This window comes from Brevundimonas sp. EU05-FHT14B07, from assembly GCF_058790795.1.
In genome coordinates this window covers 54,679-110,012 of record NZ_JBYTCZ010000006.1, presented here as the reverse complement: position 1 = coordinate 110,012, position 55,334 = coordinate 54,679, and the positions used below count along the sequence as shown (strand labels likewise).

Sequence of the window (55,334 nt, the reverse complement as noted above, 5' to 3'; positions counted from 1 at the left end):
TGTTCAGCCCCTGGCCGGCGACCGGATGCACGCCGTGCGCGGCGTCCCCGATCAGGGCGATGCGCGGCGCGATCAGCTTTTCGGCCAAGCTGAGCGACAGCGGATAGACGAAGCGCGGACCCTCGACGGTTGCCCCATCTAAAAACTCCCCGAACCGCAGCATCAGATGGGCGTGGAAGGCGTCGTCCGAGGCGTCGCGCAGGGCCTCGCCCCGCCGCGTCGTCTCGGTCCAGACCAGGCTGGCGCGCTGATCCGTCAGCGGCAGAATGGCGAAGGGGCCGCTGGGCAGGAAATATTCGTGGGCGACATTGCCGTGGTCGCGACCCAGCCGCACCGTGGCCACGACGCCGCTCTGGCCATAGCCCCAGCCGACCGTCTCGATCCCGGCGGCGCGACGCACCGTCGATCCCCGCCCCTCGGCGCCGACGACCAGCGGCGCGATCAGGGTCGATCCATCGGCCAGGGTCACGGTCGCCTTGCCCGCATCGGTTTCGACCTTGGCGACGGTCGCCGGCGCCCGCACCGCGATGCCCGCGCATGTCACCGCCTCGGCCAGGGCCGCGCGGATGCGGCGGTTCTCGACCATATAGCCCAAGGGCTCGCCGCCGGTACGGCCGCCGATTTCGTCGGCGTCGAAGCGCAGGAAGGCGGGCGAGGCGGACCGGCTGGCCGCGCCCGGGCGACGCCCGTCCGTCACCAGAATATGGTCCATCCGGCAGGCGTGGGGACGCAGGGTTTCGCCTAGGCCCAGCGCGTCCAGCATGCGGAACGTCGAAAAGGCGACGGCGGTCGAACGCCCGTCGAAGGTCGGCGCCAACTGGTCGCTGAACGGCTGCGGATCGACCATCACGACCTTCAACCCGCCTTGCGCCGCCGCCAGGGCGAAGGCCGCCCCGGTCAGCCCCGCGCCGGCGATGACGATGTCGTAGCGTTCGGTGTCAGCCATGGAAGGCTTGTCGCGCCGTCGCGGCCAAAGGTCCAGAGGACGATTTGTCAGGGTCGCGACGCCTTGGCCAATCGCGTACAGTAGCGCTTGTAGTGGTCAGCGGCCGCCCCCGGCCCAGGCGCCTTGAAGGTCCGGCCGTCGGATGAAACCGTGACAACATCCGCTCTGGCCAAGGCCTGGAACCAGTTGGGCTCAAAGTAACCTTCACCAATGGTGGCCGATCCAATACCGCTAGATGGATCTCGCAAAGCCGTGTCCGATGAAAAGGTGGTGTTGCCAGCGGTGATATTCACCCGCCCCGCGCGCGCCAGGTCGCCGCGCAACTGCACAGCCCCACGCCGTCGATCACGACACGTCATGACGATATACGGGACGCCTTGTCCTGCGGAGGTCGTTCGGACGATGGAAAGGCTACCGGCCGCGCCGTGAGCAAGCTGCCATTCGTAGGTCCTGCCGTTCACCTGAAACGCTTGGCGTTGAGGGGCGCGATCTACGGGCGGCGAGCACCCGACAAGAGCGGCGACCGAGGCAGTAAGGACAATCCCAGGCTTCATATCGGGCAATCTGTCATGCCGATCTCTCTCAGTCCAAGGCCAAGCTGGTAAATGCGCTCTTAACCCTGACGATGCGACAAAGGCGGCCGAACGTCAGCCGCCGGAAGGTTCGACCCTTCATGTCCACCGCCCTCGTCATCGGCCGTCAGGCCTGGATCAGCGCCCGCATCCTGTGGGACGCGCCCTTCGTGGTGCGGTTCAGGGGGGTCTTGCAGGCCCTGCTGGCGACCTTGCTGCTGGTCGCCCTGGTGTCATGGAATCCGTCAGACGCCAGTCTGAATGCCGCCTCCAGCCTGCCGACGACCAACTGGCTTGGGACGAACGGGGCCCTGTTCGCCGACCTGTTCATGCAATCGCTGGGCCTTGCGGCCTGGCCCGCCGCCCTGCTGCTGGTCGCCTTCGGCCTGGCGCGCGCGGTCGGCGATGCGATCCAGCAAAGGCTTAAGCCCACGCCGTTGAAAGCCCTGGCTGCGACCGGCGGGGTGCTGCTGCTGTCCAGCGCGCTCGCCGCCCTGGCCGCGCCCGCCGCCTGGCCGCTCGCCGCCGGTCTGGGTGGTCTGTGGGGCGATGCGCTGACAGGCCTGGCGGCGCGCGGTCTCGGCGCCCTGCATATCCCCGGCGGCCGCATCATTGCAGGCCTCGTCTTCCTGGTCGCTGGGCTGTGGCTGGTCGGTTTCGCCATCGGCCTGCGCGCCATGGATTTTCTGGACGCCCTGCACTGGGGCAAGTCGCTGCGCGCACCCGCGCCGCCTCAGCCTAAGCCCCAGGCCGCCCGCGAAAAGGCGCCTGCCAAGGCCCGAGCGCCCCGCGCCGCGCCACTGGAAGAGCCTCCGCTGGCCCCGATCTATGCAGAAGAGCCGCCTCAGACCGCCTATGATGACCTGCCGCCTTGGGAGGACGACGCCGTCCAGCCCGCGCCCCGCCCCTCGGCCGCCCGCCCGGTCGAGCCGCGCGTCGCCGCGGTCAAGGCGCCCAAGGCCCGCAAGGACGACGTGGACCAGCAGGCCTTCGACTTCGTGCGGCCGGAAGGCGATTTCGACCTGCCGCCGCTCGGCATCCTGACCAAGCCGGCCCAGCGCGTCGGTTCGGTGGACGAGGACTCCCTGAAACAGAACGCCAAGATGCTGGAAGGCGTGCTGCAGGAGTTCGGCGTGCGCGGCGTGATCGACCAGATCCGTCCCGGCCCTGTCGTGACGCTGTACGAACTGGTGCCCGCGCCGGGCGTGAAGCACGGCCGCGTGGTCGCCCTGGCCGACGATATCGCCCGGTCGATGTCCGCCCGCGCCTGTCGTATTTCCGTGGTCCAGGGCCGCAACGCCATTGGCATCGAGCTGCCCAACGCCAAGCGCGAGACCGTCTATCTGCGCGACCTTCTGGCCAGCGCCGAATACGACAAGAAGGGCCATCTGCTGCCCCTGGCCCTGGGCGAGACCATCGGCGGCGAACCCTATGTCGCCGACTTGGCGCGCATGCCTCACCTGCTGATCGCGGGCACCACCGGCTCGGGCAAGTCGGTCGGGGTCAACGCCATGATCCTGTCGATCCTGTATCGCCACAGCCCGGCCGAATGCCGCTTCATCATGATCGACCCCAAGATGCTGGAGCTGTCGGTCTATGACGGTATCCCGCACCTGCTGGCGCCCGTCGTGACCGATCCGAAGAAGGCCGTCGTCGCCCTGAAGTGGACGGTGCGCGAAATGGAGGATCGCTATCGCCGCATGTCCAAGCTGGGGGTGCGCAACATCGCCAGCTACAACGAGCGCGCCCGAGAGGCCCAGACCAAGGGCGAGCATTTCGAACGCACGGTCCAGACGGGCTTCGACGACCAGGGCCGCCCGGTCTATGAGTCCGAGAAGATCCGCCCCGAACCCCTGCCCTTCCTGGTCGTCGTCATGGACGAGATGGCCGACCTGATGTTGGTCGCCGGAAAGGACGTCGAGGGCGCGGTTCAGCGTCTGGCCCAGATGGCCCGCGCCGCCGGCATCCACCTGATCATGGCCACCCAGCGCCCGTCGGTGGACGTCATCACCGGCACCATCAAGGCCAACTTCCCGACCCGCATCTCCTTCCAGGTCACGTCCAAAATCGACAGCCGCACCATCCTGGGCGAACAGGGCGGCGAACAGCTGCTGGGCCAGGGCGACATGCTCTACATGGCCGGCGGCGGGCGCATCACCCGTCTGCACGGCCCGTTCGTCGACGACAAGGAAGTCGAGGACGTCTGCAAACACCTGAAGGCGCAGGCCGAGCCCGACTATCTGGATCTGATCACCGACGAACCGGACGGCGACGGCGACAACGGCTATGACGAAGGCGGCGGCGGAGGCTCGGGCGACGACCTGTACGACCGCGCCGTGGCCGTGGTCACCCGCGACCGCAAGGCCTCGACCAGCTACGTCCAGCGTCGGCTCCAGATCGGCTACAACCGCGCCGCCTCCCTGATCGAGCGGATGGAGCAGGAAGGCGTGGTCAGCCCCGCCAACCACGCCGGCAAGCGCGACGTCCTGGCCGGCCCGCCGCCGATGGTGTGACGGTCCACAGATTTTTTTCTCAACCAATTTGACTTAGACGCAGAATCGAGTCCGCACGCCTTGAATCTCGATTCGAATCAGACGACCCTAAGCACAATAAAAAAAGGGGCGACCCCGAAAGGCCGCCCCAAGTCTACCAGAGTATTCCTAGCCTCGCGGCCAGGAGCGGTAGTGGGCGGTAACCCACTCCGTCTTGCCGTAGCGGAGTCGAACATAAGCGTGAACGAACACGTTTTTTTCGACTTCCGCGCGGTTTGCGGACACCATCTAAATCACCCCCTTTCGCTAAACGGCCGGATTGCCGCGCCGCAACAGCTCACCGCGCCGTAGCCGAAAGAGAGAATCAGACGATTTCCGTCGATATGTTGTGCGTGTTTGCGTCGCCACGTCAACTCATAGTGGTTGGGAACCATTAGCGATGAACAGGGCTTCATCGCAGCGCCGGAATATGGTCAGGCTCGCGTCATTCCGACGCCAAGCCGACCGGGCAAGACGGCAGGATCGACAACCATCCCGAACGGGAGACGAACTTCATGACCTCGCGCGCCAAGACCGTGGCTATGGCCACCTCCGACCTGCACCGCCGCAGCCTGCTGCTGGGCGCCGGCCTGACGACCGGCCTAATCGCGCTGGGCGCCTTCGACGCCGCCCACGCCCAGTCGAACCTGTCGGCCGAGGACCGCGCCGTGGTTCAACAGGCGCAGGGTTATCTGCAGGCCCTGACCTCGGCGCAAGGGACCTTCACCGAAACGGGCCCGAACGGACAGACGCGCCAGGGCCGCTTCTATCTGCAGCGTCCGGGCAAGATGCGGTTCGAATACACCAACCCGGCCGGTCTGCTGGTCGTGTCGGACGGCTATAACGTCAAACGCTACGACCCGCGTCTGAACAGCTTCCAGCAGGTGCCGCTGGGTCGCACCCCGCTGTCGACCTTCCTGGCGCGCAATGTGCGGCTGGATCAGGGCGTGCGCATCGAGCGCGTGACCCGGATGGCGTCCGGCGCCTTCGCCATCACGGCGCGGGATTCCAACCGCCCGAACGACGGTCAGGTCGTGCTGGCCTTCGCCGGCAATCCGATGCGTCTGCAAGAGTGGACCATCACCGATCCGCAGGGCGCCCGCACCCGGACCCAACTGACCTCGCTGCAATCGGCGTCCGGCCTGTCGGCGCGCCTGTTCCAGCTCAGCGATCCGACCCGTCGTCCCGGCCGCAACTAGGGCTTTCGGGGGCGGGTGACCATTCCTCAACCCCTGTTCCCCTAGACTGGCCGCATGAGCGCGACCGCCCCGCCATCCGGCGTCCCATCGCTGAAATGGATCGCGGCGGTCGGCGCGGGCGCCTTTGCTCTGTTCATGCTGGGCGCCTTGGTAGTCGAACCGGCTCTGAACCGCCTGATCGCGCCGACCGACCTCTCCACCAGACCTCGCGTGTCCGGACAGGTCGAGGTCGGGGAGGTCGTGCTGTCCGGGCGCTATGTCGCGACCAATTCCGACATGACGCTCGATGTGGACGGCGGCGCGCTGAGCACGACCACGGGCGGCCGCCTGACCTCGGCGCCGCATCGGCTGGTTCAGGCGGATCAGCCGGCCAGCGTCTCCAGAAGTTTCGCCGACGCCATGGCCGTGCCGCCGATGGCCCAGATCGAGGTGCGGCGCGTTACGTCTGACGAAGACACGCGGCTGTGCGCCGGTCATCCCGTCGGATGGCTGGCGCTGGCCGTGCGGCGCGACGGCTTCGTACTGATGCCGGTGCGACAGGGACCGCCGCCGGGCGCCCTGTTGGCCGACGACCGCCTGTGCGCCGTCCTGGACCTCAGCCGATGATGCGAGCCTTGGTGCTGGCGGCGCTGGTCGGACTGGTCGCCGCGCTTATGACCTGGACCCGGCCGGGCGCGGAGGATCGTGCGGCGGCGGATACGGTCGTCATTCAGGTGCTCGACAACGGCTTTCATACCGATATCGCCGTGCCGCGCGCCGCGCTTGAACGCCGTGGCGGTCCTCTGGCCAGTGCGGTTCAAACCTTGGGGCCCGGCGACTGGATCCTGATCGGCTGGGGCGATGCGAAATTCTACGTCGATCAGCGCCCGATTTCGGATCGGTTGCCGGACGGGGCGCGCGCCTTTCTGCATCCCGGCAATCGATCGGTGCTGATGCTGGCCCCTCGTCGAGAGGATCCGCGGCTGGCCTATGGCGAAGACAGCGCCGCCCTGACCCTGAGCCGCGCCCGGTTCGAGCGTCTGGCCGCGCGGATCGAGGCCTCGCTCGATCTGTCGAACGGCCGGCCGCGCATCGCAGCCCTGCGGCCCGGCGACGACGCGCGCTTCTTCGCCAGCCGCGAGACCTTCTCCATCCTGCATCTGTGCAATCACTGGACGGCCGGCGTCCTGAACGCCGGTGGCGTGGCCATTCGTCCAGTGCCGGCCATCACCTCGGGCGAGGTGATGCGCTCGGTTCGGGCCGCCGAACGGGCGCGAAAACTGGACAGACCTCCGCTGCGGGACTAGACCGCCCGACTTTCGCCTATCCGGCCGGGTCCGATCCCCAGCGGGCGAACAAGAAGGAGAGGCCGATGGCCCACAAGCAACACACCCGCAACGCCTCCGGCCCCGCCGGACCTAGCCAGCGCCAGCTGCGCGCCGGCGAGCTGATCCGTCACGCCCTGGTCGACATCCTGCGCGAGGAGGATATCCGCGACGAGGCCCTGGCCGGGGTGTCCATCACCGTGACCGAAGTGCGCCTGTCGCCGGACCTGAAACACGCCACCTGTTTCGTCGAGCCTCTGGGCGCCGGCGTCGAGGCCGCGCCGACCAATGGCCATGAAAGCGAGATCATCAAGGCGCTGAACGTCCACGCCAAATTCGTGCGCGGCCAACTGGGCCGTCGGCTGGATATGAAGTTCACGCCCGACCTGAAGTTCCGCCACGACGAAAGCTTCGACGCCGCCAGCCACATCGACCGCCTGTTCGACGACCCCCGCGTCCGCGCCGACCTGGAGCGCCGCGACGACGAGGGCGATCAGTGATCCTCCGGCCTCAAGTAGCGCGAAGCGCGGTAGGCCAAGCATAATGGCTCGCAAGAAGAAGGGCGACATCGTCGACGGTTGGGTCTGCCTGGACAAGCCGTTCGAGATGGGATCGACCGAGGCCGTCAGCCGCATCCGTCGCCTGTTCAACGCCCAGAAGGCCGGTCACGCCGGAACGCTCGACCCGCTGGCCAGCGGCATCCTGCCCATCGCGCTCGGCGAGGCGACCAAGACCGTGCCGATGATGATGGAGGCGCAGAAGGTCTATCGCTTCACCATCAACTGGGGCGTCTCGACCGACAGCGTGGACCGCGAGGGCGAGATCATCGGCCGCTCCGACGTGCGTCCCACGGTCGATCAGGTGAAGGCCGCCCTGCCGGCCTTCGTCGGCGAGATCGACCAGACGCCGCCGCGCTTTTCCGCGATCAAGGTGGACGGCGCCCGCGCCTATGACCTGGCCCGCGACGGGGTGGAGTTCGAGCTTCAGGCTCGCCGCGTGACCATCCATTCCGCCGAGGTCAGCGACGCGCCCGACGCCGACCACGTTGAAATCACAATCCGCACCGGCAAGGGCGTCTTTGTGCGGTCGCTGGCGCGCGATCTGGCTGCGGTTCTGGGCGCCGAGGGTCATGTCAGCGCCCTGAGACGCGAGCGGGTTGGCCCGTTCACCACGCAAAACGCCGTCACTCTGGATTCTCTGGAGGAAATGGTGCATAGGGGCGCCGCCTCGGAAGGCTTGCTTGCCGTCGCGACCGCTCTGGACGACATCCCGGAACTGGCCGTGAATGAACAGGACGCCTTCTCGCTTCGGCAGGGACGCCCGATCGTTCTGCTCCCCCGTCAGGTGGAAACCCTCAAGGATCGTCTCACCGGCGGTTCGCGCACGGTTTCAGCCTTTCAGGGCCAGACCCTCGTCGCTCTGTGTCAGTTGCGGGCCGGCCGGCTAGAACCCGACCGCGTTTTCAACCTCTAGGCCCGCGCCATCCGGCAAGGGCCGAGACCCCACGGCCTCAAGTAGCGCGAAGCGCGATAGGCCAAGAAAGGACTCTACGATGTCGGTTACTGCTGAACGCAAGCACGAGATCATCGCCGATAACGCCCGCTCCGCCGGCGACACCGGCTCGGCCGAGGTTCAGGTCGCGATCCTGTCGGAGCGCATCGCCAACCTCACCGAACACTTCAAGACCCACAAGAAGGACAACCACTCGCGTCGTGGCCTTCTGAAGATGGTGTCGCAACGTCGCCGCCTGCTCGACCACCTGAACAAGGTCGACGCCGGTCGCTACCAAGCGCTCATCTCCAAACTGGGCCTGCGCCGCTAAGGCGTCGGAACAGTGTAGAATACGCTTTCGAGGCGCGGGCGGTCACGTCCGCGCCTCGTTGTGCAACTAAGCGCTTCCAGGCCAAGTGGCTGCCGGTTGGCCGCCCGGAAAGCGTGACTACAAAAATACGACCTGTGCGCCGCAGGACTTACCGGCGCAGCTGCGAGGGCCATGACGGTCCTCTCCCGGTCGTCGCGATGGCGCGGCGGCCTCTGGATCGAAGGACTGAACGCCGACGCATCCGCCCCATGATGGGACCCCGCACGGAATACGCCGTCCGGGATACGAAAGACGAAATATGTTCGACATCAAACGCAAGACGATCGACTGGGCCGGCCGCCCGCTGACCCTGGAAACGGGCCGCATCGCCCGCCAGGCCGACGGCGCCGTGCTGGCGACCTACGGCGAGACCGTGGTTCTGGCCACCGTCGTCTATGGCCGCGCGCCCAAGCCCGGTCTGGATTTCTTCCCCCTGACGGTCAACTATCAGGAAAAGACCTTCGCCGCCGGCAAGATCCCGGGCGGCTACTTCAAGCGTGAAGGCCGTCCGTCCGAGAAGGAAACACTGGTTTCCCGCCTGATCGACCGTCCGATCCGCCCGCTGTTCGTCAAGGGCTTCAAGAACGAGACCCAAGTCGTCGTGACCGTGCTGCAGCACGACATGGAAAACGACCCCGACGTTCTGGGCATGGTCGCCGCCTCGGCCGCCCTGACTATCTCGGGCGTGCCCTTCATGGGCCCCATCGGCGCCGCGCGCGTCGGCCTGATCGACGGCGAACTGGTGCTGAACCCCGCCATCGACCTGATCCCGTCCTCGGACCTCGACCTGGTGGTCGCCGGCACGCAAGACGCCCTGATGATGGTCGAATCCGAAGCCAAGGAGCTGTCGGAAGAGAAGATGCTCGAGGCCCTGATGTTCGCGCATGCGGGCATGCAGCCGGTGATCGACGCCATCATCGAACTGGCTGAACACGCCGCCAAGGAGCCCTTCGACTTCCAGGCCGAAGATCACTCCGACGTCGTCGCCTCGATCAAGTCGCTGGTCGGCGAAGACATCAAGAGCGCCTACACCCACGCCGGCAAATACGAGCGCCGCTCGGGCGTCGACGCCGCCAAGAAGGCCGCCGCCGCCAGGCTGGTGAAGACCGACGAGAACCCCGACGGCGTCGACGGTTCCAAGTTCTCGGCCGCCTTCAAGGAGTGCGAAGCCGAAGTCCTGCGTCGCGACATCATCGAGAACGCGCACCGCGTCGACGGCCGCGCCCTCGACAAGGTCCGCGCCATCGTGTCGGAAGTCGGCGTCCTGCCGCGCACCCACGGTTCGGCCCTGTTCACGCGTGGGGAAACCCAGGCCCTGGTCGTCGCCACCCTCGGCACCGGCGAGGACGAGCAGTACATCGACAGCCTGCAGGGCACCTACAAAGAGAACTTCCTGCTGCACTACAACTTCCCCCCCTATTCGGTGGGTGAAGCGGGCCGCATGGGTTCGCCCGGCCGTCGCGAAATCGGTCACGGCAAGCTGGCCTGGCGCGCGATCCGTCCGATGCTGCCGACCAAGGAAGACTTCCCCTACACCATCCGTCTGGTCTCCGAGATCACCGAGTCGAACGGCTCGTCCTCGATGGCCACGGTCTGCGGTTCGTCGCTGGCCCTGATGGACGCCGGCGTGCCGCTGGTCCGTCCGGTCTCGGGCATCGCCATGGGCCTGATCCTGGAGCCGTCGGGTGAGTTCGCCATCCTGTCGGACATCCTGGGTGACGAAGACCACCTGGGCGACATGGACTTCAAGGTCGCCGGCACGTCGGAAGGCATCACCAGCCTTCAGATGGACATCAAGGTCGCCGGCATCACCAAGGAGATCATGAAGCAGGCCCTGACGCAGGCTTCGGCCGGTCGCCTGCACATCCTGGACGAGATGTCCAAGGCCATGGATGCGCCGCGCGCCGAACTGGGTGAACACGCGCCCAAGATCGAAACGGTCAAGATCCCCGTCGACAAGATCCGTGAAGTCATCGGTTCGGGCGGCAAGGTCATCCGCGAGATCGTCGAGAAGACCGGCGCCAAGATCGACATCGGCGATGACGGCACCATCAAGGTCGCCGCCAACGACCAGGAGAAGATCGACGCCGCCAAGGCCTGGATCCAGTCCATCGCCTCGGAGCCGGAAGTCGGAACCATCTACTCCGGCAAGGTCGTCAAGGTCGTCGATTTCGGCGCCTTCGTGAACTTCTTCGGCGCCAAGGACGGCCTGGTCCACGTGTCCCAGATCGCTTTGGAACGCGTCGCCAACCCGGCAGACGTCCTGTCGGAAGGCCAAGAGGTCAAGGTCAAGTTCCTGGGCTTCGACGATCGCGGCAAGACCAAGCTGTCGATGAAGGTCGTCGATCAGGCCACCGGTGAAGACCTGACGGCCAAGATCAACGCCGAGCGCGCCGAGCGCGGCGAAGAGCCCCTGTCGGAAGACACCGGCGGTCGTCCGAAACGTGACGGCGGGGATCGCGGTGGCGATCGCGGACGTCGTCGTCGCGACTAATCAACTTCGCATCCAAGACTGATGAGGCCCGGCGGAGCGATCCGCCGGGCCTTTTTCTTTGGGGCCGCGCAACGGCTGTCCGCGATTTCACTTGCCGCTTCGGCCCATGCAGTTTCCATTGCCGCATCCAAATTTCGAGGGGCCGTTCCATGTTCGATCGTCGTCGTCTTCTTCAGTCCGCCGCGCTGGGCGCCGGCCTCGTCGCCGTCGGCGGCCCCGCCTTCGCGCGTCAGGCCGGGGCATCGCAGGGCGACGCCGCCGCCCAGCTGAAGACCTTCATGGACGCCACGTTCGAGCAGACGCTGGACAAGAGCCCCGAGGTCGTCACCATGTTCGGCCTGGACAAGGGCGACCGCGCCGCCGCCAAGTCCAAACTGACCGTTCCGACGCGCGCCGAGGAAGACGACCAGCGCGCTTTCACGCGTCGCCAACGCGCCGAACTGTCCCACATCGACCGCTCTAAACTCGATGCTCGCAACGCCAACTACTACGACAGCCTGACCCAGAATCTGGACGGGGTGATCGCCACCTACGACATCCCCTACGGCCAGGGCGGCTGGCCCAATCCGTACCGCGTCAGCCAGCAGGGCGGCGCCTATCAGTCCACGCCCGACTTCCTGGCCAACCAGCACACCATCGAGACGGCCGCCGACGCCGACGCCTATGTCGCCCGCGTCAACGCCTTCGCCGACGTGCTGCTGGCCGAGACGGATCGACTGAAGGAAGACTATGCGCTGGGCGTCATCCCGCCCGACTTCATCCTGGCCAAGGCGATCCGCCAGCAGGACGGCGTCCTGGCGACCCCGGCGGCGACCTCCCCCCTGACCCAGTCGGTCGTGGATCGGGCCCGCGCCAAGGGCCTGAGCGGCGACTGGGGCGCGCAGGTGGAACGCCTTGTGACCGAGCGGGTCTATCCGGCCCTGGCCGCCCAAAACGCCGTGCTGAAAGCAGCCCAGCCGAACGCCGTGCACGAGGCCTCGGTTCGACGCCTGCCGCAGGGCGAGCAGTATTACGCCAACAGCCTGCGCTACATCACCACGACCCGACTGACCGCCGACGAGATCCACCGCACCGGCGTGGAACAGATGGCCGATCTGACGGCGCGCGCCGATGTGTTGCTGAAGGCGCAAGGCCTGACGCAGGGTTCGGTCGCCGAACGGATCAAGGCCTTGGGGGATGATCCCAAATACGTCTACGCCAACACCGACGCCGGCAAGGCCGAGCTGATCGCCAAGCTGAACGCCCAAATGGCCGACATGCAGGCCCGCCTGCCCAACGCGTTCGGCCGCCTGCCCAAGGCCAAGGTCGAGATCAAGCGCGTCCCGCCCGAGATCGAGGCTGGCGCGCCGATGGGCTATTATAACTCGCCCAGCCTGGATGGGACGCGGCCCGGCATCTACTGGATCAATCTGAAGGACACGGCGGAATGGCCGTCCTGGACCCTGCCGACCCTGACCTATCACGAGGCGACGCCGGGCCACCACTTGCAGATCAGCCTGCAGCAGGAGAGCGAGTCCGCGCCGCTGCTGATGAACCTGCTGGGCTTCTCGTCCTACGTCGAGGGCTGGGGGCTATATGCCGAACAGCTGGCCGACGAACTGGGCGCCTATGAGAACGATCCGGTCGGTCAGATCGGCTACCTGCAATCGTTGATGTTCCGCGCCGCGCGCCTTGTCGTCGACACCGGCATCCATTCCAAGGGCTGGAGCCGCGAAGAGGGCATCCGCTACATGATGGAGGCCTATGGCGATCAGGAAGGCGCGGCGACGTCCGAGGTCGAACGCTATTGCGGATGGCCGGGCCAGGCCTGCGCCTACAAGGTCGGTCACAACGAATGGGTCCGCCTGCGCGAAAAGGCCAAGACGACTCTGGGGCCCAGGTTCGACATCAAGGGCTTCCACGACACCGCCCTCGCCGCCGGCGGCGTGCCCCTGTCGGTGCTGGAACGGATCGTCGACGGCTGGGTCGCGACCCAGGCCTAATCTGAGACGATCAGGCCGTCGGCTTGGCGCAGGCGATTGTGGATGTCGGTGGCGGCGACGGCGGCTTCGGCGGTCGCGACGGCGATCTGGTTGAGGCCGCGCACGACGTCGCCGGCGGCATAGAGGCCCGGTACGCTGGTGGCCTGATGCAGATCGACCTCCAACCGGCCGTCGTCGGCCAGACGCGCGCCCAGCCCCCTGGCGAGATCGGCGTTCGGCGATGTGCCCAGCGCCGAATAGACAAGGTCGAACGCGCGGCTCTGGCCGGCGTAACTCAGGGCCGTCACGCGGTCGTTCTCGATGTCGATCGCGTCCAGCGGCGCCAGAATCAGTTCGACGCCCAACCGTTCCAGTTCGTCACGCCGGCTGAGCGCGTCGGGCGCGCCGATATGGATCAAGGTCACACGGTCGGAATAGGTGCGCATGAAGGCGGCCTCGCGCGCGCCCTTGTCGCTCTGGCCGATGATGGCGACAGCCTTGTCGGTCGCCTCATAGCCGTCGCAGATGGGACAGATGCGGACCAGCGCCTTTTGCACCGCCGCTTCGACACCGGGCAGATCCGGATGATGATCGACGACCCCGGTCGCCAGCAGGACGGCGCGGGCGCGGATAGCGCGGCCATCCATCTCAGCAACGAAGCCGTCGTCGTCGTGGGTCAGGCTCCGGACGCGACCCGGTTCGACGACCGCGCCATATTCCTCGGCCTGTTCGCGCATCCGCTTCAGGATGTCGGCGCCGGTGATGCCGGCCGGAAAGCCCGGCATATTGTGGCTGAGCGGGATCCAGCAGGCGCGGGGCGCCCCGCCATCCACCACCAGGGTCCGCCGACGAAAGCGCCCCAGATAGGTCGCCGCCGTCAGGCCGGCCGGACCCGCGCCGATGATCAGAACCTCCGGATCGGTCACCGCGTGCGCCAGGTGACAGGCCAAAGGTCGGACGGCACGCCGGCGCATTCGCCCATCACGCTTTCCTGCGTCAGTGTGAAGCCCTGTCCCGTCCAGGCCCAGGTCTGCGCCGCGCCGCAATCCCCGATGCCCCGCGCCTTGGCAAAGGCCGACAGGGTTCGGGTCTTGGGATCATAGGCGCCGTTGACGGTCGCGTTGTCCGGCATGACGGGATCGGAGCCCGGACCTTCCGATCCGGCGAGGATTGCGGGCCGGGGGTCGCGACCGCCCGGTCCTGTCAGATACCAGTTGTGGGTGACGTTATAGGCCCCCGATCCGCAGGGCACGGCCCACAGCTCGGTGCGGGCGTCCAGCCGGGCGGACATGACCATGTCGCTGACGGCCGGCATGGCCGACTCCTTGAGGCAGTCGCCGACCTCGGTGCGAGCGCGCAGCGCGGCGGGCAGGCGCTGGTTCTGATCGCCGAAACCTGCCTGATCGACGGCCGGGGCGGGGGTGACGGTCGGCAGCGGCGGCGCGACAGGAACGAGGGTGGCCGGGCCGTCGCCGCGTCGGATCAGGGCGGTTGGCGTATTCAGACGTCCCTGCTTCTCGTCGATCCACAACAGGGCGGCGGCGGCGCCGTGCAGCGAGACCTCCTGGGTCGAGGCGCCGCGAATGATCATGACCTTGCCTTGGGCCAGGGCGTCGAGGGTAGTGCGGGCGCCGTCGCGGATCTCACCGACGGGTGCCTCTGCGTCGCTCGCCTCGCCGCGCACAGCCGGATAGGCGCGGCCGTCGATGGTCAGGCTGAGGGGGCCGGCGCCCTTGGCGTCGCCGTCGGGCCAATAGCCGAAGAGGAGTTGCGGCTGGGCGTCCGGACCGGGCGCCAGGGTGATGCGGACCCAGCCGGCGGCGAACTCGGGCGCGAAGCCGAAGGCCCAGCAGGTCCCGTCGTTACCGCAGGTGGCGCTCCAGTCCCGGAAGGTCTTGGTTTCAGGGCGGATCTGCAGCACCGGCGCGGCGGCGGCGGGCGCAGCAGGACGGGCGGCCTTGGTCGCGGCAGGCGTCTTGGCCGCATCCTTGTCTCCGCATCCGGCGATGGACAGCGCAGACAGGACAAGGGCCGAAAGGGCGACGCCGCGCCACAGGCCGTTCGGGGTCATGCCTTCTTCAACTCCGACGGCTTGTGCGCCGCGCGTGCGCCGGTCTTGGCGCTTTCGACGATATACTCCGGATTGTCCTTGGAAGCCGCAACCTTGTGGCCCTTGATCTTGGTTTCCGAAGTGACCTTCTTGACCACCTTGCCGGTCGTGGTGCCCTGGCTGTGATCCCACTTCACCTTGTCGCCGGCCTTGAACGTCTTTTCTGACATGACGATGACTCCTGCTGTGTCGCTTCCTGTTCAGCGATCAGCCTGCGCATCAGTTCCGCATCGATCACGGGCGGCGCCTCGCAGAAGGTGACGATCCAACGATCCACCAGCTGGCGCTCTTCTTCCGTCATCCTGCCGTCCGTCTCTGTCGCTGGGCCCAAGAGAAGTCCGGGCTGGCCAAAGGGTTCAGGAACGATCTGCGTTATTCCGGGCGGCGACGACGGGCGGCGGGGTTTGCGCGGGCGCGCGGCCTCGCTATACCGCCGCCACGACATTCCCTTCCCCACAGTCACAGGCGGACCGCACGCATGGCCAAGATCAAGGTCGAAAACCCCATCGTCGACATCGACGGCGACGAAATGACCCGCATCATCTGGCAGATGATCAAGGACAAGCTGGTCTTCCCGTTCCTGGATCTCGAGCTGGACTACTACGACCTGGGCATGGAGCACCGCGACGCCACCGACGACCAGGTGACCATCGACGCGGCCCACGCGATCCAGAAGCACGGCGTCGGCGTGAAGTGCGCCACCATCACCCCGGACGAAGCCCGCGTGCAGGAGTTCGGCCTGAAGAAGATGTGGAAGTCGCCGAACGGCACCATCCGCAACATCCTGGGCGGCGTGGTCTTCCGCGAGCCGATCATCTGCTCGAACGTGCCGCGCCTGGTGCCCGGCTGGACCCAGCCGATCGTCGTCGGCCGTCACGCCTTCGGCGACCAGTACAAGGCCACCGACTTCCTGATGCCCGGCCCCGGCACCCTTACGATCAAGTTCGTCGGCGAGGACGGCGAAGTGATCGAGCACGAGGTCTACAAGGCCCCGGGCGCCGGCGTGGCCATGGCCATGTACAACCAGGACGCCTCGATCCGCGAGTTCGCCCACGCCAGCTTCGCCTATGGCCTGCAGCGCAACTATCCGGTCTATCTGTCGACCAAGAACACGATCCTGAAAGCCTATGACGGCCGCTTCAAGGACCTGTTCCAGGAAGTGTTCGACGAACACTACGCCGCCGAGTTCAAGGCGCGCGGCCTGACCTATGAGCACCGCCTGATCGACGACATGGTCGCGGCCGCGATGAAGTGGTCGGGCGGCTTCGTCTGGGCGTGCAAGAACTACGACGGCGACGTGCAGTCCGACGTCGTGGCGCAGGGCTTCGGCTCGCTGGGCCTGATGACCTCGGTCCTGATGACGCCGGACGGCAAGGTGCTGGAGACGGAAGCCGCCCACGGCACCGTGACCCGCCACTATCGCCAGCATCAGAAGGGCGAGGCCACCTCGACCAACTCGATCGCCTCGATCTTCGCCTGGACGCGCGGCTTCAAGCACCGCGCCAAGCTGGACGGCAACGCCGCCCTGGACCAGTTCGCCGACACCCTGGAGAAGGTGGTCGTGGACACCGTCGAGGCCGGCTTCATGACCAAGGACCTGGCGCTGCTGGTCGGCGATCAGCAGGGCTGGCTGACCACCGAGGGCTTCCTCGACAAGGTGGCCGAGAACCTGAAGACCGCTCTGCCCGACGTGGGCTGAGCCCCGCAGGCGCCCCGCCGCACGGGCCTTGCCGCCAGGACGCCCAAACGTCCTCAAGCAGCGCGAAGCGCGGTAGGACAAAGAAGAATGGCCCCGTCGGAGCGATCCGGCGGGGCTTTTCGTTGTGGGATCGGCCGGGGCGTGCATGATCGGCGGTAATGAGGATGCGTTCGTGAAGCGGCTGTTCGGAAACCTGGTGCTGGCGGCGGTGGTCGTGGCGGTGCTGTCCTTCTTCGCGGCGCCCGCAGTGGCCTTCTTCGCCATTCGGTCGGCGGCCGAGGCGAATGATGTGGCAGGGCTGGCGCGACTGATCGACTTCAACGCCGTGCGCCAATCGTTGCGGCCGCAGCTCGCGGGACGGCCCGAGGCGATGGCGCCCGCGCCGTCCTTCCTGGAAGACCCCATCGGCGCCTTCCGGCGTCAGATCGAGCAGAACCCGATCCTGCGCCAGCCGGATGTCGACGCCTATCTGACGCCGGCCGCGCTCAACGCCCTGCTGAAGGGCGAGGGCCGATACGCCAGCCAGCGCACGTCGGCGGGCGTGGCGCCGGCCTCTGAGCACAGCCGTAAGCCCTGGCCCAGCCCCGCCTACTGGAGCGTCAACCGGGCGCGCATGGCGGTGACGGATCAGGGCGGGTCGCGCACCCTGTTCACCTTCGAGCGGCGCGGGCCGTTCGAGTGGAAGCTGGTTCACATCGGCCTGCCCGACGGGACGGCGCCGGCCGTCACCGTCACCCCGCGATAAACCCGGCAACCGACGCCGCCCAGCCCGCGTTGGCGTTCCAAGGAGACGACATGAGCCGCAAGATCATCACCGGAGCCCTGCTCGCCGTCGTCATCGGCGTGGTCGTCGCCCTGTTCGTTTCGCCCTTCATCGCCGCCCAGGCGCTGGTGCGGGCCGCGCGGACCGGGGATGCGGCCGGGCTGGAGCGGCAGGTGGACTTCCCGGCGTTCCGCACCAGCCTGAAGAGCGAGCTGAACGCGCGCGCGGCGCTGGAAATCCGCAACCGGACCAAGGGCGACACTGGCCTGGCGGCGCTGGGCATGCTGCTGGCCCCGTCGCTGGTCGAGGGGGCGGTGGACAACTTCGTCACGCCGCAGGGCATCGCCGCCATGGTCCGCTCCGGCGAGACGCCCGAGCCGGAACGGCCCGTGCCCGCCGACGACACGCCGGCGGTGGACAAGGACAAGATCCGCCAGTCCTGGGCCTATCGCGGGCTGAACACCTTCGCCGTCACTCTGACGCGCGACGACCGGCCGGACGATGCGCTGGTGCTGATCATGGAACGCCGGACGCCCTTCACCTGGAAGCTGGCCGGGGTCGATCTGACGCCCGACCCGATGGGTTGAGACGGTCGGGGACAAAAACACCGTCTAAAGTGTCTAATTCGTCTGATTGGACGGCGGGGCGCCGATCAGAAAGCGAGTGCATTTGGTGCGCTTTGCCTTGGGTGCGCGGCCTCCTCTGTGGTGAGCGCAGAGTATAGGCCGTCTCTGCGGCATGCTCAGGAAGCGGACGCTGCGGCCGGCTAAGCCGCTGAGTTGCAAGGCTGTCAGGTTCGAAATTGCGATGGATTACCCTCTCCCTTTGGGAGAGGGCTTGAGCGCACGAGCGCGCAGCGATCGTACTTGCGCGAAAGGGTGAGGGTCGGCTGGTGCGTCATGGTCCGCCGGCCGACCCTCATCCGGCCCTTTGGGCCACCTTCTCCCAACGGGAGAAGGTCATCGTATTTTTACGCCAGCGCCGCACGAACCGCCGCCAGGCCGTCTTCGGCCTTCGAGCCGTCGGGGGCGCCGCCCTGGGCGAAGTCGGGTTTGCCGCCGGCGCCCTGGCCGCCCATGGCGATGACGGCGGCGCGGGCCAGGTCGGCGGCGTTGACGCGGTCGGTCAGGTCGGAGGTCACGGCGACGGTGACCGCCGCCTTGCCCTCGGTGACGCCGATCAGGGCGACGACGCCGATTCCGACCTGTTTCCTGAAGTCCTCGGCGACGCCGCGCAGACCCTTGCCGTCCACGCCGTCCAGCACGCGGGCCATCAGCTTGACGCCGTTGATCTCCTCAGGCGCGGACGACGCGCCCGAGCCGCCGCCCAGGGCCAGCTGTTTCTTCAGCTCGGCGACCTGTTTCTCCAGCGACTTGACCGAGGCGGTCAGGCTGTCGACGCGGGCGGGGACGTCGGCGGTCTGGACCTTGAAGCCCTGGGCCAAAGAACGGGCGACGCCGGCCTGGGCCAGCAGATATTGACGCGCGGCGTCGCCGGTCAGGGCCTCGATGCGGCGCACGCCGGCGGCGACGCCGGTTTCCTGAACGATCTTGAACAGGGCTATGTCGCCGGTGCGGGCGACGTGGGTGCCGCCGCACAGTTCGACCGAATAGGGGGCGTTGTCGCTGACCAGCGAGCGACCCAGCGTCAGGACGCGGACCTCGTCACCGTATTTCTCGCCGAACAGGGCGATGGCGCCGGCCTCGATGGCCTCCTGCGGGGCCATCAGCTTGGTTTCCGCCGGGACGTTCTGGCGGATGACGGCGTTGACCTCGGTCTCGATGGCGGACAGTTCGGCCTCGGTGAGCGGGGCGCCGTGGCTGAAGTCAAAACGGGCGCGCTCGGCGTCGACCAGCTGACCCTTCTGGGCGACTGCGGGGCCGAGCACATTCTTCAGCGCCGTATGCAGCAGGTGGGCGGCGGAGTGGTTGGCGCGGCTGGTGCGGCGCTTTTCAGCGTCCACCAGCTGGGCGGCGCGGGTTCCGATCTCCAGCTTGCCGGCCGTGACCTGGGCCACCAGGACATGCAGGTCGCCGGCGTGTTTGCGCACATCGATGACCTCGGCCTCGCCACCCGGCCATTCCAGGGTTCCGTGGTCGCCGGCCTGGCCGCCGCTTTCGGCGTAGAAGGGGGTGGTGTCGAACAATACTTCGACGATGTCGCCGGCCTCGGCCGTTTCGACCGGCGCGCCGGCGTTCATCAGGGCCAGGACCTCGCCCGAGCCTTCGATATTGTCATAGCCGGTGAAGACGGTCGGCCCCATCCGGTCGCGGATCGCCAGCCATTCGTTGGTGTTGGCGGTCTGGCCCGAGCCCTTCCAGTTCTCGCGCGACCGCTGGCGCTGCTCAGCCATGGCGGCCTCGAAGCCGTCGACATTGACCGAGAAGCCGCGACGACGGGCCTCATCCTGGGTCAGGTCCAGCGGGAAGCCGTAGGTGTCGGACAGGGTGAAGGCCGTCTGGCCGTCCAGCATGTCGCCGGGACGGAAGCCCTGAACCGCCGTGTCGAACAGGGCCATGCCGCGGCCGAGCGTGGTGCGGAAGCGGACCTCTTCCTGCTTCAGCGTGTCCTCGATGAAGGGCTGGGCGCGGGCGAGTTCGGGATAGGCGTCGCCCATCTGGGCCACCAGGGTCGGAACCAGACGGTGCATCAGGGGGTCGGCGGCGCCCAGCAGGTGGGCGTGGCGCATGGCGCGGCGCATGATGCGGCGCAGCACATAGCCCCGACCTTCGTTCGACGGGGTGACGCCGTCGGCGATCAGGAAGGACGACGAGCGCAGGTGGTCGGCGATGACCCGGTGGCTGGCGGCCTGGTCGCCTTCGGCCTTGGTCGAGGTGGCGTCTTCGGAGGCTGCGATCAGGGTCTTGAACAGGTCGGTTTCGAAGACCGAATGCACGCCCTGAAGCACGGTGGTCATCCGCTCCAGACCCATGCCGGTGTCCACGCTGGGCTTGGGAAGGTTGCGAACGATCTGATCGTTCTCCTTTTCATACTGCATGAAGACGTTGTTCCAGATCTCGACGTAGCGATCGCCGTCCTCGTCCGGCGAACCGGGAGGGCCGCCCGCGATCTTGTCGCCGTGGTCCCAGAAGATTTCGGTGCAGGGACCGCACGGACCCGAGTCGCCCATGGCCCAGAAGTTGTCCGAGCCGGCGATACGGATGATCTTGTCGTCGGAGAAGCCGGTGACCTTTTTCCAGATCGCGGCGGCCTCGTCGTCATCGATATAGACGGTGACCAAGAGGCGTTTGGGGTCCAGGTCGAAGTCCTGGGTGACCAGGTTCCACGCCTTCTCGATGGCGTGTTCCTTGAAGTAGTCGCCGAACGAGAAGTTGCCCAGCATCTCGAAGAAGGTCAGGTGGCGGGCGGTATAGCCGACGTTGTCCAGGTCGTTGTGCTTGCCCCCGGCGCGGACGCATTTCTGCGACGACGTGGCGCGCGGATAGGGCGGCTTGGACGCGCCGGTGAAATAGTCCTTGAACGGCACCATGCCCGCGTTGACGAAGAGCAGGCTCGGATCGTTCTGCGGCACCAGCGGGGCCGAATGGACCTTGGCGTGGCCGTCCGCCGCGAAATAGTCGAGGTAGGTGGCGCGGATCTCGTTCAGGCTGGGCATTCGTCGTGTCTTCGGCTGGGGCGGTCGCTAGGAACCGGCGTCATATAGGGTTTTGGCGGGGAGCGCATCATCTGCGCGGGGAGAGGCGCGCGCCCCAGAGAAGACGATGTCTCCTCCCTGCTTTGCGGGGAGGGGGACCGCGGAGCGGTGGAGGGGTTGCGCCGCCTCACGTCCCTTGATCGGTGACGCTCCGAAGAGCCCCTCCGTCACGGCGCTGAAGGAGCGCCGCGCCACCTCCCCGCAAAGCAGGGAGGATACGGAAGCGCCCGCTTCACACCCTCGGGGGCGGGCCGAACTTGCCGGACTGGTAATCCTGGATGGCCTGGATGATCTCCTCGCGGGTGTTCATGACGAAGGGGCCGTGGCTGAAGACCGGCTCGCCGATGGGATCGGCGTGGCCCAGGAGGACGACGGCGTCGGTGGTCGCCGTGATCTGGACCGTGTCGCCATCGGTCAGGCCGGCGAGGTTCCATTGCGGCACCGGCGTTCCGGCGACGGCGATCTCGCCCTTGACCCCATAGAGGAAGACATTGCGGCCGGGGGCGACGGGCGTCTCGAACGTCGCACCGGCGGGCAGGCGCACGACCGCCAGATGGATGTCGATCAGGGACTGGATCGGCGCCTTCACACCCAGCCAGTCGCCGGAGACCGGCTCGACCGTGACGCCGGCCTCGGTCGTGAAGGTCGGGATGTCGGATTTCTGCAGCCCGATGTAGTCAGGCTTGGTCATCTTCAGCCGTGACGGCAGGTTGACCCACAGCTGCAGGATTTCCATCGGCCCGCCGTCGCGCTTGAAGGCGGCCGGTGACAGTTCGGCGTGGATCAGGCCGGAGCCGGCGGTCATCCACTGGATGCCGCCCGCCTTGATGATGCTCTCGCCGCCGCCGGAATCGTTGTGGGCCAGTTCGCCGTCCAGGATGAAGGTGACGGTCTCGAAGCCCCGGTGCGGGTGCGGGCCGAACGGCAGCCCGGCGTTGCCCGGCGCATAGGTCTGGGGCCCGTGGTGGTTCAGGAACAGGAAGGGATCGATCTGGTCCACGCCGGGACCGGGCACCGGACGCCGGGTGGTCAGGTCGCCGATGTCGTCGCGATGGGCGGGGTGCAGGCGAAGGACGGAACGGGGCTGGGTCATTCGCTACATATAGGGTGGCGGATCGGCGGTGGCGAGATCAGCCTGAACGGGTCGCCGTAACAGGACGGGCGCGGCCGTCCTGAACCCATTCTCCGGCCCAGCCACTCGCCGCCGCATGCAGACGCAGTTCGCCCTCCGACAGGGGAATGATGACGACCTCGCCCTGGGTCGAGACCGGGCCTGCGAAGCCCATTTGGTCGACCCCGGCCGGCGCATCCAGACGTCGCCAGGCGCCTTCGACCCGACGGCCCTCGCCCCGGTCGGTCAGGGACAGCGACAGCAAGGGTCTTCCGTCCGGCTGGGCTATGCGCCAGCGCCCGTCCAGCAGACCCATTCCGGTTTCGGCGTCGATCGCGGCCTGGGCCACGCCCTGGTCGTAGGTGGTCTGGCTGTCGGAGGGGCTGAACTCATAGTCGCCGGCGTAGTCGTCGACCGCAACCGGGGCCGTCAGGGGACGGCGATGCAGGTCGGTCGCGGCGTCCCCCTCGGCCGTTTCGCGCCCGAAACGGGACGGCGGCTGATAGGGGCGGACGTCCGGCGCGCGATAGGTTTCCGGCGTCGCGTCCAGGAGACCGGTCGTGTGAATGGCGGGCTCCAGGGCGACGGCGGACATCAGGGCGAGCAGCAACATGAGCCCACCCTGCCAAATCGTCCGGCGCGTCGCCTAGCCGTCGAACGGGCGCTGAACGCAAACGTGATCCGTCGTGATGGAACCGACGTAAAGCGCACAATCCGTCGATCTGGGGGTCTGTGCGTTGACACCGGCCCCACAGGGTCACAAAAGCCTTCGCAACCGCACACGGCGATTGAATTCATTCGCTTTTGAGAACCATTCGCATGAACCAGCCCAACCCGACGCCGGGTGGCGCCTCAAGCGACCGGACGGGTCGCTTCGTCACTCAACCGAACGGACATATCGCGCCGCTGTCGCCCCACATGGGCGTCTGGCGCTGGCACGTCACCATGACGGCCTCGATCCTGTTCCGCGCGACGATCATCGCCGCCACGGTCGGCGTGCTGTTCGTCCTGGCCTGGCTGGGCGCGCTGGCGTTCGGGCCCGAGGCGTTCCAGAGCGCGCTCGATCTGGCCGGATCGCCGCTGGGCCTGCTGGCCTTCTTCGGTCTGACGGTCGTGCTGTTCTCCTTCATCCTGAACGGCGCGCGTCACACCTATAACGACACCGGCAACGGGCTGACGGTGAAGTCGGCGACCGCCCTGTCGAACATCGCAGTATGGGGGCCGATCCCGTTGGCCGTGCTGTTCTGGGTCGTGCTGTTCGCCACGGGGAGGGTTTCGCTGTGAGCGGCGCCGCAAAGTTCAAAGACAACGTCAAGGTTTCAGAGCGTCACGGCGCCGGCGAATGGCTGATCGAGCGCATCCTGCTGGTGGCACTGCTGCCGCTGGGCCTGTGGGTCGCCTCGACCGGCTTCACCCTGGCGGGCGCCGGCTATGACGCGGCGATGGCGTGGTTCGCCAATCCGCTGAACGCCGTCCTGATGGCGATCACCGCGGTGATCTTCTTCGGCTACGTCAGCCTGGCTTGGAAAGTCATTTTGGAAGACTACGTGCCCAACGTCGGAACGCGCGGCCTTCTGGTCCTGCTGCTGAACGTCGTCTTCCTGGTGCTGGCCGCCGCCAGCGTCTTCTTCATCGTGCGGCTGGCGCTGGGTTCGGCGCCGCTGCCCGCTGGTTTCGGAGCCTGATTACCTGATGGCCGCTTACGAACTGATCGATCACGAGTATGACGTCGTCGTCGTCGGCGCCGGGGGCTCGGGCCTTCGCGCCGCGCTCGGCGCCGCCCAGCAGGGGCTGAAGGTCGCCTGCGTGACCAAGGTCTTCCCCACCCGCTCGCACACCGTCGCGGCCCAGGGCGGCATCTCCGCCTCGCTCGGCAACATGGGCGAGGACAGCTGGCAATGGCACATGTACGACACCGTCAAGGGGTCGGACTGGCTGGGCGACCAGGACTCCATCGAATATCTGGTCCGTAACGCGCCCAAGGCCGTCTATGAGCTGGAACACTGGGGCGTGCCCTTCAGCCGCACCGAAGAAGGCAAGATCTATCAGCGCGCATTCGGCGGCATGACCCGCAACTTTGGCGAAGGTCCGGTGCAGCGCACCTGCGCCGCCGCCGACCGCACCGGCCACGCCATCCTGCACACCCTGTACGGCCAGTCGGTGCGCCGCGAGGTGAAGTTCTTCGTCGAATATTTCGCGCTGGACCTGATCATGCAGGACGGCGCCTGCACCGGCGTGACGGCCCTGCAGCTCGACAACGGTCAGCTTCATCAATTCCGCGCCAAGATGGTGGTTCTGGCGACCGGCGGATACGGCCGTGCCTATTTCAGCGCCACCTCGGCCCACACCTGCACCGGCGACGGCAATGCGATGGTGCTGCGCGCCGGCCTGCCGTTGCAGGACATGGAGTTCGTGCAGTTCCACCCGACCGGCATCTATGGCGCCGGCTGCCTGATCACCGAGGGCGCACGCGGCGAGGGCGGTTATCTGACCAACTCGGAAGGCGAGCGCTTCATGGAGCGCTATGCGCCGACCGTGAAGGACCTGGCCCCGCGCGACATGGTCTCGCGCTCCATGACCATCGAAATCCGTGAAGGGCGCGGCGTGGGTCCGAACAAGGACCACATCTTCCTGCACCTGGATCACCTGGATCCGAAGATTCTGCACCAGCGCCTGCCGGGCATCTCGGAGTCGGCCAAGATTTTCGCCGGCGTGGATGTGACCAAGGAGCCGATCCCGGTCCTGCCGACCGTCCACTACAACATGGGCGGCATCCCCACGAACTATCACGGCGAAGTCCTGACGCTGCGCGACGGCAACCCCGACAGCGTGGTGCCGGGCCTGATGGCCGTGGGCGAGGCGGCGTGCGTTTCGGTGCACGGCGCCAACCGCCTGGGCTCCAACTCCCTGACCGACCTGGTGGTGTTCGGCCGCGCCGTCGGCCTGCGCTGCGGTGAAGTCGTCGACAAGACCTCGGCCGTGCCGTCGGCCTCCAAGAGCCAGACCGACCAGCACCTGGCCCGCCTGGACCGATTCCGCTACGCCGACGGCTCGACCCCGACCGCCGAGCTGCGTCTGTCGATGCAGCGCGCGATGCAGGCCGATGCGGCGGTGTTCCGCACCGGCGAAACCCTGCAGCAGGGCACCGACAAGCTGCGCGCCATCGAGGCGGCCGGCGCCGACATCAAGACCACCGATCGCGGCCTGATCTGGAATACGGACCTGGTCGAGACGCTGGAGTACGACAACCTGATCGCCCAGGCGATGGTGACGATCGAGGGCGGCCTGAACCGCACGGAATCTCGCGGCGCCCACGCCCGCGAGGACTACCCCGATCGCGACGACGTCAACTGGATGAAGCACACCCTGGCGTGGAAGCGTCCGGGCGAGCAGGTCCAGATCGATTATCGTCCGGTCCACAACTACACCATGTCCGACGACATCGCGTATATCGAACCGAAGGCGCGGGTTTACTAAGATGGTCCAGCTTACTCTCCCCCGAGGCTCCAAGCCGACGACCGGCAAGGTCCACAAGGCCGCGCCGGGCTCCAAGGACGTGAAGACCTACAAGGTCTATCGCTACGATCCGGAGACCGACGCCGATCCGCGCTGGGACACCTACGAGGTGCCGACCGGCGACCACGGCCCGATGCTGCTGGACGCCCTGATCCACATCAAGAACACCATCGATCCGACCCTGTCGTTCCGGCGCTCGTGCCGCGAGGGCATCTGCGGCTCGTGCTCGATGAACATCGACGGGCGCAACGCCCTGGCCTGCACCAAGGGCTGGGACGAGTGTTCGTCGCACAACATCACCATCTCCCCCCTGCCGCACCAGCCGGTGGTCAAGGACCTGGTGACGGACCTGAGCCTGTTCTACGCCCAGTACGACTCGATCCAGCCGTATCTGCAATCGGACGAGCCGGACCCCGAGAAGGAACGTCTGCAGACCCCGGCCGAGCGCGAGAAGCTGGACGGCCTGTACGAGTGCATCCTGTGCGCCTGCTGCTCGACCTCGTGCCCCAGCTACTGGTGGAACCAGGAAGAGTACCTGGGCCCGGCGGCGCTGCTGCAATCCTATCGCTGGATTTCCGACAGCCGCGACGACGCGACCCAGAAGCGCCTGGACGACCTGGAAGACCCGTTCAAACTGTATCGCTGTCACACGATCATGAACTGCGCCCAGGTCTGCCCCAAGGGCCTGAACCCGGCCAAGGCCATCGCCGAGACCAAGAAGCTGATGGTCGCGCCGAGCCGCAAGAAGGCGGCCTGAGTATCCGGCGCCGGGGGCCTTGCCTCCGGCGCCGCCTCGTTTAAGAGCGGCGCATGGCCAGCATCACCTATATCGAGCATGACGGAACCGAGCACGTCGTCGACGTGAAGCCGGGGCTGAGCGTCATGGAAGGCGCGATCCGGAACAATGTGCCGGGGATCGATGCGGATTGCGGCGGCGCCTGCGCCTGCGCCACCTGCCATGTCTATGTCGACGAAGCCTGGCGCGAGGCGACGGGCAAACCCAGCGCCATGGAGGAGTCGATGCTGGACTTCGCCGAAGAGGTCGAGCCGAACAGCCGCCTGTCGTGCCAGATCCGGGTGTCGGACGCGCTGAACGGCCTGATCGTGCGGTTGCCGGAAAACCAGCACTGAAATGATCGACGCGCGGCTGATCGACAGGATCGGCCGATGGATCGACCAGCGCACCGAGGCGATAGGCCGGGACGGTCCGCCGCCGATCCTGGGGATCGCGGGATCGCAGGGTTCGGGAAAATCCACACTGGCCAAAGCCGTCGCCGAACGGTTCGGCGGGGCGAGCCTGTCGCTGGACGACGTCTATCTGACGAAGGCGGAGCGGGCGGCGCGGGCGGCGCGGCTGCATCCGCTGTTCGCTACCCGCGGGCCGCCGGGGACGCATGACCTAGGGCTTCTAAACCGTCTGCTGGATCGGTTGCAGGGGGCGGGGCCGGACGATCTGACGCCTCTGCCGCGTTTCGACAAGTTAGCCGACGACCGGGCGCCCGAGGCGGACTGGCCAGTCGTGAAAGGTCGGCCGCGCGTCATCGTGCTGGAGGGATGGTGCCTAGGCGCGACGCCGCAGGCCGAGGCGGACCTGGTTGCACCGATCAACGCCCTAGAAGCCCAGAAGGATGTCGGGGGCGAATGGCGCAGGGCGGTCAATGCAGCGCTGGGTCAGCCCTATGCCCGCCTGCGCGCGCGATTGGACGCCCTGATCTTTCTGAAGGCGCCGGGGTTCGATGTCGTGCTGGACTGGCGCTGCGAGCAGGAGGCGGGATTGATGGGGCAGGACGCCGTATCGCCCGAGCGACGCGCGGCCCTGGCGGTCTTCATCCAGCATTATGAGCGCCTGAGCCGGCATATGATGACGGGCGGCGTGGAGGCGGACTTGATCGTCGCCCTGGGCTGGGACCGCGGGGTTCGCAGCCTTGAAGGCGGGCTTGGCGCCTGAGCCGCATCTGTGCGTTATCGGACCATGAGCCTTTTTGGATCCAAGCCCGCCGTCGAGCCCGACCGCCGCATGGGCGCGCGCCGACCCGCAAACGCGCGCGGCGTCATCTGCGCGCCCGGCCTGGAGACGGCGTGTCTGATCGTCGATCTGTCGGACGCGGGGATGAAGCTGCGGCTGGACAGAGGCGGGGCCTTGCCGCGCGAGGTCGTGGTGGTCGATGTGGCTGCGGGCGTCGCCTATCCCGCCACCGTCGTCTGGCAGCGCGGGCATGAGGCCGGGCTGAGGCAGACCGGGGCCAAGTCGCTGAGAGGCCTGGCGCCGGCGAGGCTGATGCCCGCGCGCGACGCCTGGCTGAGGGCCGGCGGGCGCTGACCGGCCCGGTTAGTCCGCCGTGTCGGCGGGCATCGAGCCAGCGTTGATGGCGATGCGGCCCACCAGCCCCTTGACGATCAGGTCCAGCGCCGATCCCTCACGATAGTCGGCGGCGGCGACGAAGTTCACCCGGTCCTCCGAGATCAGGGAATAGACCTTCTTCTGATCCCGCTCGTTCGAGCGCGGATCATAGACGGCGATCGAGAAGCCGCCCTTGGTGTGCATCATTTTCATGGTCGGCACGTCGGTGTCGCCGTCGCCGATGAAGATCATCCGGTCGAAAGGCACGGCGCGCTCGTCGTCGGGGATGAAGTGGTTGATGCGTTCGTGCTCCCAGTGGTTCTTCACGCCCTTGTTGATGCGGAACAGATACTGGGTCTTGGTGGTGTAGTTGACGCCGACCGCTGGCCAGGCCGCCTCGCCCTTGTCGTCATAGACGTAGTGGGAGGCGAAGACGTGGGTCAGGGCGGGCCGGATCGGCGTGCCGTCGATCATCTCCTCCAGTCCAGCGGAGATGATGTAGTGTTCGATCTCCAGCCCGTATTTGGCGCCAAAGGCGTTCATTCGGTCGAACCAGCTGAGATCCTTAAGACCCTCGAACAGGGCCACCGCCTCGCCGTGCTGACGTAGGGTCTCGCGCGTCACCGGGGCGCCGTTCTGACGCGCGTGGTGCAGCATCAGCTGCATGTACATCAGGATGCCGTCGCCGTCGGCGTCCTTGGTCAGGCGCTCAGCCTCTTCCCAGAAGGCGCCGATGCCCATGCCGACGGAGGGGATGAAGGACACCTCCTGCATATTGCCGCGCGCCAGGGTGCCGTCGAAATCATAGATCAGGGCGGTCTTCAGCAGCGGGGTCTTGGGTTCGGCCGTATCGGACATGGGGGCGAGATCCTTGGTGGAACCCGCCCTCTATATCAGCCCGCCGCGCCCGTCGATTGGCGCCGCTGACCGAAGGTGGGCGCCGCCGCCTTCTGCTCGGCCCAGTAGTCGGCGCCCGTCGTCGGCTTGAACATGGTGCGGGGCGACCCGTTGCGGGCCACCACGGCGAAGGTGTTGGTCGAGGCCTGATAGATCAGGGTGTCGCCATTGGGCCGTTTGACGGTCTCGGCGTCGCGCGGAGGCTTTGTCGTGAAAGCCGTGACCTTCGTCAGATAATCCTCGGCCGAGCGTGCGCCGAAGTCTGCGCCGTTGCGGTCGTAGAGACGGGCGATCTTGGCGTCGACGGTTTCGCGCCGATTGGCGGTCAGGACGGGTTTGACCTCCTCGGTCGTCGTTGTGGAGACCGAGACACCCACTGGCCCGGCCGAGGCGATGGGCGTAGTCGTGGTTCTTTCCCGCGTCTCGACCGCCGAGCTGTTGTCGCAGCCGGCAAGCGCCAGCAGACCGCACAGGACCAGCGCGGCCCCTCCCCTCGTCAGCATTCTCATTCTTCCCTCCATATACCCGCTGGACGCGACGAAAGCACAACTTTACTGTTCTTGCAATGTTCTCGTCTCGACGGCGTCACGCGCGGCGGCTAGACCGTGGGCATGGACAATCGCCTCCTTTCGAACCGCAAGATCCTGCTGATCGTGGGCGGCGGCATCGCGGCCTATAAGGCGCTGGAGCTGGTGCGGCTGATCGCCAAGGCGGGCGGGCAGACGCGGGTGATACTGACCGAATCCGGAGCCGAGTTCGTGACGCCCCTGTCGCTGGCGGCGCTGAGCGGTCATCCGGTGCGGTCGGGCCTGTTCCACCCGGACGACGAGACCAGCATGGGTCATATCGAGCTGTCCCGCTGGGCCGATCTGGTGGTGGTGGCGCCGGCGACGGCGGGGTTGATCGCCAAGGCGGCGAACGGGCTGGCCGACGACCTGGCCTCGACGACCCTGATCGCGACGGACAAGCGGGTGTTGCTGGCGCCGGCGATGAATGTGCGGATGTGGGAGCATCCAGCGGTCCAGGCCAATATGGAGAAGCTGAAGGCCTTCCCCGGCTTCCACGGCGTGGCGGTCGTCGGGCCGGATGACGGCGAAATGGCCTGCGGCGAGTACGGGCCGGGTCGGATGGCGGAACCCGCCGCGATCCTGGAGGCCATCGATGGGTTGCTGGCCGGCGCGGCGGGACGGCCGCTCAGGGGCCGCAAGGCCGTGGTCACGGCCGGGCCGACGTTCGAACCGATCGATCCGGTGCGGGGCCTGACCAATCGCTCCAGCGGCAAACAGGGCTACGCCATCGCCGCCGCCCTGGCCGAACTGGGGGCCGAGGTGACGCTGGTGTCGGGGCCGACCGCGTTAGCCGCCCCGACCGGCGTGACGCGGATCGATGTGGAGAGCGCGCTGGAGATGCAGGCGGCGACGCAGAACGCCCTTCCCGCCGACATCGCCGTGCTGTCGGCCGCCGTCGCCGACTGGCGCATCGACACCATCGCCGGCGGCAAGATCAAGAAGGGACCGGGCGGCCCGCCGACCCTGGCCCTGATCGAGAACCCCGACATCCTGGCCGGCGTCGCCGCGCCCGGTCCGAACCGCCCGGCCCTGGTCATCGGCTTCGCCGCCGAGACGACGGATCTGGAAGCCAATGCGCGCGCCAAGCTGTCGCGAAAGGGCTGCGACTGGATCCTGGGCAACGACGTGTCCGACGACGTGTTCGGCTCGGACGGCAACGCCGTGCTGCTGGTCACTACCGACAAGACCGAGACCTGGCCGCGCCAGTCCAAGACCGCCATCGCCCGGGCTGTCGCCGCCCGCATCGCCGATCATTTCAAGGCTCCCGAATGACCGAGACCCCGATCCAGATCCTGCGTATGCCACATTCCGAAGGTCTGCCCCTGCCCGCCTATGAGACCGGCGGTTCGGCGGGCATGGACCTGCGCGCCGCCGTACCCGAGGATCAGCCGCTGACCCTGGCGCCGGGTCAGCGGGCGCTGGTGCCGACGGGGCTGAAGATCGCCCTGCCGCTGGGGTATGAGGCCCAGGTGCGGGCGCGCTCGGGCCTGGCTTTGAAGCACGGCATCATCTGTCCCAATGCGCCGGGCACCATCGACAGCGACTATCGCGGCGAGTGCGGCGTGATCCTGGCCAATATCGGCGCCGAACCCTTCGTCATCCGCCGCGGCGAACGCATCGCCCAGCTGGTGATCGCCCGGCATGAGCGGGCGGACTGGATAGAGGTGGAGACGCTGGATGAAACCGCACGCGGGGCGGGCGGATTTGGTTCGACGGGACGGTAACCCTCCTCCCCATGACAGATTTTTCAACGGCTATCGCTGACGCATCGAGCGGCAAGGGTCATCGTTGCATAGGTGTAGAGGCCCTGCTCGCCTTCATGATTACGCTCGAACCAAAGGCGGGTTGGATCGATCTCATTGAAACCTATGAGATCACAGGAAATCTGGAGGTTCCGCGAATAGATCTCAGCATTTACGGCGATCACGGCGCCTATGATCAACCTGCCCCGGAACGCCGACGTTTGGCCAGAGAACGGGTTGAGGGGATGCTGGATGCAGTGTCTCGCGAGCAAAGAGAGTTTATTTTTCAGGTCTGGCTAGACAGCGCGGAATAAATGGCTCGTGGCTAAACCAGCGGCGCGGTCGGCTGGATCAGGCTGGCCTTGCGGCGGATGTGTTCGCGCCAGGCGGTGTAAAGGCCGCTGCTGGCGATCAGGGCGGCGCCGGCCAGGGTGGTGAGGGTGGGAGTCGCGGCCATCAGCCACCAGCCGAAGACGATGGCGCCGACGATCTGGAGATAGTCGAAGGGCGCGACCACGGCGACCGGAGCCTTTTGCAACGAGGCGGTCATGAACAGTTGCGCCAGGCCGCCGGCGATGCCTGATCCGATCAGTAGGCCGAAGGTGCCGAGCGCGTGCCAATGGCCGACGAAGGGCAGCAGGATCGCCCCCACGACCGAGCAGGCGACGAAGAACCAGAAGACGATGGCGGCGACGTGTTCGGTGTCGCGCAGCTGGCGCAGGGTGATGGTCACGCCGGCCGTCAGCACCGCCCCGATCAGGGCGAAGGCCACGCCCGCCAGCGGCAGCACCGAATGGCCGACGCCCGGTCGCATGACCACGATCACGCCGATGAAGCCGACAGCGACGGCGGCCCAGCGGCGCGGGCCGACCGCCTCCTTCAGCACGAAGAAGGACAGGATGGTGGCGAAGATCGGAGCGGTGAAGCTGAGGGTCGTCGCGTCGGCGAGAGGCAGCAGCGTCAGCGTCTGGAACAGGCACAGGATGGCCGCGACGCCCAGGGCGCTGCGTCCCAGATGAGCCAGGGGGCGGCGCGTCGACAGGGCCGAGAGGCCGCCCGGCTGGGTCAGCACCCAGGCCAGCACCACCGGCAGGCCGAAGAAGGCGCGGTAGAACAGCATTTCCGGCGCCGCGACGCCATCCTGCGACGCCAGCTTCAACGTCGCCGTCATGATCGAAAAACAGCCGGCGGCGGCGATGCGCAGAAGAATGCCGCGGATGACGTCCTCGCCCGCGGCTTTCGATGGATCAGGCGAAGGCCGCGCGGCGGCGACCATGTCGCGCGCTTAGGCCTGGCCGGTTTCGACCGGCTGCTGGGCGATCTGTTGCTGGCGCGCGATGTAGATGGCGGCGAAGTCGATGGGGTCCAGCTGGAACGGGGGATAGAAGCCGCCGTCGGCCGTGGCGCCCGAGATGATCTCGCGCGCGAACGGGAACAGGTAGCGCGGGCATTCGATCAGCAGCAGCGGCTCGATGTCCTGCTCCTGGACATTGGCCAGCTGGAACAGGCCGCCATAGACCAGTTCGACGTGGAAGACGGGCTGGTTCTCGTGCGTCGCCTTGATCGACAGCTTGAGGTCCAGTTCGAACAGGCCGTCGGGGCGGCCCTGGGCGGCCATTTCGACGCCGAGGTCGATCGCGGGCTTGCCGTCGATGCGCAGGGATTCCGGGGCGCGCGGGTTCTCGAACGAGAAGTCGCGGACGTATTGCGCCAGGATGCGGAAGCCGGGACCGGCGGGTTGGCCCTGCTGGGCGTCGCCTTGTTGCGGCTGTTCGGCGGGAGGAGCGGCGTCGGTCATGAAACGGTCTTTGGCGCAGTTTGGGGCCGATGAGGCCGGAATGAGGCGCCGCGACTACCATGCCGGGACGCTTGGCCGCAACGTCGCGCGCGCGATTGGGGGCGCGCTTCGCCTTGCCTCACCCTATATGAGCCCGTAATCACGCCAGACTAAGTGTTTGGCGCACCCGTCGTTCGCTACAGGAATCTCCTCTTGAACATGCCGGTTCAGTTCCAGGTCGTCGTCTTCGCCTTCATCGCAGCCTTTGTGCTGTTCCAGCTCTACAATGTGCTGGGCAAGCGGGTGGGCCGTCAGCCGCAGGAAGACGCCAAGATCGCGCCGCCCGGCCCGGCCCAGGCCGAGACGCCCAAGATCGCGGCGATCGACCCGGCGACCCTGGCCTCCATCGCCAGCCTGAAGGCGCGCGATCCGGCGTTCGACCCCGCCCGTTTCCTGGACGGCGCGCGCCAGGCCTATGAGACCATCGTGCGCGGCTACGCCGCCGGCGACCGGGCCGCGCTGAAGCCGTTGCTGAAGCCGAACGTCTTCGCCTCGTTCGAGGCCGGCATCGCAGCGCGCGAGACGCGTGGCGAGACCGAGACGGTCGAGTTCCTGTATCCGCCCCGGGCCGATCTGGAAGGCGCGGTCGCCGAGGGCGACAAGGCCGTGGCCAAGGTGCGGTTCCTGGCGGAACTGCGCAGTCGGGTGACCAAGGCCTCTGGCGAAACGGCGGACGCGACGACGGGCGAGCCGCTGATCGAGGAACGCCGCACGGCCGAACACTGGACGTTCGAACGCACCCTGGGCGCGACGGACCCGAACTGGGTCCTGGCGCGCGTCGAGCCGGCCAACGCCTGATGGCGGTTCGCGGCCGGTCGGGCGGACTGGCGACGCTGACGGCCGCCCTGGCTGTCGCCGCCTGTTCGACCGGGCCGATGACGCCGATTGGCGCGACAGGGACGACAGGGCCGCAGACGGGGCCGGTACCCTATACGCCATCGCCCAATCCGACCCCGCCCCCCGCGCCGTCTGACGCCCTGAGCCCCGCCGTGCTGCCGGGCTGGAGCCAGGAGGACCATCTGGCCGCCTTCCGGGCCTATGTGGACGGGTGCGGCGCGGCGCGTGACGAGGCCGCCCGCCGGGTCTGCGGACGCGCCAAGGCCGTGGCGACGACAATGACGATCACGCCGTCGCAGGCGCGCGCCTTCTTCGAGGCCAGCTTCAGCGCGATCCCGGCCCAGACGCCGGACGGGCGACCGGGCCTGCTGACCTCCTATTTCGCGCCCGAATATCCGGCGCGGCGACGGCCGGACGCCGAGTTCTCGGCTCCCGTCCTGCCCAAGCCCGCCAATCCCCGCGCGGCCGGCGACCGGGCCTATATCGAATCCGCCGCGCGGCCCGAGCAGGCCTTGGCCTGGATGCGGGCCGAGGACCTGTTCTTTCTGCAGATCCAGGGGTCGGGTTATCTGACGTTCGAGGACGGCACGCGGGGCCGCGCCGCCTATGCCGCCGACAACGGCAAGCCGTTCGTGGGCATCGCCCGACCGATGGCGCAGCAGGGGCTGTTGCCGCAGAACGGCACCTCCGGCGATGCGATCCGGGACTGGCTGGCCAGCCACCGGGGCTATGAGGCGCAGGCGGTCATGGCGCTGAACCCACGCTACATCTTCTTCCGGCTGGACCCGGACGATGACGGCCACCCGGCGGGGGCGGCGGGCGTGCCCCTGACTGAGCGGCGGGCCATCGCGGTCGACCCGGCCCACTGGCGTTATGGCGAACTGGTCTGGCTGGAGGCCGACGGGGGCAATCTGCGCGGCGCCACGGCCAGCTATCGCGGTCTGGCCATGGCGCTGGACACGGGATCGGCCATTCGCGGACCGGTGCGCGCCGACCTCTATATGGGTCGCGGCGACCGCGCAGGGGCTGAAGCCGGGACCGTGCGCCACCCCTTGCGAATGTGGCGCCTGGTCCCGAAGGGTTAGGCGACGGTCAGGGTCACCGCGATATTGCCCCGCGTGGCGTGCGAATAGGGGCAGACGGTATCCGCCTCGGCGACCAGGGCTTCGGCCTCGGCGCGATCCACGCCCGGCAGGCTGACCTCCAGCGCCACCTCCAGGCCGAAGCCCTTGTCGCTGCGCGGACCGATGCCGACCGTGGCGTTGACGGCGGCGTCGGCAGGCACCTTGGCGTGACCGCCCTGAGAGGCGACGAACTTCATGGCGCCGAGGAAGCAGGCCGCGTAGCCAGCCGCGAACAGCTGTTCGGGGTTATTGCCGACGCCGGCGCCGCCCAGCTCCTTGGGCGTGCCCAGGGCGACATCCAGGGAGCCGTCGGTGGTGGCGGCGCGGCCGTCGCGGCCGCCCGTGGCGACGGCGGTGGTGCGGTACAGGGTGTTGATGGACATGGGGATCAGCTCCGGAAGGGCGTAAATATCGTGCGCGATTTAATCTCGTGACGTAATTTAGTGCGCCTGGCAGTAGGCGTCAAGCTTGCGATTGTATCGCGTGCGATTATTATCTTCCTATGACCTCACCCGCCCCCTCCTCCGCTGCCATGGCTGTCGATGACATGCTGTGTTTCGCCGCCTATTCGGCGAACCTGGCGTTTAACCGGTTCTACAAGCCGTTGCTGGACCGGATGGGCCTGACCTATCCGCAGTTCCTGGCCATGGCCCTGCTCTGGCGTGAGGACGAACAGACGGTCGGCCGGCTGGGCGAGCAGCTGTTTCTCGAATCCAATACCCTGACCCCGCTGATCAAACGGCTGGAGGCGGCCAGGCTGGTGACGCGGGCGCGCGACAGGGCGGATGAGCGGGTGGTGCGCGTCAGCCTGACCGATGCAGGACGCGCGTTGGCTGTCGAAGCCGCCTGCCTGCCGCAGTCGGTGCTGGACGCCACCGAGATGACGCCCGAAGCGCTGACCGACCTGCGCCAAGGCCTGGGGGCGCTGCGCGACAAGCTGCGGGCCGCCCAGCCGCCGGCCGAGGGCTAGGCCAGGTCTTCGATCTCGTCTTCGGTCAGTTCGCCAGGGACGATGGTGACGGGCAGTTTGCGGCCGCCGATCTGCGCGCCCTGTTTGATGATGGCCGAGACCAGCGGGCCGGGGCCGCGCGAGCTGGTTCCCGCGGCCAGCACCAGGATCTTGATGTCGGGATCGGCGGCGACGACCTTCTTGATCGCGGCCTGGGCGTCGCCCTTTTCGATCAGGAAGACCGGCGCGGCGCCGGAGCGGGTCTGCGCCTCCTCGCCCAAGCGGTTCAGCAGGATTTCCGCCTCCTGGCGCTGCTGGCGTTCGATTTCCTCGCGCACGCCCGACCAGTGGGCGTCGCTGTCGGTCGGCAGGACGCGCAGCATGACCACGCGCCCGCCCGTCGATTTCGCCCGGCGCGAGGCGAACCGCAGGGCGGCCTCGAACTCCGGACTGTCATCGACGACGACGAGGAACTTTCTCGGCATTGCGGCCTCCCCAGCCTGATCAGCGCCTGAAGAGGCCGTGCGACGACGGCTTCGTCAAGCGATCACGTGCTCAAGCCGTCCGACGGCCGATAGCACGACTAACCATTCACGGCCGCCGTCGCCAGATCGCGAATCGTCGCGTTGGCGATCGTCAGTTTGGCGAAGGTCCAGCCCGAGCCCGACTGTTCGATCTCGTCCACCGAAGCGCGCACGCCCTCGACCGTCGCCTGTTTGGAGCCGATCCAGGCGTCCACGGCGGCCTCGGCCGCGTCCTCGCTGACGCCGACCGACGGATCGGAGGCGCGGGCGACGGCGCGGGTCAGGGCCGCCTGCTCGTTCATCAGATCCTCGATCAGACGACGGACGGCGAGACGATCGAAATGATCCGCAGACGGAATGGAGCCGGCGGCGGCGCGCAGACGATCGAAGTCGAAGGCGGCCCCGACCTGGTGATACAGGCGCGCCATGGCCGCGACCGGCCAGTTCGCCTCCTGCGCCAGGTCCCCGATGTCGGAGGCGGCGACGAGGGGGCGCATGATGGCGATGCTGCGGGTCAGATCCTCAGGCGCGCCGTGGTCGGCGAAGCGTTTAACGCGCGCATCCAGACGTCCCTGTTCGAAGCGCGACAGGACCGGCGCGCCCTCGGCCTGCAGGGCGTCGGCGATCGGACGGTAGCGGTCGATCAGGGCCTGAACCGACAGACCGCCCTTGGCGCGGCGGGCCAGCCAGAAGGTCTGACGACGCAGGACGACGGCGATTTCCTGATAGAGGGCGATCTGCGCCTCGGCCGAGATCTTCAGGTCCAGGGCCGACACGGCGTCCCAGGCCTCGTCCAGACGGAAGACGCGGCGCGCGGCCTCGAAGGCGATGATCAGCGCGGTGGTGTCGCATTCGGCCGAGCCGCGCAGGCGGTCGGGGAAGGTCGGGCCGCACATGTTGACGACTTCGTTGGCCATGACGGTGGCGATGATCTCGCGCCGCAGACGGTGGCTCTTCATCTCCGGTTCGAACCGGGCCAGAGCCTCGGGGAAGTAGCGGACCAGGATCTGTTCGAAGAAGGGATCCTCGGGCGCCTGAGAGGCGACGATATCGTCCGACAGCTCCAGCTTGGCGTAGGCCATCAGGACGGCCAGCTCCGGCCGGGCCAGCGGAATGCCCGCCGTCATCAGCTCCTTGACGCGGGCGTCGTTGGGCAGGCCCTCGACCTTGCGGTCCAGTTTGCCGCGCGCCGACAGGCTCTGCATGAACCGCTGCTGGGCGTCCAGGGCGCCGACGCCTTCGGCCTGTTGGAGGGTCAGGGCCAGGGTCTGGTCGTAGTTGTGGGCCAGCACCTTCAGGCCGACCTCGTCGGTCATGGAGGCCAGCAGCGGCGTGCGCTCCTCGGCCGGCAGGACGCCGTTGGTCACGGCCGAGCCGACCAGGATCTTGATGTTGACCTCGTGGTCGGAGGTGTCGACCCCGGCGGAGTTGTCGATGGCGTCGGTGTTGATGCGGCCGCCGGCCTGACCGAAGGCAATGCGCCCGGCCTGGGTGAAGCCGAGGTTTGCGCCCTCGCCCACCACCTTGACCCGCAGTTCGTCGGCGTTGATGCGCAGTGCGTCGGTGCCCTTGTCCCCGACCTGGGCGTCGGTTTCGGCCGCCGATTTCACATAGGTGCCGATGCCGCCCAGATAGAGCAGTTCGACCGGCGCCTTCAGGATGGCGCGGATCAGGCTGACGGGGTCCAGCTCGTCCTCGGCGATGTCCAGGGCCGCCTTGATCTGGGGCGTCAGTTGGATCGACTTGGCCGAGCGCGAGAAGACGCCGCCGCCTTCCGAGATCAGGGCCTTGTCATAGTCCTGCCAAGACGAGCGCGGCAGGTCGAACAGACGCTTGCGCTCCGTCCAAGTGGTGAGATGATCCGGGTTCGGATCAATGAAGATGTCGCGGTGATCGAAGGCGGCGACCAGGCGCGTCGCCTTGGACAGAAGGACGCCGTTGCCAAAGACGTCGCCGGACATGTCGCCGACGCCGACCATGGTGAAGGGCTGGGTCTGGATGTCCTTGCCCATTTCGCGGAAGTGGCGCTTGACCGCCTCCCACGCGCCGCGCGCGGTGATGCCCATGGCCTTGTGGTCATAGCCGATGGAGCCGCCCGAGGCGAAGGCGTCGCCCAGCCAGAAGCCGTAGGAGGCCGAGACGCCGTTGGCGATGTCGGAAAAGGTCGCCGTGCCCTTGTCGGCGGCCACGACCAGATAGGGGTCGTCGCCCTCCCAGGCGATGACATTGGCCGGATGGGTCACCGAACCGTCGGCGGCGATATTGTCGGTGATGTCCAGAAGACCGGACAGGAAGGTGCGATAGGCGCGGATGGCCTCGCCCTGAATGGCCTCGCGATCCGTCGTGCGGGGCAGTTGCTTGGGATAGAAGCCGCCCTTTGAGCCGACCGGCACGATGACGGCGTTCTTCACCTGCTGCGCCTTGACCAGGCCCAGGACCTCGGTGCGGAAGTCGTCGCGACGGTCCGACCAGCGCAGGCCGCCGCGCGCGACGGGGCCGAAGCGCAGGTGCACGCCCTCGACGTGCGGCGCCCAGACGAAGATTTCACGATAGGGTTTGGGCAGGGGCAGATCGTCCAGCTCGCGCGAGGCGATCTTGATCGAGATGTGCGGCTTGGGCTGACCGTCGGCGTCCAGCTGGAAATAGTTGGTGCGTTTGATCGCGCCGATCAGGGCGGCGATGCGGCGCAGGGCCCGGTCGTGATCCAGGCTCTTCACGTCCTGCAGCAAGGTGACGATCTTGGCGTCCAGCTCGGCGACGGCCGGCGCGCGGTCGTCGGCCGAGCCCCCTTCAGGCGCGAACTTGGCCTTGAACAGCGACAGAAGCGCGCGAGCCACGTCGGGATATTCGCGCAGGGCCTCTTCCTGCACCGTCTGGGAAGGGTCCAGGCCCGTCTGCTGGCGATAGTGGGCCAGGGTGCGGATCAGGGCGGCGTCGCGCCATTCCACGCCCAGTTCGATCACCAAGCGGTTGAAGCCGTCGCTTTCGTTGCGGCCGGTCCAGACGGCGGCGAAGGCGTCCTCGAACGGGCCCTTCACATCGTCGAAGACCAGCGCCTCGCCGCGCGGATCCTCCATCAGGAACTCGTGGACGTGGATCTCCTCCTCGCCCAGCGGGCGGATCGGATAGCCGTATTCCTCCAGCGTCTTCAGACCCATATCGGCCAGGATCGGCAGGACGTCGGACAGGGGAACGGCCGGACCGCGACGATAGAGTTTGAAGCGGAACTGCAGTCGGCTGTCGTCCGGCGTGCGGAAGGCGCGCACGGCGACGGCCTTGCCCTCGCCGGGCAGACCGGTCTCGTTCAGACGGTTCACGTATTGCAGGTCGGTTGCGGCCTCGTCGGCGTCATAGCGATCGCGATAGGCGGCGCCGAAAGCCTTGGCCCACTGGGCGCTCAGCGGACCGACGGCGACTTCCTCGACGCCCGAGCGGCGCAGGGCGCCTTCGAAACGATCGACCCAGCCGCGACCGGCCTCGGCGACGTCCGCTTCCAGCTGGGCGGCGTCCGGGATCGGGTGGGCGCCGGGCTCCACGCCGATGATGTAGTGGATGCGCACCAGGGGCGCGTCGGACAGCTCCGGATACCAGGCCGAGATGCGGCCGCCCCAAGCGCGAGCGATGATCTGGCCGATACGTTCGCGCACGGCGGAATCGAACTTCTCGCGCGGAATGAAGCACAGGACCGAGACGAAGCGGTCGAACGGGTCCTGGCGCGAGAACAGACGGATGCGCGGCCGGTCGTAGAGGTGAAGGATGCCCAGGGCGATGGACAGCAGTTCGTCCTCGCTGACCTGGAACAGCTCGTCGCGCGGATAATTCTCAAGGATGTTCTTGAGACGTTTCTCATTGTGGCTGCCGGGCGCCTTGTCGGCGCGGGCCAGAGCGTTGGCCACCTTGCGACGCAGCAGAGGCACTTCGGTCGTCAGCTGGTCGTAGGCTTCCGACGTGAACAGGCCGACGAAACGTGTCTCGCCGGTCGCCTTGCCGTCCGGGCCGTAACGCTTGACCCCGACATAGTCCATGTAGGCGCGGCGGTGGACGCGCGAGCGGGCGTTGGCCTTGGCCACCGTCACCGGTTCGCTGAGGTCCAGCTGACGGCGCATCTGGCGCGTCAGGACGGCGGGTTCCGACGCGCGGCGCAGCACGGTGCGCTCGGGATCGGCCAGAATGCCCAGGCCGTCGGTGGACAGGCCCAGCGGCGCCTCGGCCTCATAGTCGCCGTCGGCATTCAGCGGATAGTCGTAGTCGCGCGCGCCCAGGAAGACGAAATGGTCGCTCTTCAGCCATTTCAGGAAGGCGATGTTCTCGGCCAGGACGGCGGGATCGACCGGGGGCGGGGTCTCTTCCAGACGCTGCACGGCCTGGCGCATCAAAGACGTCATGGCGTCGTGATCGGCGACGGCGGCGTGCACATCCGACAGGCTCTGGGCCAGGCCTTCGCCCAGGGCGTCGCGACGCTCCTGAGGCACGCTGTCGATGACCAGCATGATGATCGACAGGCGGCGGCCGTCCAGCTCGACCACCGGGTGGAACAGGGCGCGCACGGACACGGCGGCCTCGGCCAGGGCGCCCATGACGCTGTCGACCAGGAAGGGGGCGTCGGACTGGACGATGCGCACCAGATCGTAATCCAGCACCTTGTCCGACGCGCCGTGCAGCGGGCCGACGGTAATGGCGGGAGCAGCCGCGTCGGTCGGATAGGCCTTGGCGGCGGTCCAGGAGGCGGCGAGCAAGGCGGCCAGATCCTCGCCGCTGAGCTCGGGCGTCTCATCGGCCGAATAGTCTTCGTGCGCCTGGGTCAGATAGGTCTGTTCGACTGCGCCGGGCCCGGTCCCCACGATCTTGGCGAAGGCCGCCTCCAGCGCGGCCTTGGTGATCGGCTGAACGGGTTGGCGCAGATCGTGGGCGGTCATGGACGAGCGGTCTCGAACGACGCGGCAGGGCCGCAAGGGATGCGGCGCGACGGGGCGCCACCCCCGCTGACTAGGCCAGGTCCGGTCGCTCGGGAAGCCCCCGGAGACCGTTCATTGTAATGATCAGTGATCAGGTTGGAATTATTGTGCAGCGCCACAAAGCAGAAAGCCGCCGGACTGGGGGAGTCCGGCGGCCTGCGCGAGCGGCGCCTGGAGGGGAGGGGAGGGCGCCGGCTTCGCTTCGCTGCGGTTCGGAGGGGGAGTGTCCCGCAGCGTCGAAATCGGAAATGGGAAGCCGCCTGCGCCGTTCAAGAGCGCATCAGGCGGAATCTTTCGCGACATTTTGGCGCCTCTGGTTAACCCCTTTGGGCGCCGATGCAGACGTGGCCGGATGAGGGCGACAACGGATTTCGATGCTATGCGTTAGGAGGGGTCAACGGTGAAGCTGGAGCACCCGATTACATGCGTCGCTTTTTGATGGGTTCGATCGTGGCGGCCTTGGTCGGCCTGCTGCTCGCCGGCGCCGGATACTGGGCCTATTGGAACTTCTATTCGCGATTCCAGCCGGTCACGATCAGCCGCAATCAGGCCGAGGTGCAGCAACTGCTGGACGAGGCGTCCTGGGTGTCGGACGGCAGCGGGGGACAGGCCCTGTATATCGTCACCTATCGCGACAGCGCCTCGGCCCTGCGTTACGCGCGCGACGAGGCGCCCAAGCTGAAGGCGGCGGGGATCGAGACGCGCTACATCCTGTTCGCCCGCCCCGATCTGGAGGGTGCGGCGCAATCGACGGCGGCGGAGCGGGCGACGGTCGCCGAACTGTGGCTGACGCGTGACTGGCCGCTTTATCAACGCTGGATGGCGACGCCGGCCAACAGCTGGACCGCCGCCGGCGTGCCGCAGGCGGACGGCAATCTGGCGCGCACCGCCGTGGTGGAGGCCGGACGTCGCTTCAACGAGCGGCTGAGCCAGTTGCTCAAGGAGTCCGGCGTCGACATCAGCTATCCGCTGATCCTGTGGCGCGACAAGCAGGGCTTCCTGAAGGCCTGCGGCTGCTCGGACCGGCAGGCCTGGGCCTTCATCCGCGACGATGTCGGCGCGCCCGACCGGTTGGGCCAGTCCGATGCGGGACCGATCGCGCCCGATGAAGCGGCGCCGGCGCAGGACGCCCGCCCCTCGGCCATGCCCTATCCGGACCTGCCGGCGATCCCTCCGGTCAATGCGCCGGCGGGAGGGACCACGCCGACGCCGCCCTCGCCTCAAGCCCGCCCGGCGAGTCCGCCCGCATCGAACCAACCGAGGACGCCGCCGCGCACGGCCCCGGCGCCCAGCAAGCAGGACGACACGACCTTCTACTGATCCCTTCTACTGATCAGAGGGATCGGCAGGCCGCGATCAGGCGATCGACGTCCTCGGCGTCCTGATACAGGCCGAAGCCGAAGCGGATGACGTCCTCGCGCACATCGGTGACGATGTTCGCCGCCCGCAGACCGACGCACCAGGCTTGGGCGTCGGGATGACGCAGGGCGAGGAAACGGGCGCGCGGCGCGTCGCCCTCGACCGGATTGAGGATTTCGGCCTGCGACAACACCCCGGCCTGTCCACCCTGAACGGCCTGCTGGAACCTGGTCGCCAGATCGCGCGCATGGGCGGCGATGGCGGCGGTGTCCAAGCCCTGCTGATCCAGCATTCGGCGCACGGCGTTGAAGCGATACAGCGGGGTGCAGTCGAAGGTGGCGCCCCAGAAGCGACCGCCGTCGCTGCGGTACTGGACGCCGCCGGGAGGCCCCGACAGGTCGCCGAACTCCGCGAACCAGCCGGTGACGACAGGACGCGGGCAGAAGCCGGGCGGGGCGTGCAGGAAGCAGACCCCCTCGCCCGACATGGCGTATTTGTAGCCGCCGGAGACATAGAAGACCCGGTTCGCCACCGCCGACAGGTCGGTCGGGGTCACCATGAAGCCGTGATAGCCGTCGATCAGCACCCAAGGTCCTTCGGGTCTCGCCAAGGCGGCAAGCTCCTCGATCCGGTCGAACAGGCCCCCGGTGCGGAAGAACACCTGGCTGACCACGATCCAGTCGTAACCACCCTTGGACGCCTCGGCGATGAAGCGGTCGGCGAAGGTGTCGAAAGAGGCTAGCGGAACGCGCGTGACCACCGCCGCCCCGACCTCTTCCCACCGTTCGGCCTGACGACGGAAGGAGTGGAATTCGCCGTCGGTCGCCAAAATGCGGACCGGCTTAGTCTCGACGCCCGAAAACAGGCGCAGCAGGAAGTCGTGGGTGTTGGACGAAAAGACGATGCTGTCGGACGAGGGCAGGCCCAGCTCGGCCGCGACATGGGCCTGGGCCTCGGGGATCACTTGGCCGAAGACGAGCTCCCACTTGTGGTCGGCATGAAGATTGGCGTCGAGCCAGGTCTGCTGCTGCGCCTCGAAACTGGCGTCGGGCCACAAGTGATGGCTGTGCGCGGCGAAATGCAGCCGACCGGGCGCCGCCGACAGGGCGCGGGAGAAGAGGGACTTGTAGGTCATCCCTCTTCTTTAGGACATCTCACCCAGCGCTCAAGCAGCGAGCCGCCACGCGGCGAGTGATAGCGCCCCGCGTATGGCGCCTCTTAAACGAGAGCCCCGTGGCAGTGTTTGAACTTGCGGCCCGAGCCGCAGGGGCAGGGGGAGTTGCGGCCGGTCATTTCCCAGCCGGGCGGCAGGGCCTCGATCGGCAGTTTGGAGCGGTCGTCGCCGATCAGCGTGCCTTCCGGGTTCTGGGCCGACGGATTGGCCATCTCGTTCTCGCCGGTGCCGGGGTTCAGGTGGATCTCCTGGAACTCGGGCAGTTCGGGCGGGGCCTGGAAGCGGAACTCGACCGTCATCAACCAGCGGGTGACGTTGTGGCGCAGGTCGTAGAGCAGGCTCTCGAACAGCGAGAAGGCCTCGGTCTTGTATTCGTTCAGCGGGTCGCGCTGGCCATAGCCGCGCAGGCCGATGACGCCGCGCAGGTGGTCCAGATGGACCAGGTGCTCGCGCCACTGCATGTCGATCATCTGCAGCATGAACTGCTTTTCCAGACCGCGCGTCTGGTCGGCGCCGATCTGTTCTAGGCGTTCGGCGGCGCGGGCGTCGGCGGCGGCCAGAAGCCGGTCCTCGATCTCCTCGTTCGACACGCCTTCCTCGGCGGCCCAATCGTGCAGCGGCAGCTCCAGACCCAGGGTCGAGCGGACCTTTTCGTCCAGGCCGTCGATGTCCCACTGTTCGGCATAGGCCTTGGGCGGCATGTAGCGTTCGACCAGGTCGGACACCACGTCGCGGCGGAAGTCGCCGACCAGTTCCGACAGGTCCTCGGAGTCCATGAACTCCTGGCGCTGCTCGAACACGGCCTTGCGCTGGTCGTTCACGACGTCGTCGTATTTCAGCAGGTTCTTGCGGATGTCGTAGTTGCGGGTCTCGACGCGCTTCTGGGCGGTCTCGATGGCGCGGTTCAGCCAAGGGTGGGTGATGGCCTCGCCCTCAGCCACGCCGAAGGTCTTCATGATCGAGTCGAGGCGGTCGCCGGCGAAGATGCGCAGCAGGTCGTCCTCGCACGACAGGTAGAATTTCGAGGTGCCGGGGTCGCCCTGACGGCCGGTGCGGCCGCGCAGCTGGTTGTCGATCCGGCGGCTCTCGTGGCGCTCGGTGCCCAGAACGAACAGACCGCCGGCCTCAAGCGCGATCTTCTTCTGGACAGCGATCTCGGCCTTGAACTCGGCCTCCTTGGCCGTTTCCATTTCCGGCGTGACCTCGACGGCCATGTTGCGCTGTTCCAGCAGCCACTTCTGCATCTTCATCTCGAGGTTGCCCCCGAGCTGAATGTCGGTGCCGCGGCCCGCCATGTTGGTGGCGATGGTCACCACGCCCGGCAGGCCGGCGTCGGCGACGATATAGGCCTCCTGCTCGTGCTGGCGCGCGTTCAGGACGCTGTGGGGAATGCCGCGCAGCTTGGTCTCGTAGGTGATGTCATAGGCGGCGTCGCCGATCTTCTCGGCTTCCTTGGCCTTGCCCGCATATTCCGGCTTCAGCGTGCGCGAGGTTTCGACCTTGTATTCGAAGCGGCTCAGCAGGTCCGACAGCTGTTCCGAACGCTCGATCGACACCGTGCCGACCAGGATCGGCTGACCGGCAAGGTGGCATTCGGCGATCTGTTTGGCGATGGCCTGGTTCTTCTCGGCGTGGGTCCGATAGACCTCGTCGTCATAGTCCTTGCGCTGGATCGGCCGGTTGGTCGGCACCTCCAGCACGTCCATCTTGTAGATGTCGCCGAATTCCTGGGCCTCGGTCGCGGCCGTGCCGGTCATGCCCGACAGCTTTTCGTACAGGCGGAAGTAGTTCTGGATCGTCACCGAGGCCAGGGTCTGGTTCTCGGGCTGGATCTTGACGTCTTCCTTGGCCTCGATGGCCTGGTGCAGGCCTTCGGACAGGCGGCGGCCGGTCATCATGCGGCCGGTGAATTCGTCGATCAGGACGATCTCGCCGCCCTTGATGATATAGTCCTTGTCACGCTGATACAGGGTGTTGGCGCGCAGGGCCTGGTTGGCGTGGTGAACCAGGCTGATGTTGGCGGCGTCGTACAGGCCCGTGGTGTCGGCGGCGAAGTGACCGCCGGCCTCCAGGGCCTCTTCCATCCGCTCGGAGCCCAGCTCGGTTAGCAGGACCTGCTTCTGCTTCTCGTCGAGCTCGAAGGTGTCCTTGTCCTTGATCAGCTCTTTGATCAGGCCGTCCAGCACCTTGTAGAGATCCGAACGGTCCTCGGTCGGGCCGGAGATGATCAGAGGCGTGCGCGCCTCGTCGATCAGGATGGAGTCGACCTCGTCGACGATGGCGAAGTTGTGCGGACGCTGCACCATCTCGCGCCGGTCATAGACCAGGTTGTCGCGAAGATAGTCGAAGCCGAACTCGTTATTGGTGCCGTAGGTGACGTCGGCGTTGTAGGCCGCCTGGCGCTGACCCTGGCTGAGGCCGTTGACGATGACGCCGACCTCAAGACCCAGGAAGCGATAGACCTTACCCATCGTTTCGGCGTCGCGGCGGGCCAGGTAGTCGTTGACGGTGATGACGTGGACGCCCTTGCCGGGCAGCGCGTTCAGATAGACGGGGGCCACGGCGACCAGGGTCTTGCCCTCGCCGGTCCGCATTTCGGCGATGCCGCCCTCGTGCAGGATCATGCCGCCGGCCAGCTGAACATCATACTGACGTTGGCCCAGCACGCGCTTGGAGGCTTCGCGCACGACGGCGAAGGCTTCGGGTAGGATCTTGTCCAGGGTCTCGCCGTTCGCCAGCCGATCGCGGAAGGCGTCGGTCATCATCCGCAGTTCGTCGTCGGACAGGGCGGCGAACTTGGGCTCCAGCGCATTGATGCGCTGGGCGTGGTCCTGGAAGGCCTTGACCTTGCGGTCGTTGGAAGAGCCGAAAAGTTTCTTGGCGAAGCCGAGCATATTGGATCCGGTAAGCGGTCGAGCGTCTGCGAGCTGAGCGGCTCTGAAATCCCGTGAGGGGCGGCGATACGGACGCCGTGAGAGAGGCCCTGACCGACCGCAGCCCCGGAGCGCCGCATCAGGCGCGCGCGAAGGGCCGCGCAGACGATCAAAACCCCTCGACTTGGGCGCAGGCGGGACTTAAGCACCGGCCTAACCCCTGTCAACGCGAGGGGCTTTCGGCCGCCTTCGACGGAGCGCCCCCGTGACCCCATTCCGGCGATCTTCACGTATCCTGACGGCGGCCTTGCTGACGGCGGCGCTTTCGACCGCCGCCTGTTCGAGCGGCGGCGACAACCGGCCGCCCGAACAAGGGGACCAGGCCGTGGCCACGGTGCAGGACGAGACCATCTGGGCCTCGGACGTGAAGCGCGAGGCGGTGGCCCAAGGTTTGATCGGCGAGGACGAGGCGCTGGATACGACGTCGGATCTCTTCCGCCGGGTGCTGGACGAGGTGATCGACCAAAAGCTGCTGGCCGGAGAGGCGCAGCGGCGTCGACTGGATTCCTCGCCTCTGGCGCAGCGGCGACTTGAAGCGACGCGCGAACGCATCCTGGGCGACATGCTGGTCGAGAGCGTGGTCAACAAGGCCGTCTCGGACCAGGCGGTGCAGACCCTTTATAATGAGCAGCTGCGGCTGGCGAAGACCTCGGAAGAAATCCGCGTGCGGCTGATCCTGTCGCGCACCAAGCCCGAGGCGGACGCCGTGATCGGCATTCTGGGCCAGGGCGCCGGCTTCGAGGCGGTGGCGGCGGAGCGGTCGATCGACGAGGCGACGCGGTTTTCCGGCGGGGATCTGGGCTATTCGACGCTGGATGTGATGCCCCAAGCCTATGCCGACGCCCTGCGCGACAAGCCGGCCGGATCGACCGTCGGGCCTTTCCAGACCGAGGGCGGCTGGGCCGTTCTGAGGGTCGAGGACCGGCGCAAGGAAAACCCGCCGACGCTGGAGCAGGCCCGACCGCAGATCGTGCGCTATCTGACCTATGAGGGCGTGCGACAGTTGCTGGAACAACTTCGCGGCAAGGCCAAGGTGGATGTCCGCCTGCCCGCGCAGACGCCGCCCGCATCGCCTGCTCCTTCCGCTTCTCCGGGCGCCTAACATGACCAAGCCTCCCTCTACGACCGGCCAGAAGATCGAGCATGCATTCGAAAAGGCGCTGGACCCGTTCGCCACGGCGCTGAAGCGCGCAACCCGCACGCCGGGATCGGATGCGGCGCCAGCCGCCGCGCCTGCGCCGGCCGCCGCCGGCAAGCCGGGTCTGGCCATCTCGCCCCTGGCCGTGCCGTTCCCGACCATTCCGCCGATCGGCGGGGTCGAGATCGCGACCGCGCGCGCCGGCTTCTACAAGCATGAGCGCGACGACCTGGTGGTGTTCCGGTTCGCGCGGGGGACCAGCTGCGCCGGGGTCTTCACCCGCCACAAGATCGGCTCGGCGCCCGTGGACTGGTGCAAGAAGCATCTGGCCGGGGCCGAGGGCGGCAAGGATGTGCGCGCCCTGGTGATCAACGCCGGATGCGCCAACGCCTTCACCGGCAAGGCCGGCGCGGACGCGGCGCGGCGCACGGCCTCGGAGGTCGCCAAACGGTTCGGCTGTCGTCAGCGCGACGTCATGCTGGCCTCGACCGGCGTGATCGGCGTGGTGCTGGACGACAAGAAGATCGTCGCCAAACTGCCCGAGATCGAGACCGGTCTGGAGGCGGACGCCTGGGCCCGGGCCGGTCGCGGCATCATGACCACCGACACCTTCCCCAAGGGCTCTTACGCCGAGGCCGAGATCGAGGGCTACAAGGTCCGGATCGCCGGTATCGCCAAGGGATCGGGCATGATCGCGCCGGACATGGCGACCATGCTGGCCTTCATCGTCACCGATGCGGACATCCATCCGAACGTGCTGCAGGCGCTGTTGGGCCTGCACGTGCGCACCACCTTCAACAGCGTGACGGTGGATGGCGACACCTCGACCAACGACACGGCCCTGCTGTTCGCCACCGGCACCTCGGGCGCGCCGCGCATCGGGCGGGTCGGGGATCGCCGGCTGAAGAGCTTCTCGGCCGCCCTGGACAAGGTGATGCTGGACCTGGCGCACCAGCTGGTGCGCGATGGCGAAGGCGCGACCAAGTTCGTCAAGGTGACGGTGGACGGCGCCGCCAGCCCCGCCTCGGCCCGCAAGCTGGCCAAGTCCATCGCCGACAGCCCTCTGGTCAAGACCGCCATCGCCGGTCAGGACGCCAATTGGGGCCGGGTCGTCATGGCGGTGGGCAAGACCGAGGAGCCGGTCGACCGCGACCGTCTGGCCATCAAGTTCGGTCCGCACCAGGCCGCCATCGACGGCGCCCCGTCCCCGACCTACGACGAGGCCAAGATGACCGCCTATATGAAGAACCCCGAAATCGACATCACCGTCGACGTGGGTTCGGGACGGGCGTCGGCGACCGTGTGGACCTGCGATCTGACCAAGGGCTACATCGAGATCAACGGCGACTATCGCTCGTGACCGCTGCGCCGCTTCCCACCGTCCTGGTCGTCGCCGTCGCCCTGGTTGACGTGGATGGGCGGGTTCTGATCGCCAAGCGTCCCGAAGGCAAGAAGCTGGCCGGTCTGTGGGAGTTTCCGGGCGGCAAGGTCGAGCCCGGAGAGCGGCCGGAACAGGCGCTGATCCGCGAGCTGAAGGAAGAGCTGGGGATCGACGTTAGCGAAAACTGTCTGTCGCCGTTCGTTTTCGCCAGTCACGCTTACGATTCGTTTCACCTGTTGATGCCATTGTATCTGTGCCGACGGTGGGACGGCGTGGTCACGGCGCGTGAACACGACGGCCTCGCCTGGGTGAAGCCGAGCAAGCTTTCGGACTATCCCATGCCTCCGGCGGACGAACCTCTGGTCGCCTGGTTGCGCGACCTGCTCTGACCACCGCCGACCAGGGAGGCCGGCAATGCGACGTCTTATCGGCCGGTTCCTGCGCAATGAGAGCGGGGCCACAGCCATCGAATACGGGCTGCTCTGCGCCCTGATCTTCCTGGCGATCGTGACCTCGATCAGCGCCTTGGCGAACAGCCAGAACGGCGGCCTGGCCGCCACAGTGAACAAGCTGAGCGCCGCCATACAGGCCGCGATCAGCTAGTCCGGCTCTTCGCCCGTCATTTCCTTGACGCCCAGCGCATCGGCCAGCCGCGTCTTGGCCGAGCCGCGCGGCAGGGGCTTCTGCTGGCTGTCGTGGGGTTTCCAGCCGGCCAGATGGATGATCTCGAACGTCGCCGGGATGCGGCCGTCGTCGAGACCGTATCGCTCGGCATAGAGGGCGGCGGCGCGCGCCACGATGCGGCGGCTTAGCGGCCGAACGGGTCCGTGCAGCACGTTGGTCTCGCCCATGGCGCGCAGGTCGCGGATCAAGGCGAAGAGATCGGCGTAGCGGACGGTGAACCGATCCACGTCCGATACCGGCAAAGCGAACCCGGCGCGCTGCAACAGGGCTGCCCCGTCATAGCCGTCAGCGAAGGGCGAAACCCGCGCCTGGGCGCCGCCGCGCTCCTCCAGTTCGACCTCGGTCAGGACGGCACGAAGCTCTTTCAGCGTGCCCGCGCCGAACAGCGTGCCGATGAACAGGCCGTCCGGTTTCAACGCGCGCCGGATCTGGGCCAAGGCGCCCGGCAGATCATTGGCCCAGTGAAGGGTCAAAAGGGAGACGATCAGATCGGTCGAGGCGTCGGCCAGCGGCAGCGCGTCCGCACCCGGCGCTGCGCGCTGGGCCAGGGAGACGGGCGTCTGGATAGGACCGACGCGGCCGGCGGCGTCGCTGGACCGGACCGCCGCATCGAACACGCCTGGATGGGCGGACAGATCGACCGCAACGGGAAAATCGCGCAGTATGGCTTCCAGGCTCTCGGCGGCGTTGGCGGCGGCGCGGGCGTGCAGGAAGTCGGCCTGGGGGAATCGGGCGGCGGACCGCGCCAACCGCGCCTGACGTCGAACGGCGTCGAAGATGCGCGGGGGGCCTTCGGAAGGGGATTGGGGGGCGGTCATGGACGCACAGGATGGGGGTTGGCGACGCGCCTGGGAAGGGGCGGGCCGTCACTTGCGCGGAGCGGGGCGGGGACTGGCCGACCTGATCCTGCCGCCGATGGCGCATGACAGCCGAGAGGCGACAGCTGCGGCCGGCCTGACGCCCGACGCCTGGAGCCGGATCAAATTTCTAGAGGCGCCGGTCTGCGACGGATGCGGAGCGGCCTTCGACTTTGACGGTGGCGCCTTCGCCGAGGATCGCTGCGCGGCCTGTATCGCCAAGCCCTACGCCTTCGAGAGAGCGCGGGCGGCCTGCCTGTATGATGAGGCGTCGCGCAGTCTGATCCTGAGGTTCAAGCACGGGGACCAGCAGCAGTTCGCGCCCCTGTTCGCGCGCTGGATCGGGCGCGCCGCCGCCGACCTGGTCGAAGACGCGGACGTGATCCTGCCCGTGCCGCTGCATCGGTTTCGCCTGTTGTCGCGACGGTTCAACCAAGCGGCCGAGATCGCCCGGCCGCTGGCCCGGCACGCCGGCCGCGACTATTTGCCCGACGCGCTGGTCCGCACGACCCACACGACCAGCCAGGGCGGCAAGAGCCAGCGCGGGCGGCGGCTGAACGTCAAGCAGGCCTTCGCCGTGACCGAGGCGGGCCGGCGTCGGATCCGGGGACGACGCATCCTTCTGATCGACGATGTGTTGACCACGGGCGCGACCGGAGAGGCCTGCGCGCGCGCCCTGATCGACGCCGGAGCGCGCGCCGTAGATCTCGCCGTCATCGCGCGGGTGCGAAACGCCCGTGAACTGACTATGTGAAGAGCGCCCTATCGCTCGCCGCGCGGCGGCTCGCTGCTTGAGGGCGCTGGATTTTATTTTGGAGATCTGAACTTGGCCGACGTCGTCATCTACACCAAGCCTGGCTGCCCCTACTGCTTCAGCGCCATGTCGCTGCTGAAGAAGAAGGGCGTGGACTATACCGAGATCGTCGCGTCCAACGATCCCGACAAGAAGGCCGAAATGGTCGAGAAGTCGGGCGGCCGCATGACCTTCCCGCAGATCTTCATCGACGGCCAGCACGTCGGCGGTTCCGACGACATCCACGCGCTGGATCGCGACGGCAAGCTGGACGGACTTCTGGCCGCCTGATCCATGAGCAGCGGGCTCGACATCGCCGTGATCCAGACGCGCACGCCGGCGACGGCGCGAGCGGCGCTGGCCCATGTCGAGCCCCTGATCCGCGAGGCGGCGTCGGGCGGAGCGAAGTTCATCCTGACGCCCGAGGGGACCAATGTCCTGGAGCAGCGCCGAGACCGGCGCGATGCGGCGATCACGACCGAGGACGAGGATGTCGCCGTTCTGGGTCTGCGTCGTCTGGCGGCGGAATTGGGCGTCTGGCTGCTGATCGGTTCGGCCATCGTCCGGTCAGGCCAAGCGGGAGACGGCCGCGCCGCCAATCGGTCGCTCCTGATCGATGCGTCGGGCGGGATTGTGGCCCGATACGACAAGCTGCATGTCTTCGACGTGAACCTGCCCAATGGCGAGACCTATCGCGAGAGCGCGACGGTGAGGCCCGGCGACGGGGCGTCGGTGGCGGACACGCCCTGGGGTCGGCTGGGCCTGACCATCTGCTACGACATCCGCTTTCCCCATCTGCATCGCCAGTTGGCCAAGGCCGGGGCGTCGATGATCGCCGTGCCAGCCGCCTTCACCGCCCCGACGGGCGAGGCGCATTGGGAGACCCTGCTACGCGCCCGCGCCATCGAGACGGGGGCGTTCGTCCTGGCGCCGGCGCAGGGCGGACTGCACGAAGACGGTCGCCGCACCTGGGGGCGATCCACCGTCGTCGGACCCTGGGGCGAGATCATCGCCAAGGCGGATCACGACGAACCTTGCATCGTGCGTGCGAAACTGGACATGGAGGCCGTGGCCAGGGCGCGCGCCGCCGTGCCCAGCCTGACCCACGATCGCGATTTCCTGCCCGCTGTTTAACGCCCCATGATCCGCTACGCCCTGAAATGCGACCAGGCCCACGCCTTCGAAGCCTGGTTCGGCTCCTCGACCGACTATGACGATCAGGCGGCGCGGGGGCTGGTGGAATGCCCGTTCTGCGGTTCGCACGCGGTGGAAAAGGCGATCATGGCCCCGGCCGTCAGCGGCGCCCGCAAGGCCGATCCCGCCTCTGACGCCGCCGCCAAGATGCAGACGATGATGATGGCCGCCGCCCGCGAGGTCCGCGCCCATGTCGAGGCCAACTTCGACTACGTCGGCGACACCTTCGCCCGCGAGGCGCGCGACATCCACGAGGGCCGATCCGAGAAGCGCGAAATCTATGGCGAGGCCACGCCCGCCGAGGTGAAGAAGCTGAAGGACGACGGTGTTCCGGTATCCGCCCTGCCTGACGCGCCGCCAGACCCGTCCAAGGTGAACTGATGACCCTGCAATGGCGGCCCATGCGGCCTACGGACATCGATGCGGTGGTGGAGGTGGCGCGGCTGTCGTTTCCCGACCATTTCGAGGATCGCGCCTGTTTCGAAAACCGGCTGGCGCTTTATCCGCGCGGCTGTTTCGTGCTGGGGGAGGGCGACGGCGCCGCGCGGGGCTATCTGATCGCCTATCCGTGGAAGGCCGAGAGCGCGCCGCCGCTGAACATGGTGATCGAAGGCCTGCCGGCCCAGCCGGACCTGATCTATCTGCACGATCTGGCCCTGCACCCCGAGGCGCGGGGCGGGGGCGTGACCGGCGCCATCGTCGAGCGACTGGCCGAACAGGCGACGGAAGACGAATGGCGCGCCATCGCCCTGGTCGCGGTCAATGACGCCGTCGGCTTTTGGTCTCGACACGGTTTCGTCGAGCAACCCGCCGAGGCCATGGCGGCCAAACTGGCCAGCTACGGCGCCGACGCCCGCTATATGCTGCGACCGCTCTAGCGCCGATTGAGCGCGGTCTGCCCGCCCGCGCGCACGAAATAGATGCGTTGAGGACGGGGCAGGGCGACATAGGCCCGGCGTCTCATTTCACGCTCGCAGACGCTGGCGTCGCCAAGGCTGTCGGGGGTCAGGACGGCGCGATGGACGGCGCACCAGTCACGGCTGGCGGTGCGGATGCGGCCGGCCAGGATCATGGCCTCGCCCGGTCGGGCCATGTTCAGCCCCTCTGCGTTCACATACATGTCCGGCGCCTGGCCCGCGGCCAAGGCGGCGGCTAGCGCGGCTGCAATCATCAAACCCATCGTCATTTCCCCTTCGTAATGGGCCTGTGTCAGGCCCGTCGGGGGGAAAGAGGCGTCCGTCAGCGGCGTCGGATGCGGCGTCGGGGATGAAATATCGGTAAGGCGGCGATCAGCGCGGCGAACGCCCGCTCTGGTCTTTCTGTCCACATGCCTGTAAGAGGCGCGCGCCTCCCGCATGCCTTTTCATGACCAGCGGCCGCCCGTATGCCGGCCGCGCCTTTTCGCGATACTCAAATGAACCTGCGCAACGTCGCCATCATCGCCCACGTCGACCACGGCAAGACGACCCTGGTGGACCAACTGCTCGCCCAGTCCGGCGTCTTCCGAGCCAACGAGGCGCAGACCGAGCGCGCGATGGACTCCAACGACCAGGAAAAAGAGCGCGGCATCACCATCCTGGCCAAGTGCACCTCGGTGCTCTGGAACGGTAAGGCCGGTGAAACCCGCATCAACATCATCGACACCCCCGGCCACGCCGACTTCGGCGGCGAGGTCGAGCGCATCCTGGGCATGGTGGACGGCTGCGTCATCCTGGTCGACGCCGAAGAGGGCGTCATGCCCCAGACCAAGTTCGTGCTGACCAAGGCGCTGAAGATGGGCCTGCGCCCGATCCTGTGCATCAACAAGGTCGACCGCGCCCACGCCGATCCGGACCGCGTCCACAACGAGACCTTCGACCTGTTCGCCGCCATCGGCGCGACGGACGAGCAGCTGGACTTCCCGCACATCTACGCCTCGGGCCGCAACGGCTGGGCGACGCTGGACCTGAACCAGCCCAACGACAATCTGGCCCCGCTGTTCGACCTGATCGTCGATCACGTCCCGCCGCCCGCCGTCCAGGCCAACCGCGACAAGCCGTTCCGCATGCTGGACGTGCTGATCGAAAGCGATCCGTTCCTGGGCCGTCTGCTGACCGGCCGCATCGAGAGCGGCAAGGCCGTTCCCGGCATGGCGATCCACGCCCTGGACCGTGAAGGCAAGGAAATCGAACGCGGCCGCATCACCAAGGTGCTGGCCTTCCGCGGCCTGAAGCGTCAGGCTCTGGACGAGGGTTCGGAAGCGGGCGACATCGTCGCCATCGCCGGCATGTCCAAGGCGACCGTGGCCGACACCCTGTGCGCCATGGAAGTCACCGAGCCTCTGC

Annotated in this window: 54 protein-coding genes (2 of these 54 only partly in view); 36 read left to right on the top strand and 18 right to left on the bottom strand. The window is 67.4% G+C overall.

The annotated features are described in order from the left end of the window. Positions 1–946, bottom strand: partial view of a UbiH/UbiF/VisC/COQ6 family ubiquinone biosynthesis hydroxylase gene (locus AC3WRC_RS14180; protein ID WP_492304268.1) — the 5' portion only. The gene continues 311 nt to the left of window position 1, outside the view; only the first 946 of its 1,257 coding nucleotides appear in the window; the start codon lies at positions 944–946; the stop codon falls past the left edge of the window. A 673-nt stretch (positions 947–1,619) separates the two neighbouring features. Here AC3WRC_RS14180 and AC3WRC_RS14175 point away from each other — a divergent pair. The 9 genes from AC3WRC_RS14175 to AC3WRC_RS14135 all read left to right on the top strand — a co-directional run bounded on the left by AC3WRC_RS14175 (position 1,620) and on the right by AC3WRC_RS14135 (position 12,889). Continuing rightward, positions 1,620–4,031: an FtsK/SpoIIIE family DNA translocase gene (locus AC3WRC_RS14175; protein WP_492304267.1), complete on the top strand. Its 2,412-nt coding sequence runs from the start codon at positions 1,620–1,622 to the stop codon at positions 4,029–4,031. Between the two features lie 533 nt (positions 4,032–4,564). After that, the gene (locus tag AC3WRC_RS14170) at positions 4,565–5,248 is read left to right on the top strand and encodes a LolA family protein (RefSeq protein WP_492304266.1); all 684 of its coding nucleotides are present in this window, start codon (positions 4,565–4,567) and stop codon (positions 5,246–5,248) included. Positions 5,249–5,302: 54 nt separating this feature from the next. Further along, positions 5,303–5,854 (top strand): hypothetical protein, encoded by a 552-nt coding sequence (locus AC3WRC_RS14165; protein WP_492304265.1) that lies wholly within the window; start codon positions 5,303–5,305, stop codon positions 5,852–5,854. After that, a complete protein-coding gene (locus AC3WRC_RS14160; protein WP_492304264.1) occupies positions 5,851–6,534 on the top strand; it encodes a DUF2459 domain-containing protein in 684 nt (227 codons plus the stop codon). Before AC3WRC_RS14165 ends, AC3WRC_RS14160 begins: the two co-directional genes overlap by 4 nt. Positions 6,535–6,599: 65 nt before the next feature. Continuing rightward, positions 6,600–7,052: a 30S ribosome-binding factor RbfA gene (gene rbfA, locus AC3WRC_RS14155; RefSeq protein ID WP_055809765.1), complete on the top strand. Its 453-nt coding sequence runs from the start codon at positions 6,600–6,602 to the stop codon at positions 7,050–7,052. A 43-nt stretch (positions 7,053–7,095) separates the two neighbouring features. Continuing rightward, the gene (truB, locus tag AC3WRC_RS14150; RefSeq protein ID WP_492304263.1) at positions 7,096–8,025 is read left to right on the top strand and encodes a tRNA pseudouridine(55) synthase TruB; all 930 of its coding nucleotides are present in this window, start codon (positions 7,096–7,098) and stop codon (positions 8,023–8,025) included. A 79-nt stretch (positions 8,026–8,104) separates the two neighbouring features. After that, positions 8,105–8,374 carry a 30S ribosomal protein S15 gene (gene rpsO, locus AC3WRC_RS14145; protein WP_017506665.1) on the top strand — a complete coding sequence of 90 codons (270 nt, stop codon included), beginning with the start codon at positions 8,105–8,107 and terminating at the stop codon, positions 8,372–8,374. Positions 8,375–8,672: 298 nt separating this feature from the next. Further along, a complete protein-coding gene (pnp, locus tag AC3WRC_RS14140) occupies positions 8,673–10,907 on the top strand; it encodes a polyribonucleotide nucleotidyltransferase (protein ID WP_492304262.1) in 2,235 nt (744 codons plus the stop codon). A 149-nt stretch (positions 10,908–11,056) separates the two neighbouring features. After that, entirely contained in the window at positions 11,057–12,889 is a 1,833-nt protein-coding gene (locus tag AC3WRC_RS14135; protein ID WP_492304261.1) for a DUF885 domain-containing protein, read from the top strand. Here AC3WRC_RS14135 and AC3WRC_RS14130 read toward each other — a convergent pair. Genes AC3WRC_RS14130 through AC3WRC_RS14120 form a run of 3 tightly spaced genes read right to left on the bottom strand, consistent with a single transcriptional unit; the run spans position 12,886 to position 15,148 of the window. Then, positions 12,886–13,794: an NAD(P)/FAD-dependent oxidoreductase gene (locus AC3WRC_RS14130; RefSeq protein WP_492304260.1), complete on the bottom strand. Its 909-nt coding sequence runs from the start codon at positions 13,792–13,794 to the stop codon at positions 12,886–12,888. The two genes, AC3WRC_RS14135 and AC3WRC_RS14130, sit on opposite strands and share 4 nt — an antisense overlap. Then, positions 13,791–14,939 carry a DUF1176 domain-containing protein gene (locus AC3WRC_RS14125; protein ID WP_492304259.1) on the bottom strand — a complete coding sequence of 383 codons (1,149 nt, stop codon included), beginning with the start codon at positions 14,937–14,939 and terminating at the stop codon, positions 13,791–13,793. Before AC3WRC_RS14125 ends, AC3WRC_RS14130 begins: the two co-directional genes overlap by 4 nt. After that, complete coding sequence (locus AC3WRC_RS14120; protein WP_017506660.1) at positions 14,936–15,148, bottom strand: hypervirulence associated TUDOR domain-containing protein; 213 nt, start codon at positions 15,146–15,148, stop codon at positions 14,936–14,938. Before AC3WRC_RS14120 ends, AC3WRC_RS14125 begins: the two co-directional genes overlap by 4 nt. 308 nt (positions 15,149–15,456) lie before the next feature. On the opposite strand from AC3WRC_RS14120, the gene AC3WRC_RS14115 reads away from it, so the two are divergent. The 3 genes from AC3WRC_RS14115 to AC3WRC_RS14105 all read left to right on the top strand — a co-directional run bounded on the left by AC3WRC_RS14115 (position 15,457) and on the right by AC3WRC_RS14105 (position 18,027). Next, positions 15,457–16,677 carry an NADP-dependent isocitrate dehydrogenase gene (locus AC3WRC_RS14115; protein ID WP_039246750.1) on the top strand — a complete coding sequence of 407 codons (1,221 nt, stop codon included), beginning with the start codon at positions 15,457–15,459 and terminating at the stop codon, positions 16,675–16,677. A 172-nt stretch (positions 16,678–16,849) separates the two neighbouring features. Continuing rightward, a complete protein-coding gene (locus AC3WRC_RS14110) occupies positions 16,850–17,422 on the top strand; it encodes a DUF2939 domain-containing protein (RefSeq protein WP_492304258.1) in 573 nt (190 codons plus the stop codon). Positions 17,423–17,472: 50 nt separating this feature from the next. After that, positions 17,473–18,027, top strand: a complete 555-nt coding sequence (locus AC3WRC_RS14105; protein ID WP_165114774.1) for a DUF2939 domain-containing protein — start codon at positions 17,473–17,475, stop codon at positions 18,025–18,027. 383 nt (positions 18,028–18,410) lie between these two features. Here AC3WRC_RS14105 and alaS read toward each other — a convergent pair whose 3' ends face one another. The 3 genes from alaS to AC3WRC_RS14090 all read right to left on the bottom strand — a co-directional run bounded on the left by alaS (position 18,411) and on the right by AC3WRC_RS14090 (position 22,819). Further along, complete coding sequence (gene alaS / locus AC3WRC_RS14100; protein WP_492304257.1) at positions 18,411–21,056, bottom strand: alanine--tRNA ligase; 2,646 nt, start codon at positions 21,054–21,056, stop codon at positions 18,411–18,413. 271 nt (positions 21,057–21,327) lie between these two features. Continuing rightward, complete coding sequence (locus AC3WRC_RS14095) at positions 21,328–22,188, bottom strand: pirin family protein (RefSeq protein ID WP_153925250.1); 861 nt, start codon at positions 22,186–22,188, stop codon at positions 21,328–21,330. Positions 22,189–22,225: 37 nt separating this feature from the next. Beyond that, positions 22,226–22,819 (bottom strand): hypothetical protein, encoded by a 594-nt coding sequence (locus AC3WRC_RS14090; protein WP_492304256.1) that lies wholly within the window; start codon positions 22,817–22,819, stop codon positions 22,226–22,228. A gap of 206 nt (positions 22,820–23,025) precedes the next feature. Here AC3WRC_RS14090 and sdhC point away from each other — a divergent pair, with 206 nt between their 5' ends. From sdhC to AC3WRC_RS14055, 7 genes are read left to right on the top strand one after another with little or no spacing between them, the layout of a single operon-like run. Then, complete coding sequence (gene sdhC, locus AC3WRC_RS14085) at positions 23,026–23,490, top strand: succinate dehydrogenase, cytochrome b556 subunit (RefSeq protein WP_492304255.1); 465 nt, start codon at positions 23,026–23,028, stop codon at positions 23,488–23,490. Next, positions 23,487–23,891, top strand: a complete 405-nt coding sequence (gene sdhD / locus AC3WRC_RS14080; protein WP_492304254.1) for a succinate dehydrogenase, hydrophobic membrane anchor protein — start codon at positions 23,487–23,489, stop codon at positions 23,889–23,891. Before sdhC ends, sdhD begins: the two co-directional genes overlap by 4 nt. 7 nt (positions 23,892–23,898) lie before the next feature. Continuing rightward, the gene (gene sdhA, locus AC3WRC_RS14075) at positions 23,899–25,683 is read left to right on the top strand and encodes a succinate dehydrogenase flavoprotein subunit (RefSeq protein ID WP_492304253.1); all 1,785 of its coding nucleotides are present in this window, start codon (positions 23,899–23,901) and stop codon (positions 25,681–25,683) included. 1 nt (position 25,684) lies between these two features. Then, complete coding sequence (locus tag AC3WRC_RS14070) at positions 25,685–26,479, top strand: succinate dehydrogenase iron-sulfur subunit (RefSeq protein ID WP_492304252.1); 795 nt, start codon at positions 25,685–25,687, stop codon at positions 26,477–26,479. A gap of 53 nt (positions 26,480–26,532) precedes the next feature. Beyond that, a complete protein-coding gene (locus tag AC3WRC_RS14065) occupies positions 26,533–26,853 on the top strand; it encodes a 2Fe-2S iron-sulfur cluster-binding protein (protein ID WP_039246732.1) in 321 nt (106 codons plus the stop codon). 1 nt (position 26,854) lies between these two features. After that, positions 26,855–27,670: a kinase gene (locus tag AC3WRC_RS14060; RefSeq protein WP_492304251.1), complete on the top strand. Its 816-nt coding sequence runs from the start codon at positions 26,855–26,857 to the stop codon at positions 27,668–27,670. 24 nt (positions 27,671–27,694) lie between these two features. After that, positions 27,695–28,042 (top strand): PilZ domain-containing protein, encoded by a 348-nt coding sequence (locus AC3WRC_RS14055; RefSeq protein ID WP_492304250.1) that lies wholly within the window; start codon positions 27,695–27,697, stop codon positions 28,040–28,042. A gap of 9 nt (positions 28,043–28,051) precedes the next feature. Here AC3WRC_RS14055 and AC3WRC_RS14050 read toward each other — a convergent pair whose 3' ends face one another. Next, positions 28,052–28,921, bottom strand: a complete 870-nt coding sequence (locus AC3WRC_RS14050; protein WP_039246730.1) for an HAD family hydrolase — start codon at positions 28,919–28,921, stop codon at positions 28,052–28,054. Between the two features lie 35 nt (positions 28,922–28,956). Continuing rightward, on the bottom strand, positions 28,957–29,469 hold the full coding sequence (locus tag AC3WRC_RS14045; protein WP_492304249.1) for an S-type pyocin family protein: 513 nt from the start codon (positions 29,467–29,469) through the stop codon (positions 28,957–28,959). Between the two features lie 102 nt (positions 29,470–29,571). Between AC3WRC_RS14045 and coaBC the strand changes: the two genes are divergently transcribed. Genes coaBC through AC3WRC_RS14030 form a run of 3 tightly spaced genes read left to right on the top strand, consistent with a single transcriptional unit; the run spans position 29,572 to position 31,585 of the window. Beyond that, positions 29,572–30,801 (top strand): bifunctional phosphopantothenoylcysteine decarboxylase/phosphopantothenate--cysteine ligase CoaBC, encoded by a 1,230-nt coding sequence (gene coaBC, locus AC3WRC_RS14040; RefSeq protein ID WP_492304248.1) that lies wholly within the window; start codon positions 29,572–29,574, stop codon positions 30,799–30,801. Continuing rightward, entirely contained in the window at positions 30,798–31,253 is a 456-nt protein-coding gene (dut, locus tag AC3WRC_RS14035) for a dUTP diphosphatase (protein ID WP_492304247.1), read from the top strand. The genes coaBC and dut overlap by 4 nt, the downstream gene beginning before the upstream one ends. A gap of 11 nt (positions 31,254–31,264) precedes the next feature. Beyond that, positions 31,265–31,585, top strand: a complete 321-nt coding sequence (locus AC3WRC_RS14030) for a hypothetical protein (protein WP_091751976.1) — start codon at positions 31,265–31,267, stop codon at positions 31,583–31,585. An 11-nt stretch (positions 31,586–31,596) separates the two neighbouring features. Here the strand turns inward: AC3WRC_RS14030 and AC3WRC_RS14025 are convergent, their stop codons facing one another. Together AC3WRC_RS14025 and secB are read right to left on the bottom strand one after the other, a co-directional pair. After that, the gene (locus AC3WRC_RS14025) at positions 31,597–32,547 is read right to left on the bottom strand and encodes a DMT family transporter (RefSeq protein WP_492304246.1); all 951 of its coding nucleotides are present in this window, start codon (positions 32,545–32,547) and stop codon (positions 31,597–31,599) included. A gap of 9 nt (positions 32,548–32,556) precedes the next feature. Further along, the gene (gene secB / locus AC3WRC_RS14020) at positions 32,557–33,069 is read right to left on the bottom strand and encodes a protein-export chaperone SecB (protein WP_017505358.1); all 513 of its coding nucleotides are present in this window, start codon (positions 33,067–33,069) and stop codon (positions 32,557–32,559) included. Between the two features lie 198 nt (positions 33,070–33,267). On the opposite strand from secB, the gene timA reads away from it, so the two are divergent. Together timA and AC3WRC_RS14010 are read left to right on the top strand one after the other, a co-directional pair. Then, positions 33,268–33,906 (top strand): TIM44-related membrane protein TimA, encoded by a 639-nt coding sequence (gene timA / locus AC3WRC_RS14015; protein WP_492304279.1) that lies wholly within the window; start codon positions 33,268–33,270, stop codon positions 33,904–33,906. Beyond that, complete coding sequence (locus AC3WRC_RS14010) at positions 33,906–35,030, top strand: MltA domain-containing protein (protein WP_492304245.1); 1,125 nt, start codon at positions 33,906–33,908, stop codon at positions 35,028–35,030. The genes timA and AC3WRC_RS14010 overlap by 1 nt, the downstream gene beginning before the upstream one ends. Here AC3WRC_RS14010 and AC3WRC_RS14005 read toward each other — a convergent pair. Next, positions 35,027–35,446, bottom strand: a complete 420-nt coding sequence (locus AC3WRC_RS14005; protein WP_369814644.1) for an organic hydroperoxide resistance protein — start codon at positions 35,444–35,446, stop codon at positions 35,027–35,029. The two genes, AC3WRC_RS14010 and AC3WRC_RS14005, sit on opposite strands and share 4 nt — an antisense overlap. A 125-nt stretch (positions 35,447–35,571) precedes the next feature. On the opposite strand from AC3WRC_RS14005, the gene AC3WRC_RS14000 reads away from it, so the two are divergent. After that, positions 35,572–36,039, top strand: coding sequence for a MarR family winged helix-turn-helix transcriptional regulator (locus tag AC3WRC_RS14000; RefSeq protein ID WP_492304244.1), 468 nt, complete (start codon positions 35,572–35,574; stop codon positions 36,037–36,039). Here AC3WRC_RS14000 and AC3WRC_RS13995 read toward each other — a convergent pair. After that, positions 36,036–36,503: a universal stress protein gene (locus AC3WRC_RS13995; protein WP_055755105.1), complete on the bottom strand. Its 468-nt coding sequence runs from the start codon at positions 36,501–36,503 to the stop codon at positions 36,036–36,038. The genes AC3WRC_RS14000 and AC3WRC_RS13995 overlap by 4 nt on opposite strands. Positions 36,504–36,601: 98 nt before the next feature. Continuing rightward, positions 36,602–41,458, bottom strand: a complete 4,857-nt coding sequence (locus AC3WRC_RS13990; RefSeq protein WP_492304243.1) for an NAD-glutamate dehydrogenase — start codon at positions 41,456–41,458, stop codon at positions 36,602–36,604. 462 nt (positions 41,459–41,920) lie between these two features. Between AC3WRC_RS13990 and AC3WRC_RS13985 the strand changes: the two genes are divergently transcribed. Continuing rightward, on the top strand, positions 41,921–42,817 hold the full coding sequence (locus AC3WRC_RS13985) for a hypothetical protein (protein ID WP_492304242.1): 897 nt from the start codon (positions 41,921–41,923) through the stop codon (positions 42,815–42,817). Between the two features lie 13 nt (positions 42,818–42,830). Here AC3WRC_RS13985 and AC3WRC_RS13980 read toward each other — a convergent pair whose 3' ends face one another. After that, positions 42,831–43,991, bottom strand: coding sequence for an aminotransferase class V-fold PLP-dependent enzyme (locus AC3WRC_RS13980; RefSeq protein ID WP_492304241.1), 1,161 nt, complete (start codon positions 43,989–43,991; stop codon positions 42,831–42,833). Positions 43,992–44,074: 83 nt separating this feature from the next. Further along, positions 44,075–46,924, bottom strand: a complete 2,850-nt coding sequence (gene secA, locus AC3WRC_RS13975; protein ID WP_492304240.1) for a preprotein translocase subunit SecA — start codon at positions 46,922–46,924, stop codon at positions 44,075–44,077. Positions 46,925–47,168: 244 nt separating this feature from the next. On the opposite strand from secA, the gene AC3WRC_RS13970 reads away from it, so the two are divergent. From AC3WRC_RS13970 to AC3WRC_RS13955, 4 genes are read left to right on the top strand one after another with little or no spacing between them, the layout of a single operon-like run. Further along, positions 47,169–48,065: a peptidylprolyl isomerase gene (locus AC3WRC_RS13970; RefSeq protein WP_492304239.1), complete on the top strand. Its 897-nt coding sequence runs from the start codon at positions 47,169–47,171 to the stop codon at positions 48,063–48,065. A gap of 1 nt (position 48,066) precedes the next feature. Further along, the gene (gene argJ / locus AC3WRC_RS13965) at positions 48,067–49,461 is read left to right on the top strand and encodes a bifunctional glutamate N-acetyltransferase/amino-acid acetyltransferase ArgJ (protein WP_492304238.1); all 1,395 of its coding nucleotides are present in this window, start codon (positions 48,067–48,069) and stop codon (positions 49,459–49,461) included. After that, positions 49,458–49,871 (top strand): (deoxy)nucleoside triphosphate pyrophosphohydrolase, encoded by a 414-nt coding sequence (locus AC3WRC_RS13960; RefSeq protein ID WP_492304237.1) that lies wholly within the window; start codon positions 49,458–49,460, stop codon positions 49,869–49,871. Before argJ ends, AC3WRC_RS13960 begins: the two co-directional genes overlap by 4 nt. Positions 49,872–49,896: 25 nt before the next feature. Next, on the top strand, positions 49,897–50,085 hold the full coding sequence (locus AC3WRC_RS13955; RefSeq protein WP_039246696.1) for a Flp family type IVb pilin: 189 nt from the start codon (positions 49,897–49,899) through the stop codon (positions 50,083–50,085). On the opposite strand, the gene AC3WRC_RS13950 is transcribed toward AC3WRC_RS13955, so the two are convergent. Beyond that, positions 50,082–50,984 (bottom strand): methyltransferase domain-containing protein, encoded by a 903-nt coding sequence (locus AC3WRC_RS13950; RefSeq protein ID WP_112863068.1) that lies wholly within the window; start codon positions 50,982–50,984, stop codon positions 50,082–50,084. The two genes, AC3WRC_RS13955 and AC3WRC_RS13950, sit on opposite strands and share 4 nt — an antisense overlap. Here AC3WRC_RS13950 and AC3WRC_RS13945 point away from each other — a divergent pair. The 5 genes from AC3WRC_RS13945 to AC3WRC_RS13925 all read left to right on the top strand — a co-directional run bounded on the left by AC3WRC_RS13945 (position 50,983) and on the right by AC3WRC_RS13925 (position 53,888). Further along, positions 50,983–51,777 (top strand): ComF family protein, encoded by a 795-nt coding sequence (locus tag AC3WRC_RS13945; protein ID WP_091751930.1) that lies wholly within the window; start codon positions 50,983–50,985, stop codon positions 51,775–51,777. The genes AC3WRC_RS13950 and AC3WRC_RS13945 overlap by 2 nt on opposite strands. A 72-nt stretch (positions 51,778–51,849) precedes the next feature. Continuing rightward, entirely contained in the window at positions 51,850–52,107 is a 258-nt protein-coding gene (grxC, locus tag AC3WRC_RS13940) for a glutaredoxin 3 (RefSeq protein ID WP_055755096.1), read from the top strand. A gap of 3 nt (positions 52,108–52,110) precedes the next feature. After that, positions 52,111–52,950: a carbon-nitrogen hydrolase family protein gene (locus AC3WRC_RS13935; RefSeq protein WP_492304236.1), complete on the top strand. Its 840-nt coding sequence runs from the start codon at positions 52,111–52,113 to the stop codon at positions 52,948–52,950. A 6-nt stretch (positions 52,951–52,956) separates the two neighbouring features. Next, complete coding sequence (locus AC3WRC_RS13930; RefSeq protein WP_492304235.1) at positions 52,957–53,391, top strand: DUF1178 family protein; 435 nt, start codon at positions 52,957–52,959, stop codon at positions 53,389–53,391. Further along, a complete protein-coding gene (locus AC3WRC_RS13925) occupies positions 53,391–53,888 on the top strand; it encodes a GNAT family N-acetyltransferase (RefSeq protein ID WP_492304234.1) in 498 nt (165 codons plus the stop codon). The genes AC3WRC_RS13930 and AC3WRC_RS13925 overlap by 1 nt, the downstream gene beginning before the upstream one ends. Here the strand turns inward: AC3WRC_RS13925 and AC3WRC_RS13920 are convergent. Then, complete coding sequence (locus AC3WRC_RS13920) at positions 53,885–54,190, bottom strand: UrcA family protein (RefSeq protein WP_492304233.1); 306 nt, start codon at positions 54,188–54,190, stop codon at positions 53,885–53,887. The two genes, AC3WRC_RS13925 and AC3WRC_RS13920, sit on opposite strands and share 4 nt — an antisense overlap. 234 nt (positions 54,191–54,424) lie before the next feature. Here AC3WRC_RS13920 and typA point away from each other — a divergent pair, with 234 nt between their 5' ends. Further along, positions 54,425–55,334 carry the beginning of a translational GTPase TypA gene (typA, locus tag AC3WRC_RS13915; RefSeq protein ID WP_055755091.1) on the top strand. It continues 923 nt past the right edge of the window, so only the first 910 of its 1,833 coding nucleotides appear in the window; it begins with the start codon at positions 54,425–54,427; its stop codon lies beyond the right edge, outside the window.

Bases quoted from the DNA above. Each gene is read 5' to 3' on its own strand.
- AC3WRC_RS14175 (WP_492304267.1), top strand. From the start codon at position 1,620: ATGTCCACCGCCCTCGTCATCGGCCGTCAGGCCTGGATCAGCGCCCGC.
- AC3WRC_RS14170 (WP_492304266.1), top strand. From the start codon at position 4,565: ATGACCTCGCGCGCCAAGACCGTGGCTATGGCCACCTCCGACCTGCAC.
- AC3WRC_RS14165 (WP_492304265.1), top strand. From the start codon at position 5,303: ATGAGCGCGACCGCCCCGCCATCCGGCGTCCCATCGCTGAAATGGATC.
- AC3WRC_RS14160 (WP_492304264.1), top strand. From the start codon at position 5,851: ATGATGCGAGCCTTGGTGCTGGCGGCGCTGGTCGGACTGGTCGCCGCG.
- rbfA (WP_055809765.1), top strand. From the start codon at position 6,600: ATGGCCCACAAGCAACACACCCGCAACGCCTCCGGCCCCGCCGGACCT.
- truB (WP_492304263.1), top strand. From the start codon at position 7,096: ATGGCTCGCAAGAAGAAGGGCGACATCGTCGACGGTTGGGTCTGCCTG.
- rpsO (WP_017506665.1), top strand. From the start codon at position 8,105: ATGTCGGTTACTGCTGAACGCAAGCACGAGATCATCGCCGATAACGCC.
- pnp (WP_492304262.1), top strand. From the start codon at position 8,673: ATGTTCGACATCAAACGCAAGACGATCGACTGGGCCGGCCGCCCGCTG.
- AC3WRC_RS14135 (WP_492304261.1), top strand. From the start codon at position 11,057: ATGTTCGATCGTCGTCGTCTTCTTCAGTCCGCCGCGCTGGGCGCCGGC.
- AC3WRC_RS14125 (WP_492304259.1), bottom strand. From the start codon at position 14,939: ATGACCCCGAACGGCCTGTGGCGCGGCGTCGCCCTTTCGGCCCTTGTC.
- AC3WRC_RS14120 (WP_017506660.1), bottom strand. From the start codon at position 15,148: ATGTCAGAAAAGACGTTCAAGGCCGGCGACAAGGTGAAGTGGGATCAC.
- AC3WRC_RS14115 (WP_039246750.1), top strand. From the start codon at position 15,457: ATGGCCAAGATCAAGGTCGAAAACCCCATCGTCGACATCGACGGCGAC.
- AC3WRC_RS14105 (WP_165114774.1), top strand. From the start codon at position 17,473: ATGAGCCGCAAGATCATCACCGGAGCCCTGCTCGCCGTCGTCATCGGC.
- alaS (WP_492304257.1), bottom strand. From the start codon at position 21,056: ATGCCCAGCCTGAACGAGATCCGCGCCACCTACCTCGACTATTTCGCG.
- AC3WRC_RS14095 (WP_153925250.1), bottom strand. From the start codon at position 22,188: ATGACCCAGCCCCGTTCCGTCCTTCGCCTGCACCCCGCCCATCGCGAC.
- AC3WRC_RS14090 (WP_492304256.1), bottom strand. From the start codon at position 22,819: ATGTTGCTGCTCGCCCTGATGTCCGCCGTCGCCCTGGAGCCCGCCATT.
- sdhC (WP_492304255.1), top strand. From the start codon at position 23,026: ATGAACCAGCCCAACCCGACGCCGGGTGGCGCCTCAAGCGACCGGACG.
- sdhA (WP_492304253.1), top strand. From the start codon at position 23,899: ATGGCCGCTTACGAACTGATCGATCACGAGTATGACGTCGTCGTCGTC.
- AC3WRC_RS14070 (WP_492304252.1), top strand. From the start codon at position 25,685: ATGGTCCAGCTTACTCTCCCCCGAGGCTCCAAGCCGACGACCGGCAAG.
- AC3WRC_RS14065 (WP_039246732.1), top strand. From the start codon at position 26,533: ATGGCCAGCATCACCTATATCGAGCATGACGGAACCGAGCACGTCGTC.
- AC3WRC_RS14060 (WP_492304251.1), top strand. From the start codon at position 26,855: ATGATCGACGCGCGGCTGATCGACAGGATCGGCCGATGGATCGACCAG.
- AC3WRC_RS14055 (WP_492304250.1), top strand. From the start codon at position 27,695: ATGAGCCTTTTTGGATCCAAGCCCGCCGTCGAGCCCGACCGCCGCATG.
- AC3WRC_RS14050 (WP_039246730.1), bottom strand. From the start codon at position 28,921: ATGTCCGATACGGCCGAACCCAAGACCCCGCTGCTGAAGACCGCCCTG.
- AC3WRC_RS14045 (WP_492304249.1), bottom strand. From the start codon at position 29,469: ATGAGAATGCTGACGAGGGGAGGGGCCGCGCTGGTCCTGTGCGGTCTG.
- coaBC (WP_492304248.1), top strand. From the start codon at position 29,572: ATGGACAATCGCCTCCTTTCGAACCGCAAGATCCTGCTGATCGTGGGC.
- dut (WP_492304247.1), top strand. From the start codon at position 30,798: ATGACCGAGACCCCGATCCAGATCCTGCGTATGCCACATTCCGAAGGT.
- AC3WRC_RS14030 (WP_091751976.1), top strand. From the start codon at position 31,265: ATGACAGATTTTTCAACGGCTATCGCTGACGCATCGAGCGGCAAGGGT.
- AC3WRC_RS14025 (WP_492304246.1), bottom strand. From the start codon at position 32,547: ATGGTCGCCGCCGCGCGGCCTTCGCCTGATCCATCGAAAGCCGCGGGC.
- secB (WP_017505358.1), bottom strand. From the start codon at position 33,069: ATGACCGACGCCGCTCCTCCCGCCGAACAGCCGCAACAAGGCGACGCC.
- timA (WP_492304279.1), top strand. From the start codon at position 33,268: ATGCCGGTTCAGTTCCAGGTCGTCGTCTTCGCCTTCATCGCAGCCTTT.
- AC3WRC_RS14010 (WP_492304245.1), top strand. From the start codon at position 33,906: ATGGCGGTTCGCGGCCGGTCGGGCGGACTGGCGACGCTGACGGCCGCC.
- AC3WRC_RS14000 (WP_492304244.1), top strand. From the start codon at position 35,572: ATGACCTCACCCGCCCCCTCCTCCGCTGCCATGGCTGTCGATGACATG.
- AC3WRC_RS13995 (WP_055755105.1), bottom strand. From the start codon at position 36,503: ATGCCGAGAAAGTTCCTCGTCGTCGTCGATGACAGTCCGGAGTTCGAG.
- AC3WRC_RS13990 (WP_492304243.1), bottom strand. From the start codon at position 41,458: ATGACCGCCCACGATCTGCGCCAACCCGTTCAGCCGATCACCAAGGCC.
- AC3WRC_RS13985 (WP_492304242.1), top strand. From the start codon at position 41,921: ATGCGTCGCTTTTTGATGGGTTCGATCGTGGCGGCCTTGGTCGGCCTG.
- AC3WRC_RS13980 (WP_492304241.1), bottom strand. From the start codon at position 43,991: ATGACCTACAAGTCCCTCTTCTCCCGCGCCCTGTCGGCGGCGCCCGGT.
- secA (WP_492304240.1), bottom strand. From the start codon at position 46,924: ATGCTCGGCTTCGCCAAGAAACTTTTCGGCTCTTCCAACGACCGCAAG.
- argJ (WP_492304238.1), top strand. From the start codon at position 48,067: ATGACCAAGCCTCCCTCTACGACCGGCCAGAAGATCGAGCATGCATTC.
- AC3WRC_RS13955 (WP_039246696.1), top strand. From the start codon at position 49,897: ATGCGACGTCTTATCGGCCGGTTCCTGCGCAATGAGAGCGGGGCCACA.
- AC3WRC_RS13945 (WP_091751930.1), top strand. From the start codon at position 50,983: ATGGACGCACAGGATGGGGGTTGGCGACGCGCCTGGGAAGGGGCGGGC.
- AC3WRC_RS13950 (WP_112863068.1), bottom strand. From the start codon at position 50,984: ATGACCGCCCCCCAATCCCCTTCCGAAGGCCCCCCGCGCATCTTCGAC.
- AC3WRC_RS13935 (WP_492304236.1), top strand. From the start codon at position 52,111: ATGAGCAGCGGGCTCGACATCGCCGTGATCCAGACGCGCACGCCGGCG.
- AC3WRC_RS13930 (WP_492304235.1), top strand. From the start codon at position 52,957: ATGATCCGCTACGCCCTGAAATGCGACCAGGCCCACGCCTTCGAAGCC.
- AC3WRC_RS13925 (WP_492304234.1), top strand. From the start codon at position 53,391: ATGACCCTGCAATGGCGGCCCATGCGGCCTACGGACATCGATGCGGTG.
- AC3WRC_RS13920 (WP_492304233.1), bottom strand. From the start codon at position 54,190: ATGGGTTTGATGATTGCAGCCGCGCTAGCCGCCGCCTTGGCCGCGGGC.